Origin of the sequence: Lysobacter sp. Hz25 (assembly GCF_046097045.1) — a bacterium.
GTDB lineage: Bacteria > Pseudomonadota > Gammaproteobacteria > Xanthomonadales > Xanthomonadaceae > Lysobacter > Lysobacter antibioticus_B.
In genome coordinates, this window is record NZ_CP175666.1 from 4,588,192 (window position 1) to 4,636,809 (window position 48,618).

General features: G+C 67.5%; 44 protein-coding genes and 1 pseudogene. 23 read left to right on the forward strand and 22 right to left on the reverse strand.

Annotated features, from left to right (window positions below; translation table 11 throughout):
- Nucleotides 1-313: 313 nt before the first annotated feature.
- The gene (locus tag ACKN61_RS18880) at nt 314-1,432 is read right to left on the reverse strand and encodes an NAD(P) transhydrogenase subunit alpha (protein WP_408950779.1); all 1,119 of its coding nucleotides are present in this window, start codon (nt 1,430-1,432) and stop codon (nt 314-316) included.
- Nucleotides 1,433-1,630: 198 nt separating this feature from the next.
- Nucleotides 1,631-3,946: a DUF1631 family protein gene (locus ACKN61_RS18885; RefSeq protein ID WP_408950780.1), complete on the reverse strand. Its 2,316-nt coding sequence runs from the start codon at nt 3,944-3,946 to the stop codon at nt 1,631-1,633.
- 126 nt (nt 3,947-4,072) lie between these two features.
- Between ACKN61_RS18885 and ACKN61_RS18890 the strand changes: the two genes are divergently transcribed.
- From ACKN61_RS18890 to ACKN61_RS18900, 3 genes are read left to right on the forward strand one after another with little or no spacing between them, the layout of a single operon-like run.
- A complete protein-coding gene (locus ACKN61_RS18890; RefSeq protein ID WP_408950781.1) occupies nt 4,073-4,657 on the forward strand; it encodes a nitroreductase in 585 nt (194 codons plus the stop codon).
- Between the two features lie 24 nt (nt 4,658-4,681).
- On the forward strand, nt 4,682-5,611 hold the full coding sequence (locus ACKN61_RS18895) for a 5'-3' exonuclease H3TH domain-containing protein (protein WP_031374170.1): 930 nt from the start codon (nt 4,682-4,684) through the stop codon (nt 5,609-5,611).
- Nucleotides 5,612-5,659: 48 nt separating this feature from the next.
- Nucleotides 5,660-6,247 carry an NUDIX hydrolase gene (locus tag ACKN61_RS18900; RefSeq protein ID WP_408950782.1) on the forward strand — a complete coding sequence of 196 codons (588 nt, stop codon included), beginning with the start codon at nt 5,660-5,662 and terminating at the stop codon, nt 6,245-6,247.
- Between the two features lie 931 nt (nt 6,248-7,178).
- On the opposite strand, the gene pip is transcribed toward ACKN61_RS18900, so the two are convergent.
- On the reverse strand, nt 7,179-8,120 hold the full coding sequence (gene pip / locus ACKN61_RS18905) for a prolyl aminopeptidase (RefSeq protein WP_408950783.1): 942 nt from the start codon (nt 8,118-8,120) through the stop codon (nt 7,179-7,181).
- Nucleotides 8,121-8,205: 85 nt separating this feature from the next.
- Nucleotides 8,206-9,069, reverse strand: coding sequence for a peptide chain release factor N(5)-glutamine methyltransferase (gene prmC / locus ACKN61_RS18910; RefSeq protein ID WP_408950784.1), 864 nt, complete (start codon nt 9,067-9,069; stop codon nt 8,206-8,208).
- A gap of 535 nt (nt 9,070-9,604) precedes the next feature.
- Between prmC and ACKN61_RS18915 the strand changes: the two genes are divergently transcribed.
- Nucleotides 9,605-11,239, forward strand: coding sequence for a PKD domain-containing protein (locus tag ACKN61_RS18915; RefSeq protein WP_408950785.1), 1,635 nt, complete (start codon nt 9,605-9,607; stop codon nt 11,237-11,239).
- A gap of 880 nt (nt 11,240-12,119) precedes the next feature.
- Here the strand turns inward: ACKN61_RS18915 and ACKN61_RS18920 are convergent.
- On the reverse strand, nt 12,120-12,647 hold the full coding sequence (locus tag ACKN61_RS18920) for a carboxymuconolactone decarboxylase family protein (RefSeq protein WP_031374201.1): 528 nt from the start codon (nt 12,645-12,647) through the stop codon (nt 12,120-12,122).
- Nucleotides 12,648-12,992: 345 nt separating this feature from the next.
- On the reverse strand, nt 12,993-13,532 hold the full coding sequence (locus tag ACKN61_RS18925) for a peroxiredoxin (RefSeq protein ID WP_031374202.1): 540 nt from the start codon (nt 13,530-13,532) through the stop codon (nt 12,993-12,995).
- Between the two features lie 149 nt (nt 13,533-13,681).
- On the opposite strand from ACKN61_RS18925, the gene ACKN61_RS18930 reads away from it, so the two are divergent.
- From ACKN61_RS18930 to ACKN61_RS18940, 3 genes are all read left to right on the forward strand, one after another.
- Nucleotides 13,682-14,632, forward strand: coding sequence for a LysR substrate-binding domain-containing protein (locus ACKN61_RS18930; protein ID WP_051885437.1), 951 nt, complete (start codon nt 13,682-13,684; stop codon nt 14,630-14,632).
- On the forward strand, nt 14,629-15,273 hold the full coding sequence (locus ACKN61_RS18935; RefSeq protein ID WP_408950786.1) for a hypothetical protein: 645 nt from the start codon (nt 14,629-14,631) through the stop codon (nt 15,271-15,273). The genes ACKN61_RS18930 and ACKN61_RS18935 overlap by 4 nt, the downstream gene beginning before the upstream one ends.
- 104 nt (nt 15,274-15,377) lie before the next feature.
- A complete protein-coding gene (locus tag ACKN61_RS18940) occupies nt 15,378-15,950 on the forward strand; it encodes a DJ-1/PfpI family protein (RefSeq protein ID WP_408950787.1) in 573 nt (190 codons plus the stop codon).
- A 146-nt stretch (nt 15,951-16,096) separates the two neighbouring features.
- Here ACKN61_RS18940 and msrA read toward each other — a convergent pair whose 3' ends face one another.
- Nucleotides 16,097-16,744, reverse strand: coding sequence for a peptide-methionine (S)-S-oxide reductase MsrA (gene msrA / locus ACKN61_RS18945; protein ID WP_408953862.1), 648 nt, complete (start codon nt 16,742-16,744; stop codon nt 16,097-16,099).
- Between the two features lie 100 nt (nt 16,745-16,844).
- On the opposite strand from msrA, the gene ACKN61_RS18950 reads away from it, so the two are divergent.
- Nucleotides 16,845-16,967: a hypothetical protein gene (locus tag ACKN61_RS18950; protein WP_408950788.1), complete on the forward strand. Its 123-nt coding sequence runs from the start codon at nt 16,845-16,847 to the stop codon at nt 16,965-16,967.
- 728 nt (nt 16,968-17,695) lie between these two features.
- Here the strand turns inward: ACKN61_RS18950 and ACKN61_RS18955 are convergent.
- The 3 genes from ACKN61_RS18955 to ACKN61_RS18965 all read right to left on the reverse strand — a co-directional run bounded on the left by ACKN61_RS18955 (nt 17,696) and on the right by ACKN61_RS18965 (nt 19,735).
- Nucleotides 17,696-18,226 (reverse strand): adenine phosphoribosyltransferase, encoded by a 531-nt coding sequence (locus ACKN61_RS18955; RefSeq protein WP_408950789.1) that lies wholly within the window; start codon nt 18,224-18,226, stop codon nt 17,696-17,698.
- A gap of 42 nt (nt 18,227-18,268) precedes the next feature.
- Entirely contained in the window at nt 18,269-19,210 is a 942-nt protein-coding gene (locus tag ACKN61_RS18960; RefSeq protein WP_051885427.1) for a DMT family transporter, read from the reverse strand.
- 240 nt (nt 19,211-19,450) lie between these two features.
- Nucleotides 19,451-19,735, reverse strand: coding sequence for a DUF2007 domain-containing protein (locus ACKN61_RS18965; RefSeq protein WP_408950790.1), 285 nt, complete (start codon nt 19,733-19,735; stop codon nt 19,451-19,453).
- Between the two features lie 246 nt (nt 19,736-19,981).
- On the opposite strand from ACKN61_RS18965, the gene ACKN61_RS18970 reads away from it, so the two are divergent.
- The 5 genes from ACKN61_RS18970 to ACKN61_RS18990 all read left to right on the forward strand — a co-directional run bounded on the left by ACKN61_RS18970 (nt 19,982) and on the right by ACKN61_RS18990 (nt 26,739).
- Entirely contained in the window at nt 19,982-21,751 is a 1,770-nt protein-coding gene (locus ACKN61_RS18970; RefSeq protein ID WP_031374131.1) for a glutamine--tRNA ligase/YqeY domain fusion protein, read from the forward strand.
- 17 nt (nt 21,752-21,768) lie between these two features.
- Entirely contained in the window at nt 21,769-22,323 is a 555-nt protein-coding gene (locus ACKN61_RS18975) for a nucleoside deaminase (protein WP_408953863.1), read from the forward strand.
- A gap of 126 nt (nt 22,324-22,449) precedes the next feature.
- Complete coding sequence (rlmM, locus tag ACKN61_RS18980; RefSeq protein WP_031374129.1) at nt 22,450-23,520, forward strand: 23S rRNA (cytidine(2498)-2'-O)-methyltransferase RlmM; 1,071 nt, start codon at nt 22,450-22,452, stop codon at nt 23,518-23,520.
- A gap of 189 nt (nt 23,521-23,709) precedes the next feature.
- Entirely contained in the window at nt 23,710-24,471 is a 762-nt protein-coding gene (locus ACKN61_RS18985; protein ID WP_408950791.1) for a hypothetical protein, read from the forward strand.
- A 954-nt stretch (nt 24,472-25,425) separates the two neighbouring features.
- Entirely contained in the window at nt 25,426-26,739 is a 1,314-nt protein-coding gene (locus tag ACKN61_RS18990; protein WP_408950792.1) for an MFS transporter, read from the forward strand.
- A 169-nt stretch (nt 26,740-26,908) separates the two neighbouring features.
- On the opposite strand, the gene ACKN61_RS18995 is transcribed toward ACKN61_RS18990, so the two are convergent.
- The 3 genes from ACKN61_RS18995 to ubiH form a co-directional block, all read right to left on the reverse strand.
- A complete protein-coding gene (locus ACKN61_RS18995; RefSeq protein ID WP_408950793.1) occupies nt 26,909-27,232 on the reverse strand; it encodes a hypothetical protein in 324 nt (107 codons plus the stop codon).
- 149 nt (nt 27,233-27,381) lie between these two features.
- The gene (locus ACKN61_RS19000; RefSeq protein WP_408950794.1) at nt 27,382-28,581 is read right to left on the reverse strand and encodes an FAD-dependent oxidoreductase; all 1,200 of its coding nucleotides are present in this window, start codon (nt 28,579-28,581) and stop codon (nt 27,382-27,384) included.
- Entirely contained in the window at nt 28,578-29,840 is a 1,263-nt protein-coding gene (ubiH, locus tag ACKN61_RS19005) for a 2-octaprenyl-6-methoxyphenyl hydroxylase (protein WP_408953864.1), read from the reverse strand. Before ubiH ends, ACKN61_RS19000 begins: the two co-directional genes overlap by 4 nt.
- Before the next feature lie 294 nt (nt 29,841-30,134).
- Between ubiH and ACKN61_RS19010 the strand changes: the two genes are divergently transcribed.
- Genes ACKN61_RS19010 through ACKN61_RS19020 form a run of 3 tightly spaced genes read left to right on the forward strand, consistent with a single transcriptional unit; the run spans nt 30,135 to nt 32,212 of the window.
- Complete coding sequence (locus ACKN61_RS19010; RefSeq protein WP_408950795.1) at nt 30,135-30,728, forward strand: hypothetical protein; 594 nt, start codon at nt 30,135-30,137, stop codon at nt 30,726-30,728.
- Between the two features lie 15 nt (nt 30,729-30,743).
- Entirely contained in the window at nt 30,744-31,298 is a 555-nt protein-coding gene (locus ACKN61_RS19015; protein ID WP_057918959.1) for a cob(I)yrinic acid a,c-diamide adenosyltransferase, read from the forward strand.
- A 2-nt stretch (nt 31,299-31,300) separates the two neighbouring features.
- Nucleotides 31,301-32,212 (forward strand): histone deacetylase family protein, encoded by a 912-nt coding sequence (locus ACKN61_RS19020; protein WP_408950796.1) that lies wholly within the window; start codon nt 31,301-31,303, stop codon nt 32,210-32,212.
- Nucleotides 32,213-33,165: 953 nt separating this feature from the next.
- Here the strand turns inward: ACKN61_RS19020 and msrB are convergent.
- Entirely contained in the window at nt 33,166-33,591 is a 426-nt protein-coding gene (gene msrB, locus ACKN61_RS19025) for a peptide-methionine (R)-S-oxide reductase MsrB (RefSeq protein WP_031373877.1), read from the reverse strand.
- A gap of 128 nt (nt 33,592-33,719) precedes the next feature.
- Between msrB and lptD the strand changes: the two genes are divergently transcribed.
- From lptD to ACKN61_RS19060, 7 genes and pseudogenes are all read left to right on the forward strand, one after another.
- Nucleotides 33,720-36,266 (forward strand): LPS assembly protein LptD, encoded by a 2,547-nt coding sequence (gene lptD / locus ACKN61_RS19030; protein WP_408950797.1) that lies wholly within the window; start codon nt 33,720-33,722, stop codon nt 36,264-36,266.
- Complete coding sequence (locus tag ACKN61_RS19035; protein WP_408950798.1) at nt 36,263-37,642, forward strand: peptidylprolyl isomerase; 1,380 nt, start codon at nt 36,263-36,265, stop codon at nt 37,640-37,642. The genes lptD and ACKN61_RS19035 overlap by 4 nt, the downstream gene beginning before the upstream one ends.
- A gap of 1 nt (nt 37,643) precedes the next feature.
- Nucleotides 37,644-38,636 carry a 4-hydroxythreonine-4-phosphate dehydrogenase PdxA gene (gene pdxA / locus ACKN61_RS19040; RefSeq protein ID WP_408950799.1) on the forward strand — a complete coding sequence of 331 codons (993 nt, stop codon included), beginning with the start codon at nt 37,644-37,646 and terminating at the stop codon, nt 38,634-38,636.
- Entirely contained in the window at nt 38,633-39,475 is an 843-nt protein-coding gene (gene rsmA / locus ACKN61_RS19045; RefSeq protein WP_408950800.1) for a 16S rRNA (adenine(1518)-N(6)/adenine(1519)-N(6))-dimethyltransferase RsmA, read from the forward strand. Before pdxA ends, rsmA begins: the two co-directional genes overlap by 4 nt.
- A 293-nt stretch (nt 39,476-39,768) precedes the next feature.
- The gene (gene apaG, locus ACKN61_RS19050; protein ID WP_031373882.1) at nt 39,769-40,152 is read left to right on the forward strand and encodes a Co2+/Mg2+ efflux protein ApaG; all 384 of its coding nucleotides are present in this window, start codon (nt 39,769-39,771) and stop codon (nt 40,150-40,152) included.
- Between the two features lie 13 nt (nt 40,153-40,165).
- Nucleotides 40,166-41,104, forward strand: a pseudogene (locus ACKN61_RS19055) (symmetrical bis(5'-nucleosyl)-tetraphosphatase); the annotation flags it as partial.
- The gene (locus ACKN61_RS19060) at nt 41,046-41,738 is read left to right on the forward strand and encodes a DUF1287 domain-containing protein (protein ID WP_408950801.1); all 693 of its coding nucleotides are present in this window, start codon (nt 41,046-41,048) and stop codon (nt 41,736-41,738) included. The pseudogene ACKN61_RS19055 and the gene ACKN61_RS19060, both read left to right, overlap by 59 nt.
- Nucleotides 41,739-41,931: 193 nt before the next feature.
- Here ACKN61_RS19060 and ACKN61_RS19065 read toward each other — a convergent pair whose 3' ends face one another.
- The 8 genes from ACKN61_RS19065 to ACKN61_RS19100 form a co-directional block, all read right to left on the reverse strand.
- The gene (locus tag ACKN61_RS19065) at nt 41,932-42,438 is read right to left on the reverse strand and encodes a dihydrofolate reductase (RefSeq protein WP_408950802.1); all 507 of its coding nucleotides are present in this window, start codon (nt 42,436-42,438) and stop codon (nt 41,932-41,934) included.
- 97 nt (nt 42,439-42,535) lie between these two features.
- A complete protein-coding gene (locus ACKN61_RS19070) occupies nt 42,536-43,330 on the reverse strand; it encodes a thymidylate synthase (RefSeq protein WP_408950803.1) in 795 nt (264 codons plus the stop codon).
- Nucleotides 43,331-43,334: 4 nt separating this feature from the next.
- On the reverse strand, nt 43,335-44,228 hold the full coding sequence (lgt, locus tag ACKN61_RS19075; protein ID WP_031373888.1) for a prolipoprotein diacylglyceryl transferase: 894 nt from the start codon (nt 44,226-44,228) through the stop codon (nt 43,335-43,337).
- 199 nt (nt 44,229-44,427) lie between these two features.
- The gene (locus ACKN61_RS19080) at nt 44,428-44,919 is read right to left on the reverse strand and encodes a TPM domain-containing protein (protein ID WP_408950804.1); all 492 of its coding nucleotides are present in this window, start codon (nt 44,917-44,919) and stop codon (nt 44,428-44,430) included.
- Nucleotides 44,919-45,845 carry a TPM domain-containing protein gene (locus ACKN61_RS19085; protein ID WP_408950805.1) on the reverse strand — a complete coding sequence of 309 codons (927 nt, stop codon included), beginning with the start codon at nt 45,843-45,845 and terminating at the stop codon, nt 44,919-44,921. The genes ACKN61_RS19080 and ACKN61_RS19085 overlap by 1 nt, the downstream gene beginning before the upstream one ends.
- Nucleotides 45,846-45,858: 13 nt before the next feature.
- Entirely contained in the window at nt 45,859-46,497 is a 639-nt protein-coding gene (locus ACKN61_RS19090; protein WP_036149658.1) for a LemA family protein, read from the reverse strand.
- Between the two features lie 388 nt (nt 46,498-46,885).
- On the reverse strand, nt 46,886-47,629 hold the full coding sequence (locus ACKN61_RS19095; protein WP_031373892.1) for a TerC family protein: 744 nt from the start codon (nt 47,627-47,629) through the stop codon (nt 46,886-46,888).
- Between the two features lie 145 nt (nt 47,630-47,774).
- Nucleotides 47,775-48,170, reverse strand: coding sequence for a diacylglycerol kinase (locus ACKN61_RS19100; protein WP_057918974.1), 396 nt, complete (start codon nt 48,168-48,170; stop codon nt 47,775-47,777).
- Between the last annotated feature and the right edge of the window lie 448 nt (nt 48,171-48,618).

Below are 48,618 nucleotides of genomic sequence, written 5' to 3' on the forward strand. Positions count from 1 at the left end.
GTGATTCAAAGAAAAGCATTTTTCTTTGGTTACCTTTCTTTTGTTGCTTATGACAAAAGAAAGTAACCCGCCGCTTTAGTGGCGGAAGCTTTTGGCGTTTGATCTTAATCCTGCGTTGGCGATACGCCGCGAGGCCGACACGGCGCGGTCGCGACTTGCGTCGCTCCTACCCTTCGCGAAAGCACGCGGCTTCGACGGATGACCACAGCGATGCAACCGCTGCGCGTCCCGCAGTCGCGGCTCACGCCGCTCCTACAGGGGATGGATTCGCGACGTTCCTACGCAGACCCGCGGGTTCGGACCGGCGGCGGCTCTAGGCCGCCGCGGTCGCCGCAGCCGCCGGACGCTCCGGCCATACGGTCTTCGCCAACAATTCGTCGTTCCAGTCGTAGGTCACCGCACCGTCGTTGACGAACAGGCTGACGAAATTGAATACGTTGCGCGCGTACATCTCGCTGGCATGCACCGCGCCGCTGCTGGCGAGGTTCAAGGGGCCGGCGATGGTGACGCCGTTGACGTCGATGGTTTCGCCCGGCCGCGTCAGTTCGCAGTTGCCGCCGGTTTCGGCGGCCAGGTCGACCAGCACGCTGCCCGGCTTCATGCCGGCGATCATCGTAGCGGTCACGATCTTCGGCGCCGGGCGCCCGGGCACCGCGGCGGTGCAGACGATCACGTCGATGTTCTTGAGATGCTCGCCGAGGCGGCGCTGCTGTTCGGCGCGCTCCTCGTCGGTGAGCTGGCGCGCATAACCGCCCTCGCCCGCGGCGCTGACGCCGAGGTCGAGGAACTTGCCGCCCAGCGATTCGATCTGCTCGCGCGTTTCCGGGCGCACGTCGAAGCCTTCGACCTGGGCGCCGAGGCGCTTGGCCGTGGCGATCGCCTGCAATCCAGCGACGCCGGCGCCGACGATCAACACCTTCGAGGGCCGGATCGTGCCGGCTGCGGTGGTCAACATGGGGAAGAAGCGCGGCGCCAGTTGGCCGGCGATCAACACCGCCTTGTAGCCGGCCATGCCGGCCTGCGAGCTCAGCACGTCCATGGCCTGCGCGCGCGTGGTGCGCGGCAGGCGTTCGAGCGGAAAGGCCTGCAGGCGGTGGGCGACGATCGCCTCGCCGCGGGCGGCGTCGGCCTGCGGCGCCAGCAAGCCGACCAGGGCCGCGCCTTCGCGCAAGGCGCTCAAGCGGGCCGGATCGGGCGACTGCACGCACAGCACCACATCGGCGTGGCCCAGCGCCGCGGCGGCATCGTCGGCCAGTTCCGCACCGGCCTGGACATAGGCCTCGTCGGTGAAGCTGGCGGCACGTCCGGCGCCGCGCTCGATGCGCACGCGCGCACCTCGGGCGACCAGTTTCTTGCAGGTTTCCGGCGTCAGCGCCACGCGCTTCTCGCCAACCGCCGTCTCGCTCGCAACGCCAATCGTAATGCCCGACATGCTTCGCTCCGTGCCCCGTTCGCCGCATCGTAGCGGAATGACCGGCGGCCGTGCGATCTCGATGGCCCCCGCAACCGGACCCAATGCCCGGATCGAACGCCCGGATCGAATGTGCTCGGCGAGCCAGGAATGCGAAACCCGCCTTGCGGCGGGTCGGGGTCGAGACGATGCGGCGACTGACTGGCGCCGCGGCCGGGTTCAGATCACCCGGTCCAGATGCCGGCGCACCTGGCGCATGGCCTCGTCGAACGCGGTGCGCTCGGCGCCGACCACGAGACGGCCGGCGGAGGCCAGCGTCGCCAGTTCCTCCGCCGAGGCGACCAGCGCGCGTACGCCGCGGCGGTTGACCAGCAGGAAACGCGAGGTCAGCGGGCTGCTCCAGGCGACCTTGACCGCGATGGTCTCGCCCTGGGTATTGGTCAACCGCAGCCAGTCGCCGGGTTCGAGCTGGCGCATGCGCTCGGCCAGCAGCGGGTCGTGATTGGCCGAGGTGGTGCCGGCGGCGAGATAGAGCCGGCGTTCCTCGGCGACGTCTTCCTCGACCTCGGCCGAACTCGGCAAGGGGTGCTCGGCGCGTTCGATGTCCGGCGTGACCAGGGCCCGCACCAGGCCGGCCATGCCGTGCTGAGCGGCGCTGTCGTCGAGGCCGGAACTCGCCAGGCACTGCACGATGATCGGCTGCAGCGCGAGCAACTGGTCGGCCAGTTCGCGGCCGCGGTTCTCGGCGGCGAGGCGGTCGGCCATCACCAGGGCATCGCCGAGCGCCAGCGCCTGCGCGCGGCGCTTGGGGTCTTCGTTCTCGCGCAACAGCACCTGGACCATGTGATGGCGCCAGGGTGTGGCGAGGAAATCGGCGACCGCCTGGGTCAGGCGCGCTTCGCCGATGCGCTCGCGCACCGCCGCATCGGCCTGGCCGCGCGCCGCACCGAGGCGCTCGCGCCCGTAAGTGGCCTTGGCCGCGCGCTGTTCCTGCAATTCGATGCGGCGCCGGTGCTGGGCCAGCAAGGCGTCGAGTTCGGCGTGGGCCAACTCGAACACCGCGAGGTCTTCGTTGTAGTCGGAGACGATGCGCTGCGAAATCGACGAGGCGCGTTCGAGCAGGTCGCGGTCCTGCGGCGTCTCGCCGTCGTTGCCTTCGCAGGCCTCGGTAATCGCATCGAGCAGACGCCGCGCCGGGTGTTCGCGTTTGACGAACACTTCGTTGTCGGTCAGCGCCACCTTCACATAAGGCATGACCAGGCGCGCATAGACGCGGCGCGCGCGGTCCTGCAGGGCGTGGTTGCGGAACAGCGAATCGAACAACAGCGCGACCAGGTCGATCGCGTCGTCTTCCTCGGCGCTGAAGCAGGTCTGGTCGGGATTGAAGCCGAGCCGGCGCGCGCCGTCGTAGAGCTGATCGCGGATGGTCTCGCCCAGGCGTCCGGACACCGCGAGTGCACGGGCGTATGCGTCCGGCGGCTCGGGTTGCAACAGCGAGGCCATGCCGACGACTTCGTCGACGCGCAACTCGCGCCGCGGCGCCATCGAGCGCTGCGGCATGTGCGCGGGCGGCAGCCCGCCGGCCTTGACCAGGCCTTCGCGCCAGGCGTGCAGCTGCGAACGCAGTTCGGCCAGTTCGTTCGCCATCGCCGCGACGTCGGCCTGCGAGACCGGCTGCGACGGATCGTGGCTGCCGTAGTTCGGCGCGCGCGCTCCGCCCGGCTGGCCGTGAGCGGCATGGCTTTCGCCGCCATAGCCGCCCATCGCGGCGTTGTAATCGTGCATAGGCGTCGAAGACTCGCGATGAGGCACGGTGTCGAATACGTCGTCGAGCGTGTTGCGCTCGCGCCGTTCTTCGGCCGCGCGTACCGGCGCGCCGGGCGCGCCCAGACCGACGCCGTAACCCGCGGTCGCCAACAAGTTATTGATGCGGCCGTAGAGGTCGCCGAGCAGCCGCGCGAGTTCGTGCTCGTACTCGCGGAACAGGCGGAGCCGCAGGCTCTCGGTGACCTGGGTTTCGGCGTAGACCGAGATGAAGGCCTTGACCAGCCGGTACGGGCCGAAAGGATTGATGCCGGTCGGCGAGCCGATCGAGGCCGACAGCATCTTGAGCCGCCCCTGCAGCATCTCCAACGGGCGCAGATAGCGCTGCTCCAGCGACTCGGTCAAGCGCTCGCCGTCGAGGTCGAAAGCCAGTTGTTGCTCGCCGACCAGTTGCAGCGGCGAACCGCCGAGCCCGCCGACCGCCGAGGCCGGCGCGCGGAAAGCCTCGAAACCGAGCCCGACCTGCTGCCGAAACGCCATGACATGACTGGCCTGCTGCTGGCGCAGGACCCACAATGCGGCTTGGTCTTCGTATTGGTGGTTGCGGCCGTCGCCCTTCAGCGACTCGGCCTTCAGGGCTTCTTCGATCGGCGCGTACAGGGTGCCCGGCAGCCCCCCGAGTTGCTCGAGCGTCTGTCGTTTGATTTCTTCGAGCACGCGCGACGGGTCGGTGCGCGTGGTCTGAGCGACGCCGTGCAAATGACCGGACACTAACGAAGTTCCCCTGGATGCTTGACGCAAGCGCGTCGGTTTCCGACTGCCTCCGCAGGATAGTGCCAAGATGCGTCCATTAATGCTTCGCCGTTCATTTTTGTGACAGGAGTCAATTTGTCTTCCATGCAACCCAATGATCTCGACTTGCTGCGCGCGCTAGATAACCGACGTTCGGTGCCGGCGAAGCAACTTTCCGCCCCGGGACCGGACGAATCGACGCTGCAGCGTATGTTGCAGTCGGCCGTGCGCGTGCCCGACCACGGCAAGCGCGTGCCCTTCCGCTTCCTGGTCCTGCGCGGCAACGACCGCCACGTGCTCGGCGAACGCGTCGCCGCCCGCGGCATCGAACTGTTTCCCGAGGCCGGCCCCAGCGCCGTAGAGAAAGATCGCACACGCTTTTCTCACGCGCCGATAATCGTCGCGGTGATCGCCAAGCTGGGCCCGGACGAAAAAATCCCCGAGTTCGAGCGCACCCTCACCGCCGGCTGCGTCTGCTTCGCCCTGCTGCAGGCGGCGCAGGCCTTCGGCTTCGGCGCGGTCTGGCTGACCGGCTGGCCGGCCTACGACGAGCAGGTCAAGCACTGGCTGGGCCTGGCTGCCGAGGAACGCATCACCGGTTTCATCCATATCGGCACGCCCAAGCTCGAAGCGCCGGAGCGCGACCGCCCGGACCCGGCCGACCTGACCCAGATCTGGTCGCCGGCCTGAGCGGCCGCGTGTTTGAATGACGCCATGACTACCGCACCGCGCACACCGCTTTATCTGGTCGATGCCAGCCTCTACGTCTTTCGCGCCTGGCATTCGATCCCGGACGAGTTCCAGGACGCCGAGGGCTGGCCGACCAACGCCGTCCACGGCTTCGCCCGCTTCCTGCTCGAGCTGATCGAACGCGAGCGGCCGCGCCACATCGCCATCGCCTTCGACGAAGCCCTGGACTCGTGCTTCCGCAATGCGCTGTACCCGGCCTACAAGGCCAACCGCGATCCGGCGCCGGAAGCGCTGCGGCGCCAGTTCGGCCACTGCAAAGCCTTGTGCAGCGCGCTCGGCCTGCCGGTGCTGGCCCACGTCGAATACGAAGCCGACGACCTGATCGGCAGTGCGCTTGCGACGATGCGCGCGCACGGCTACCGCGGCGTGATCGTCTCGGCCGACAAGGACCTGTCGCAGTTGCTCGACGGCCACGACGAGCAGTGGGACTTCGCCCGCGGCCAGCGCTGGACCGCCGAGGGCGTGCCGGCGCGGCACGGCGTGCTCGCGCGCCAGATCGCCGACTATCTGGCCCTGACCGGCGATGCGGTCGACAACATCCCCGGTGTGCCCGGCATCGGCGCCAAGACCGCCGCCGCCCTGCTCGGCCACTTCGACACCCTCGATGCCTTGCTGGCACGCGTCGAGGAAGTGCCGTTCCTGCGCGTGCGCGGCGCCGCCAGCGCGGCCGCACGCCTGCGCGAGCACCGCGCCCAGGCCCTGCTGTGCCGGCAACTGACCACGATCGCGGTCGACGCCCCGCTCGGCGACAGCAGCGGCCACTTCGTGCGCGGCCAGGCCGACGCCGCCGGCCTGCTGGAACTGTGCGATCGCCTGCGTTTCGGGCCGATGACCCGCCGCCGCCTGCACGAAGCGGTCGGACTCGACTTCGCGACGTCACAGGTTCCGTCGTAGCATCCTTCTCTTGCAACAAGACTGCGATGCGATGACGCGAGGAACGCAATGACGCCAGCCGACCACGGACACTCCGACCGCCACTCCCCCGGGCACGACGCCGAACGCGTCGAGACCCTGTACGACGGCCAATGGCTGCGCATGATGCGCCGCGGCCACTGGGAGTACGCCGAACGCACCCACGGCAAGGGCATGGCGGTGATCATCGTCGCGGTGACGCCGGAGGACCGGATCCTGTTCGTCGAGCAGTACCGCGTGCCGTTAGCCGCGCGCACCATCGAGATGCCGGCCGGCCTGGTCGGCGACGACCACGCCCACGACACCCTCGAATCGGCCGCGAGCCGTGAGCTGGTCGAAGAAACCGGCTGGGAACCGGCCCGTGTCGAAGTGCTGCTGACCGGCCCGACCTCGGCCGGCATGAGCAGCGAACGCATCGCCTTCGTCCGCGCCACCGGCTTGCGCAAAGTGGGCGACGGCGGCGGCGTCGACGGCGAAGACATCCTCGTTCACGAAGTCCCGCGCGCCGACGCGCCGGCCTGGCTGATGCGCAAACAGGCCGAAGGCTTCGAGCTCGACCTGAAGCTTTGGGCGGGCTTGTGGATGATCGACCGCAACCCGGATGGCAGCGCCGCCTGAACCGCGGGCTCGCCTGATAGAGACCTCGACGTTGTAGCGACGACGGCCGCATGGCCGTTGCCGTTGCCTCTGCCTCTGCCTCTGCCTCTGCCTCTGCCTCTGCCGGATGAGCTTGGCGCAGTACCGAGCTCGCGAGAACATCTGGAGACCCGGAGGGCGCCGCACAGGACGTGCGGCGTTTTCCGATAAGACAGGGACGTCTTATCGGAAAATCCCGGCGCGGGCTGTGTGCTCGCAGGGGAGCTTCGTCAAGGAAGGCCTTTTCTTTGGTTAGCTTTCTTTTGGGCCAGCAAAAGAAAGTAACCCGGCCGCGTCAGCGGACGGAAGCTCTGCTCTTGCTTGAAGGGTGCGCCGGCAGCCGGCCGGATGTGGTCGCGACTCACGTCGCTCCTACAGTGGAGGGATCCCCGCCCGTGCCTAAGCAACGTAGTACAGCGATTCCAACCCTGTAGGAGCGACGTAAGTCGCGACCGCGACGCCTCAATCTCGCACCGCTGCCGGCTAGAGCCCAGGGTAGGAGCGGCGCGAGCCGCGACCGCGTGCTGACAGCCTCGCGGCGCATCGTTAAAGCAAGATCTAGATCTAGATCAAACGATAAAAGCTTCCGCCACTAAAGCGGCGGGTAACTTTCTTTTGTCCAAAGCAACAAAAGAAAGTCACCAAAGAAAAATGCTTTTTCTTTGAATCACAGGCCCGCACGAGCGGAGCATCCGCGGGGATTTTTCATACGGGACATCCCTGTCCCGATGAAAAACGGCCTGCATCCATGCAGGCCGCCCTTCGGGTCTTCGATTGCCTTCGCGAGCGCGAAGCGACGCACAGCAGCGGCGAAACTCCAACTGGCGACGGCGCGAAACTCAAGCGGAGCGGTCGCGGCTCACGCCGCTCCTACAGGAACCGGGCAAACGGATCGCCGCGCTGGCGAAACCGATCAGGCAAACCGATCCGTCGCCTGCACCAGCGCATCGACGTTCTCGTCCTCGAAAGCCGAATGCCCCGACGCCGGCGTGATCGTCAGCTCGGCCTTCGGCCAGGCCTTCTTCAGCTCCCAGGCGTTCTGCACCGGGCAGACCACGTCGTAACGGCCGTGCACGATCACGCCCGGGATGTCGACGATCTTGTGCGCGTCGCGCAGCAACTGGTCTTCGACTTCGAAGAAGCCGCCGTTGACGAAGTAGTGGTTCTCGATGCGAGCGAAGGCGAGCGCGAACTTCGCGTCCTCGTGGCCGCTGACGAAATCGTCGTCGACATGCAGGAAGCTGGTCGCGCCTTCCCACACGCTCCAGGCGCGTGCGGCGTCGAGGCGGGTCTTCTCGTCCTCGCTGGTCAAGCGGCGATGGAACGCGCTGATCAGGTCGTGGCGTTCGACCGGCGGGATCGCGTTGACGTAGTGCTCCCATGCATCCGGGAACAGACGCGAGGCGCCTTCCTGGTAGAACCATTCCAGTTCCCAACGGCGCAGCATGAAGATGCCGCGCAAGACCAGCTCGGTGACGCGCTGCGGATGGGTTTCGGCATAGGCCAGCGCCAGAGTCGACCCCCAGGAACCGCCGAACACCTGCCAACGGTCGATGCCGAGCTTGGCGCGCAGCTTTTCGATATCGGCCACGAGTTCCCAGGTGCCGTTATCGACCAGATCGGCATGCGGGGTCGAGCGGCCGCTGCCGCGCTGGTCGAACAGGACGATGCGGTACTTGGCCGGGTCGTGGAAACGCCGCATCTTCGGGCTGCAACCGGCGCCGGGGCCGCCATGCAGCAGCACCACCGGCTTGCCGTCGGGGTTGCCGCACTGTTCGTAATACAGGGTGTGGCGGTCGTCGACCTGGATCGTGCCGGTGTCGAAGGGTTCGATCTCGGGATAGAGCGTGCGCATCGCAGGCCTCGCATTCGGGATGCGGGAAGTCTAACGGCACCCGGCCGCGATGGCGTGACCGGATCGGGCGTCGGCGAGGCGGCTCTCAGGCTCCGGGTTTGCGCGCCAGGCTGACGCGGTCGCGGTCTTCGAGGTCGCGTTCGGTGACGGCATCGACCAGGCCGGCCTGGGTCAACAAGGCGCGCACCGCCGCGCCCTGCTCCCAGCCATGTTCGATCAACAGCCAGCCGCCCGGCTGCAGATGCGCCGGCGCATCGCGGGCGATGACGCGGATCGCATCCAGCCCGTCGGCGCCGGAAGCCAGCGCGCTGCGCGGTTCGTGACGCAAGTCGCCCTGCTGCAGGTGGACGTCGTCGTCCTCGATGTACGGTGGGTTGCTCGCGATCAAGTCGAAACGTTCGCCGGCCAATGGCGCGAACCAGTCGCCGTGGCGGAACTCGACATTGCCCAGTTGCAGCGAGGCCGCGTTGGCCCGCGCGACCTCGAGCGCGTCGGCGCTGAAATCGACCGCGATCACCCGTGCGCGCGGCCGCTCGAACGCCAGGGCCAGAGCGATCGCGCCGCTGCCGGTGCCGAGGTCGGCGATCGTCAGGTCGCGGTCTTCGGCAAACAGGCCCAGGGCCAGTTCGACCAGGCGTTCGGTCTCCGGACGCGGGATCAGCGTCGCCGGCGTCACCGCCAGGTCGAAACGCCAGAAGCCCCGCTGCCCGAGCAGATAAGCCACCGGTTCGCCGGCGACGCGACGCTCGACCAGGCGGCGGTAACGTTGGGCAACCTCCGCGTCCATCACGTGGTCGTCGTGGGCGAACAGCCAACTGCGCGGCCGCTCCAGCGCATGTGCGAGCAGCAGCTCGGCTTCGCCGCGGCCGATCAGCGCCCGTGCCGAACACAGCGCAGCGTCGATACGTTCGGCGCCGGGGTCGTGATGGGGGTCGCTGGGGGAATTCATCGCGGCATCGTACGCGAGGCGATTGCGGATGCGCGCATTCGGATTCGCCAAGCCGGTCACACCGGGCAGCTCGCAACGACCGAATCGCCCTCCTTGGCGATGCCTCGATCACGCGCCGTACGTTGGAAGCACACTTTATTCATGCCGGTCGATCACACCGACTGATCAAACCGGTTATCTGCGCCGGAACCGCGGCTCGATCGCAGCGTCTCCGCGCGAAAGCCTGTTGCGACGCAGCGCGCCCGTGCGAGGCAACGCGCGATGCATCCCGGTTTCATGATCCGCAAACGGCGTGCGCAGTGCCTTGATTGAAAGGGAAAAAACCCCAAAGGCGCCGCATTTAAACGTTTTTACCCTTATTTAAATCGATCCAAATATTGACACGCCGATTTTGGCCCTCCCAATGTGGCCGCGTCGCCGCCATCGGCGACAGGGAGCGCGTCGTGGCGATAGGAGCGCAATCGCTCGCCATCGCAAACCACGCGCATCGACGCCATCGCGTCACGCCGTGACGCTCATTGCAGGGGAACGTTCCATGCCGAAGTCGAACCAGCACCTACCGCCCCGCCTCCACTCCATCGGCGCCACGGCCCGAACGGTCTCGCGTGCGCTGCCGGCCTTCATCGCGCTGGCGCTGGCCGCCATTGCGCCGACCGCGGCCGCCGCCGAGTCGGCGATCTTCGGCGGCGGCCCGTTCTATTCCGGCGGCCAGACCGTCATCAACGACCTGCGCAATTCCGGCTTCACCACGGTGTTCCTGTGGAGCGTCCATATCGAAGCGAACGGCGACCTGGTCTACAACGACATCCCGATCGTCAAGAACGGCGCGTATATGGGCGCCGACGCCGACTGGCCGGCACGACTGGTCTCGCTGAAGACCGCGCCGACCTCGGTCAAGCGGGTGGAAGTCTCGATCGGCGCCTGGGGCGTGCCCGACTTCGAGCGCATGGCCAACCTGGCCAATGGCACCGCCGCGGGCTGCGGCACCACCATCGTCTGCGGCACCGGCAGCAACAGCATCCTTTACCGCAACTTCCAGGCGCTGAAGACCGCCACCGGCGCCGACGCGGTCAACTTCGACGACGAAAGCCACTACAACGTCGCCGACACCACCAAGTTCGGCCAGATGCTGGTCGGGCTGGGCTACAAGATCACCTTCGCGCCCTACACCAACACGAGCTTCTGGCGAGGCGTCAAGGACAATCTCGGCAGCGCGGTCGACCGCATCTACCTGCAGGTCTACGACGGCGGCGCCGGCAACGACCCGGCGAGCTGGAACACCGCGATGGGCATGACCGTCATGCCCGGCCTGTGGACCAAGCACGGTACCGGCTGCACCGCCGGCGACAGCCCCGCGCAGGTGCAGACCCGCATGGCCGGCTGGAAGACCAGCGCCGGCATCAGCGGCGGCTTCCTGTGGCTGTACGACGACATCCAGAAGTGCTGGGCGCAGGGCACGACCGCGCAGTACGCCGCCGCGATCAACAACGCCGTCAGCGGCAATACCGCTCCGGTGGCGAACTTCGGCGTCAGCGTCAGCGGCCTGACCGCGAACTTCAGCGATTCCTCCAGCGATGCCGACGGCACGATCGCCTCGCGCAGCTGGAACTTCGGCGACGGCGGCACCTCGACCGCGACCAATCCGAGTCGCACCTACGCCAGCGCCGGCAATTACACCGTCAGCCTGACCGTGACCGACAACGGCGGCGCGACCCACACCAAAACCCAGACCGTCTCGGTCGGCAGCGGCAACGTCAACCTTGCCCTCAACAAACCCGCAACCGGTTCGAGCGCGTGCAACAGCAACGAAGGCCCGGCCAAGGCCGTCAACGGCAGCGTGTCCGGCGGCAACACCGACAAGTTCTGTTCGCTGGCGTCCTCCTCGTGGCTGCAGGTCGACCTGGGCTCGGCGCAGACGGTCAGCAGTTTCGTGGTCAAGCACGCCGGCGCCGGTGGCGAATCCACCTCCTGGAACACCAAGGCCTTCACCATCCAGACCTCGACCAACGCCACCTCGTGGAGCACCCCGGTCACGGTGACCGCCAACACCGCCAGCACCTCGACCCATTCGATCAGCGCGACCTTGGCCCGATACATCAAGCTCAACATCGGCACCCCGACCCAGAACGGCGATCCGGCGACGCGGATCTATGAGTTCGAGGTGCGCTGAGGCTGGGCATTAGCGCCGGCAAGCGGCCGGCATGGCGGGCAGCTACGGTGGCACGGTAGTTTGCCGGGCAAACGGTAGTACGGCGTAGCCGCAAGCGGCGCGGTCGCGGCTTGCGCCGCTCCTACCCAAGAGCCGTGTCACCGTTGCTGTTGCTGTTGCTATTGCTGTTGCTATTGCTGTTGCCGTGCGTCGCCGCGCACTAGCGAAGGCAATCGAAGACCCGGAGGGCGGCGCGCAGGGATGCGCGCCGTTTTTCATCGGGACAGGGATGTCCCGTATGAAAAATCCCTGCGTTGGCATCGAACGTGCGGGCCTGTGATTCAAAACAAAAGCATTTTTCTTTGGTTACTTTCTTTTGTTGCTTTAGACAAAAGAAAGTTACCCGCCGCTTTAGTGGCGGAAGCTTTTATCGTTTGGTCTTGCTTCCATTAAAGCCACAGGCAAGTGCGAAGTACCCCTGTAGGAGCGACGTAAGTTGCGACCACGCTCTGCCGGCCTCCGGCACAACCCTTCAAGAAAGAGCAGAGCTTCCGTCCGCTACGCGGTCGGGTTACTTTCTTTTGCTAAGCCCAAAAGAAATGTAACCAAAGAAAAGGGCTCTCCTTGCAAGGGCACAGGCCACGAGTGCGATGCCCGCGCCGGGATTTTCCGATAAGACGTCCCTGTCTTATCGGAAAACGCCGCACGTCCTGTGCGGCGCCCTCCGGGTCTCCATCGGTCTCGCAAGCCACATGCCGCGCCAAGCAAAGGCAAAGGCAACGGCGAAGGCGAAGAAATACAGAGCCGATCGAGCGCTTCCTCGCTCCATCTCAAAAACAAAAATCGCCGGCTTTCGCCGGCGATTTCGTAGGAACTCTAGCTGCCAGAGCAGATCAACCGATCACATCTGCTCCAACGTCACCGCCACCGCATGCACCACCGCACCGATCTTCAGCGAACTCTGCACGCCCTGCGCGCTGACCTCGTGCTTGCGCACCACCTTCTCGTGCGAATCCATGCAGGCGCCGCAACCGTTGATCGCCGACACCGCCAGCGACGCCAGTTCGAAGGTCATCTTGTCGATGCCCGGGCTGGCCATGACGTTCATGCGCAGGCCGGCGCGCAGCTGGCCGTATTCTTCGTTCTGGATCAGGTGGGTGGCGCGATAGTAGATGTTGTTCATCGCCATCACCGCCGCGGCGGCCTTGGCACCGTTGATTTCTTCCGGCGACAGCTTCTCGGCGGCGAAGGCTTCGATTGCGGCGGCCAGCGGCTTGTGGCGCGAGGCGATCGCCGAGGCCAGGGCGATGGCGCGGATCTGCTTGCCGTCCAGGCCCGGCGAACCGGCGTCGCTGAGCACGCTGTCGAGGTTGAGCTTGAGGTCCTTGGCGTAATCGGGAAGCGAGTTGCGAAGATCGGAAAGGCTCATCGGAATACTCCTGGAATCGGCGGGGGATCGTCGCGTCGCGACGGCGCAGGTGCACCGATCGCGAGGACCGGGCACGCGCTATCGCCTGGCGGGCATGCGCATCGCGCACGGCTGGCTGGGAAACGACACGAACGGGACGAAGCGGATAGGAACAGTCGGGGCGAACCCCGACTGTGGGCATCCCGCACGGGAGGGAGGGAGGACCGGCGAGGCCGGCCCGCATGCGGGACTACTTTGAAAACTGCGCTGGCGACGGGCCGACAGCGCAGGCAGAACCAGAGGGGAGCCGGGTCACGGAATCCGGCTCCGCGGGGAATCACTCCCGGGTCGTGCGATCCGAACGGATCAGGCGACCTTGAGGGTGCTCTCGCCCTGGTTCCAGTTGCACGGGCACAGCTCGTCGGTCTGCAGGGCGTCCAGCACGCGCAGGACTTCCTGCGGGTTGCGGCCGACCGAACCGTCGGTGACGTAGACGAAACGGATGATGCCGTCCGGATCGACCAGGAAGGTGGCGCGCTGAGCGACGCCGTCTTCGGACAGGATGCCGAGCGCCGAGGTCAGGTCCTTCTTGATGTCGGCCAGCATGGGGAACGGCAGGTCGCGCAGGTCCTTGTGGTCCTTGCGCCATGCCAGGTGCACGAACTCGCTGTCGGTCGAGGCGGCCAGAACCTGGCAATCGCGGTCGAGGAACTGCTGGTTCAGGTCGCCGAAGCCCTTGATCTCGGTCGGGCAGACGAAGGTGAAGTCCTTCGGGTAGAAGAACACCAGCAGCCACTTGCCCTTGTAGGTGTCGTTGTCGATGTCGGCGAACGCGCTATCGAGGTTCTCGATACCGACGGTGGCCTTGACCTTGAATTTCGGGAACTTCTCGCCGATCGAAAGCATGCGGATGACTCCTTGAAGGGATGGGAGGGGTAAAGAGGGGGTTGTTGCCGAAGGAACAACTTAGGGGTCGTATGTTGCACCCCAGCAATTGATTACTGAAATGAATTGTTCCTATTATGGCGATAGTCTATATCAATTGGCGACCATCGATGAACCTGCGTGATCTCAAATATCTGGTCGCCTTGGCCGATCACAAGCATTTTGGCCGGGCCGCCGCCGCGAGCTTCGTGAGCCAACCCACGCTTTCGACGCAGATCAAGAAGCTCGAGGAAGAACTGGGGGTGTCGCTGGTCGAACGCGCGCCGCGCCGAGTCATGCTGACCCCGGTCGGGCGCGACATCGCCGAACGCGCGCGCAAGGTCATCGCCGACGTCGAGCAGATGAGCGAGATCGCCCGCCGCAGCCAGGACCCGGAAGCCGGCACGGTGCGCCTGGGGCTGTTCCCGACCCTCGGCCCCTACCTGCTGCCGCACGTCGTACCGGGGCTGCGCAAGCGCTTCCCGCGCCTTGAATTGCTGTTGGTCGAAGAGAAGACCGACCAGATCCTCGCCCGCCTGCGCGACGGCCGCCTCGACGCCGGCCTGTTGGCGCTGCCGATCCACGACGACCAACTGCATGTCGAACCCCTGTTCGACGAACCCTTCCTGCTGGCGGTGCCGCAGCAGCATCCGATGGCCGGGCGCGACACGCTCGAATTGCACGACCTCGACGATCAGCACCTGCTGCTGCTCGAAGAAGGCCACTGCCTGCGCGACCAGGCGCTCGACGTCTGCCGCCTGTCCGGCGCCGACGAGCGCGACGGCTTCCGCGCCACCAGCCTGGAGACCCTGCGGCAGATGGTCGCCGCCGGGGTCGGCATCACCTTGTTGCCGATGCTCGCAGTGCAGCCGCCGGTGCCGCAGTCGCCCGACATCCATCTGCTGCGTTTCAGCGGCGACCCGCCGCACCGGCAGATCGGCATGCTCTGGCGCCGCAGCTCGGCGATGTCGGATTTCCTGATGCAACTGGCCGAGGAACTGCGCAAGTTGCCGGCCTCGCTGTTGCAGCCGCCGCGCGGTAACGGCCACGGCGCGCGCAAGCCGACCCGGGAAGCACGATGAGCCCACGCGCCTGGGTCGTGTGTTGCCTGATCCTGAGCGCGATCGGCTGGTGGTACTCGCCGGTGTCGCCGCGTCCCCTGCACTTCCCCGAGCCCACCAACGGCGCGAGCGTCGATTGCCCGATGCCGCCGCGCGTGGTCGACGGCGCCGAACCATTGCAGACCGCGGTGCCGGCCACGCTGCGGCCGTTCCAGCTCGAACCGGGCGCAGTGACGCCGCTGGCCGGCTTCAGCATCGACGGTCGGGTGCTGTCGCGGCGCGACTACCGTATGGGACGCGAGGCCGAGTTCTCGCCGACCGACCTGGCCATCGGCTGGGGCCGCATGCGCGAGGACACGGTCCTGTCGCAACTCGACATCACCCAGGAAGTACGGTTCCTGACCTATCGCTACTTCGGTAAGCCGCCGATTCCGGTCGACGAGATGCAACGTTCGGTCGGCAATCTGCACATCATTCCGGCCAACGCCGAAGTCGCCCGCGCGCTCAAGCGCGTGCGCAAGGACCAGCGCGTGCGCGTCGATGGCTGGCTGGTACGGGTCGAGACCGACGAAGGCATGCGCTGGGACAGCTCGATGAGCCGCACCGACAGCGGCAAGGGCGCCTGCGAACTGATCTACGCTTGTTCGATCCAGGCGTACTGATCGCAGTAACGGCGGTCACAGTCGCGAGAACGCAGGCGGACATCGTCGACCCCACAAGCGACGACTGCGCCATGATGCTCCTCCCACCGCAGCAGGAGCGCGACATGAGCAAGACCATCGTGGCGATGATGATCGACCAACCCGCGGACTGGGAGTACGGCCCCATCCTCGCCGCGGCGCGAGCCTTCTTCGGCCTGCAAACCGCCATCGCCGCCATCGAAGGCACCCCGCTGACCTCGATGGGTGGAGTGACCCTGCAACCGCACCACCGTTTGTCCGAGCTGGATCCGCTCGCCGCCGACCTGTGGGTGTTGCCGGGCAGTCCGCTGTGGGAACAGGCGCCCGCGCCCGCGCCGATCCTGGCCGCGATCAAGGCCCGCGTCGCCGCCGGCCGGCCGGTCGCCGGCATCTGCGGCGCAACCCGCGCGTTGGCGCAGGCCGGACTGCTCGACGATCGCGCGCACACCAGCAACGAGCCGGGCTATCTCGACGATGTGCCGGGATACGGCGGCAAGGCGTCGTACCGCGACGGCAGCTGCATCAGCGACGGCCTGGTCGTCAGCGCATCGGGTTCGGCGCCGATCTCCTTCGCGCAGGCCTGCCTGCGGATCCTGGTGCCGGAACAGGAAGATGCCATCCGCCAATACCGCGCCATGTTCGCGCGCGAGTTCGCTTGAGGCCGGTACGCAGCTCGAACGCCCAACGTCGCCGTTGCGGATGATCGTATAACCACGGCGCTCGCGTTGCCGGCCAGGCACGAACGGATCAACGAAAAACGGCGCACCGATGTGCGCCGTTCTTCGGGTCGGTCGGATTGGTCTGCTCAGACCACGCCGATCGGGCAACTCACCCCGGTGCCGCCGAGACCGCAATAGCCCATCGGGTTCTTCGACAGATACTGCTGGTGCTCGTTCTCGGCGTAATAGAAGGTCGGCGCCGGCTGCACGATCTCGGTAGTGATATCGCCGAACCCGGCTTCGCGCAACTTCGCCTGGAAGGCATCGCGGCTGGCCAATGCAGCCTGGTACTGGCTTTCGGTCTCGCAGTACAAGGCCGAGCGGTACTGAGTGCCCTCGTCGTTGCCCTGGCGCATGCCCTGGGTCGGGTCGTGGCTCTCCCAGAACACCTTGAGCAGATCCTCGAATCCGATCAGCTTGGGGTCGTACACCACCAACACCGCCTCGGTGTGCCCGGTCTGCCCGCTGCAGACCTCGCGATAGCTCGGATTCGGGGTGTAACCGCCCGAGTACCCGACCGCGGTCGTGAACACCCCCGGCAGCGACCAGAACTTGCGTTCGGCGCCCCAGAAGCAACCCATCCCGAACTGGACCCGCGCCAGCCCTTCGAAATCGTCGCGCAACGGCCGCCCCAGGACATGATGGACATTGTCCAGCGGCAACGGCGCAGCGCGCCCGGGCAACGCATCTTCACGTTGCGGCATGCGCTGTTTGAACGCGCCCACGCCAGGAATGGAGGAACCGGCCATCGTCTTGTCTCCGTTTGCGTCGAAGGACGCCCTGTCGATGAGATGCGGCACGGTGGGCAGGATTCAAGCGCGCGGGTGGCTGGGCGTGAATCGGTGGCCCCTGGACCCGAAGGCCTTGGCTCTGGCCAAGCCCCTGCCCCTGCCCCTGCCGTTGCCGTTGCCGTTGCCGTTGCCGTTGCCGTTGCCGTTGCCGTTGCCGAGATTTTGATCTGCTTTGCCGCTGTGCCGCTGTGCCGGTCAAGTGGAGACCCGGAGGGCGCCGCACAGGACGTGCGGCGTTTTCCGATAAGACAGGGACGTCTTATCGGAAAATCCCGGCGCGGGCATCGCACTCGTGGCCTGTGCCCTTGCAAGGAGAGCCCTTTTCTTTGGTTACATTTCTTTTGGGCTTAGCAAAAGAAAGTAACCCGACCGCGTAGCGGACGGAAGCTCTGCTCTTTCTTGAAGGGTTGTGCCGGAGGCCGGCAGAGCGTGGTCGCAACTTACGTCGCTCCTACAGGGGTACTTCGCACTTGCCTGTGGCTTTAATGGAAGCAAGACCAAACGATAAAAGCTTCCGCCACTAAAGCGGCGGGTAACTTTCTTTTGTCTAAAGCAACAAAAGAAAGTAACCAAAGAAAAATGCTTTTCTTTGAATCACAAGCCCGCACGAGCGATGCCGACGCAGGGCTTTTTCATACGGGACATCCCTGTCCCGATGAAAAACGGCCCGCATCCATGCGGGCCGCCCTCCGGGTCTTCTATTGCCTTCGCAAGTGCGAAGCTGCGCACAGCAAAGGCAACGGCAACGGCAACAACAACAGCAGAATCCTCACAACCGCGATCATCGCTGCTCTTGGGTAGGAGCGGCGCAAGCCGCGACCGCGCGGGTTCCCGATTGCCTCGTCATTCGCCTAAGCCATTAACCGCTGCGACATGCGGCGCAGCCGCCGTCCCTCAGTAATGCAACAAGGCATGCACCGGCGTATCGCCCCGCCAACGCTCGCGACCGCGCAAGGCATCCAGCTCGATCAGCACGCTCGCCCCTACCAACACCGCGCCCAGGCGTTCGACCAGCTCGCGTGCAGCCGCCAGAGTGCCGCCGGTCGCCAGGACGTCGTCGACCAGCAGGGTGCGTTCGCCGGGTTTCAGGGCGTCGCTGCGCACCTGCAACTGGTCGCGGCCGTATTCGAGTTCGTATTCGACCGCGATCAGCGGCGGCGGCAGTTTGCCCGGCTTGCGCACGGGCACGAAGCCGGCGTGCAGCTTCTGCGCCAGGGCGGCGCCGAAGATGAAACCGCGCGATTCGATGCCGCACACGGCTTGCACGCCGCTGCCCTGCCAGGGCTCGGCCAGGGCATCGATGCAGCGCGCGAAACCGCCGGCATCGGCCAGCAGCGGGGTGATGTCGCGGAAGGTCACGCCCGGCTTGGGGAAATCGGCGACCGCGCGGATCAGGGCGCCGAGGGTGTTCTGGGATTCGTTCATGCGCTTACCTTGCAGCAGACAATGGAAGGGCGGAAGCGCGGCTCAGGCGGCATCGCCGCGGCGCACCGTAAACAGCGGCTGGTCGCCCCGCAGCAGGCCCAGGAAGATACCCGCCAGGGACAGGCCGATGCCGAGCAGTTCCATGCCGCCCAAATGTTTGTGGAACAGCAGCACGTCCCAGACGTAAGCCAGCAGCGGCTGCAACAACAGGCACAGGCCGACGATGCCCGCGGGCAGCTGCGGCATGGCGCGGCCGATCACCAGCCAGCCCAACACCTGCGCGATCGCGGCATAGGCGAACAGGATCAGCCAGTCGTGGGCGCTGGTGGGGATCAGGTTTTCGCCGCCGAACGGCACCGACACGCCGAGCATCGCCGCGCTGCCGAGGCACAGCCACCACTGCAGGGCTTCGTTCGGCGTCTGCTGGCGGCGCGCCTGTGCGGCACGAAAGGCCAGCAGGAACACGCCATAGGCCAGCGCGGTGCCGAGGCCGTAGAACACGCCGAGACGGAAACGCTCGTCGACGTGCTCCCACCCCGGCGCGAGCAACAGCGCCAGGCCGACCAGGCCCATCAACAGCCCCACCCACAGGCGCCAGCCGGCACGTTCGCCGAACACCAGCGCGCCGACGCCGGCGAGCACGAACACCTGGAAGTTGGCGAGCAAGGTCGACAGGCCGACACCCACATAGAGAATGCTGCGATGCCAGAGCCACAGGTCCAGCGCCAGGAAGGCCGCGCCGAACATCACCAGCCCCAGCGTGCGTCCGTCGGGGCGCCAATGGCGCATACGATCGCGTCGCCACGGCTGGCCGAGCAGCATCAACAGGATCACCCCGGCCAGGGCCATGCGCCAGAAAGCGGATGCGGCCGGGCCGATCTCGACCCAACGCACGAACACCGCCGAACTGCTGATGACCGAAGCGCCGATCAGCATCTCGACCAGGGGCGTACGCAGGGTGGCGGTGGAGGACGAGGCGCTCATGAGCGCCCCCGCGAGACAAGCAGGAACGAAGCGGAATGCACGATCGAAACTCCATGAGAGCCGGAACGCCGTCGGAGCGATCCGGAGGCTCTGCGCCGGCGACCGGCATTCGACCGGACGCGCCGCAGGGCTCGATGAGAGAGGAAGTCAGTGGCGTCGGGCAGCGGGCCTGACGGCCGTGGCCCGGTCCCGCCGGGGCGGTCGCGGACCTCGCGACGGTGCGGGCGTCGCGCCCCGGGCTCAGGCCGGAAGCCAGCCTGGCGGCGGCATCGCCCCGATCGGGTCGGACTCGACCGAGTCGGCGGCGGGCGGTGGCGGTTCGCCCAGCGAGAGCGCATCGACCACCTCGCGCGCTTCCGGCCAGGCGGCCTCGGGCACGCAGACCTGGACCGGACCGAACGGCAGCTCGCCGAGGCCGCCGAGCAAGGCCTCGCCCTTCATGAACACCGGAATGCCGGCCGCCTCCAGCGCATGCCGGACCAGATGGGCATCGATCAGATGGGCGGCTTCATAGACGACTTTCATCGTCGCTGTCCTTCGGCGCAACGGCCTCGCGGGTCTGCGGCCAGCATACGCCGGAGTGGCCGGCTTGACCCATGAACGGCACGCGGACGCAGCGTTCCAGGCACGCCCGGCAAAGCCCGCCGGCCCCTGACGCCGGCTCGTGCAAGCCGCCGGACCACGGCTCCGGCGCGACGGACGAGCGCCGCCAAGGCAGGGATCGCCGCCAAAGGCTAAACTTCACGACCTTCCTAGCCTTTGCCGTGACGCATGTCCGCCGATCCCGCCCGCACCGCTCCCGAATCTCCGACCGACTCCGCCGCTACGGCCGCGGTCAAGCAGGACTTCGTCCGCCAGATCGTCCGCGAGGACCTGGCCAGCGGCAAGCACCAGGCGATCCGGACCCGCTTCCCGCCCGAGCCCAACGGCTATCTGCACATCGGCCATGCCAAGGCGATCTGCCTGGATTTCGGCGTCGCCAACGAGTTCGGCGGGCGCTGCAACCTGCGCTTCGACGACACCAACCCGGCCAAGGAAGATCCCGAATACGTCGCCGCGATCCAGGAAGACGTGCGCTGGCTGGGCTACGAGTGGGCCGAGCTGCGCCATGCCTCGGATTATTTCGAGGTGTTCTATCTCGCCGCGCAGAAGCTGATCCGCCAGGGCGACGCCTTCGTCTGCGACCTCAGCGCCGAGGAAGTCCGCGCCTACCGCGGCAATCTCAACGAGCCGGGCCGCAATTCGCCGTACCGCGAGCGCAGCGTCGAGGAAAACCTGGACCTGTTCCAGCGCATGCGCGCCGGCGAGTTCGCCGACGGCGCGCGCACCCTGCGCGCGAAGATCGACATGGCCTCGGGCAACATCAACCTGCGCGACCCGGCGCTGTACCGAATCAAGAAGGTCGCCCACCAGAACACCGGCGACGCCTGGCCGATCTATCCGATGTACGACTTCGCCCACTCGCTCAGCGACTCCTGCGAAGGCATCACCCACTCGCTGTGCACGCTCGAGTTCGAGGATCACCGCCCGCTCTACGACTGGTGCGTGGGCCGCGTCGATCTGCCGAATTCGCCCGAGCTGCTGGCGCCGTTGCTCGCCCGCGGCCTGCCCAACGAAGCGGCGATCCCGCGCCAGATCGAGTTCTCGCGCGCCAACCTCAACTACACCGTGATGAGCAAGCGCAAGCTCATGGTGCTGGTGCAGGAAGGCCTGGTCGACGGCTGGAACGACCCGCGCATGCCGACCCTGCAGGGCATCCGCCGCCGCGGCTACACCCCGGCCTCGCTGCGCCTGTTCGCCGATCGCCTGGGCGTGAGCAAGCAGAACTCGACGATCGACTACTCGGTGCTCGAAGGCTGCCTGCGCGAAGACCTCGACGCCGCCGCGGCGCGCCGCATGGCCGTGCTCGACCCGCTCAAGCTGGTCATCAGCAACCTCGGCGACGACCACGAAGAATCGCTGCACTTCTCCAACCACCCGAAGGACGAGCGCTTCGGCGCGCGCCAGGTGCCGTTCTCGAACCAGCTGTGGATCGAACGCGAGGACTTCGAGGAAGTGCCGCCGAAGGGCTTCAAGCGCCTGATCCCGGGCGGCGAAGTGCGTTTGCGCGGCGCCGGCATCCTGCGCTGCGACGAGGTGATCAAGAACGAGGCCGGCGAGATCGTCGAGCTGCGCGGCACGCTGGACCCGGAATCGCGTCCGGGCATGGCCGGCGCCGACCGCAAGATCAAGGGCACGATCCACTGGGTCAGCGCGCGTCACGCCGTCGCCGCCGAAGTGCGCCTGTACGACCGGTTGTTCGACGTCGCCGCCCCCGACGACGACAGCGACGGCAAGACCTACCAGGATCACCTCAACCCGAATTCGCGCCGCGCCGTGACCGGCTACGTCGAACCGTCGGCGGCCACCGCCGAGCGCGAGCAGGCGTTCCAGTTCGAGCGCGTCGGCTATTTCGTCGCCGACCGTTACGACCACACCCCGGAACGGCCGGTGTTCAACCGCAGCGTGACCCTGCGCGACACCTGGGCCGCGCAGGCATGAGCCCCAAGATCCCCAACCTGCTGACCAAGACGGTGGCGTTGGCGCTGCCGGCGTGGATCGACGAAGTCGTCGACCGCAAGCGCGCCTACCTCAGCGACGAGGACAAGGTCGCGCTGGCGGTCGAACTGTCGCGGCACAACATCGAGATGGGCAGCGGCGGGCCGTTCGGCGCCGCGGTGTTCGACGGCAACGGCCTGGTGGTCGGGGTCGGCGTCAATCGCGTGGTGCCGCAGAGCTGTTCGGTCGCGCACGCCGAAATGATGGCCTTCATGTGCGCGCAGGCCGCGCTGAGCGTGTTCCGCCTCAACGAGATCGGCCCGATGACCCTGGCGACCTCGGCGCAGCCCTGCTGCATGTGCTACGGCGCCAGCTTCTGGGCCGGCATCGACACCTTGCTGATCGGCGCGCGCTCGGAAGACGTGATGCAGCTGACCGAGTTCGACGAAGGCCCGCTGCCGGCGGACTGGATCGGCGAACTGGAACGCCGCGGCATCGCAGTGCGTCGCGACCTGCAACGCGACGCCGCCTGCGACGTGCTGCGCCGGTATGGCGAGAGCGGCGTCGCGTACTGACGCCGTTCCGTACTGAGGCGGGCGCGGTGCGAACCGCGAACGACTCCATGCATGCCGCGCGGATCGATGCGACCGCGCGGTCGCGGCTTGCGCCGCTCCTACCCTTTATCCGAACGAGTTCCCACGATGACCGATAACGCCCTGCTGTGTTGGTGCCGCGCCGGTTTCGAACCCGAGCTCGCCGGCGAATTGAACGAACGCGCCGCGCGCGCCGGCCACCCCGGTTACGCGCGCACCGAGCGCAACAGCGGCTATGTCGAGTTCATCGTCGAGGACGCGAAAGCGTTGTCGCGCGCACTGCCGTGGTCGTCGTTGATCTTCGCGCGCCAGAAGCTGGTGCGCCTGGCCGATCTGCGCGGCCTCGATCCGGCCGACCGCATCACCCCGATGCTGGCCGCGCTCGACGCGCAGGGCGGCAGCGGCCTCAACGTTTCCATGTTCGGCGAGCTGGTGGTCGAGCATCCCGACTCCGACGAGCACAAGCCGCTCGCCGGCCTGGCGCGCAGCTTCGGCAACGCCCTGCGCCCGGCGCTGCGCAAGGCCGGCTGGCTCAGCAAGGCCGACGATGCGCGGCGCCCGCGCCTGCACGTCGCCTTCCTCGCCGGCGATCACGCCATGCTGGCGATGTCCGAGCCCGGCGACAGCTCGCCGTGGCCGCTCGGCATCCCGCGCCTGCGCATGCATCCGGATGCGCCGAGCCGCTCCGCGCTCAAGCTCGAAGAAGCGCTGCTGACCTTCCTCGACGCCGACGAACGCGAACGTCTGGTGCGCGACAACATGCAGGCCGCCGATCTCGGCGCCGCGCCGGGCGGTTGGACCTGGGTGCTGATGCGCAACGGCATGATGGTGACCTCAGTCGACAACGGCCCGCTGCGCCAGGCGCTGCTCGACAGCGGCCGCGTCGATCATCTGCGCGCGGACGGTTTCTCCTGGCAGCCCAAGCGCAAGCTCGACTGGATGGTCTGCGACATGGTCGAACAACCCGCGCGCGTGGCCGAACGCATGGCGACCTGGTTCCGCGAGGGCTGGTGCAAGCAGGCAATCTTCAATCTCAAGCTGCCGATGAAGAAGCGCTGGGAAGAAACCAAGACCTGCCTGGAAGCGTTCGAGTACCAGACCCATCGCCCGATGGTCGTGCGCGCGCGTCAGCTCTATCACGACCGCGAAGAGATCACGGTGTTCGCAACACCGAAGTGATCCGCCACGCCAGGGCCGGCCGGTCTTGGCGATGACTCGAGCATGTCGCGACCGCGTGTCGTCTGCGGCGTGACGGACACCCGGCATTCACGCTTCGAGCCGCGTTCATTCAGGTGGGGTTTCGCCGTTTTACATCGACTTGACCGGCACGGGTCTAGCGTCGCGGTATCCCCACGCGAGGTTACAGCGATGAAACAGCACGCGACCCACCCGCACACCCTGATCGGCCTGGCGCTGGTCGCCGCACTCGGCGCCAGCGGCGCTGCCATGGCGCAGGTCGCCACCAAGGTCGAATCCAAACACGATGCGGTCGAGAAGGCCGAGATGGCCGCAGGCGAAGCGCGCACGGCGCGCGAGGACGCCGCGACCGCGCAGGCCGCTGCGCAAGCCGCCGCCGCGACCCGCAACGAAGGCTCCTTGAGCGAACGCGGCGCATTGACCGCGGAAGCCACCGCCTACCAGGCCAAGCAATCGGCGATCGAGGCCCAGTCGGCCGCGCGCCAGGCCACCATCGCCGCCGAAGCGGCACGTTCGGCGCAGGCCGCGGCGACCGCCGGCAGCAATCCCACCGGTGCCGCGATCGAAGCGCGCGCCGCCGGCGACGCGGCGCGCGTGGCGAGTTCGGCCGCGACCGACGCGACCACGGTAGCGCAGGCCGCCGCCGCGGCGACCGCCGAAGCGGTGCAGCAGACCGATCCGGTGCCGCAACCGATGCCGGCGCCCGCCCCGGCCGTGCCGGTGCAGCCGCAGGTTACGATCACCTCGAGCCCGCCGAATTCGGTAATCGGCGAATACAAGATCGATTTCGATGCCCTCGACGGCAATCACGACGGCAATATCAGCCGCTCCGAGGCGCGCAGCAACGCGACCCTGACCGCGGAGTTCCGCGCGGTCGATGTCGACAATAACGGCCGCTTGAGCAAGAAGGAGCTCTCGGGCTGGATGCGTTGATCCTCGCCCGACTCAGCGGTTTCGCGAACGCCTCCGGAAACGGGGGCGTTCGTGTTTGGACGGTGGCAGCACTGCGGTTCTGACACTGTATCTGTCCCTGTATCTGTCCCTGTAGGAGCGACGTCAGTCGCGACCAAGGGACGCGCAGAAACACCAGTGCCGACGTCGCCTATCGAAGGGGGCCTGAGGGTAGGCGCGGCGTCCTACTGGATTTCCTTCGGTCACAAGCCGCGACCGCACTGCGACGATCTCGCCCGGCTGTGTCACTGCCAGTGATCTGCCGAGCCTTTCCGCTTTTGCTCTTGCCGTGCGCCGCCTCACACTTGCGAAGGCAATCGAAGACCCGGAGGGCGGCGCACAGGACGTGCGCCGTTTTTCGATAAGACAGGGACGTCTTATCGAAAAATCCCGGCGACAGCTGCGAACTCGCAGGGGAGCTTCGTCAAGGAAGGCCTTTTCTTTGGTTAGCTTTCTTTTGGGCCAGCAAAAGAAAGTAACCCGGCCGCGTCAGCGGACGGAAGCTCTGCTCTTGCCTGTGGCTTCTGAAGAAACAAGATCAAACGCCAAAAGCTTCCGCCACTAAAGCGGCGGGTAACTTTCTTTTGTCTAAAGCAACAAAAGAAAGTAACCAAAGAAAAATGCTTTTGCTTTGAATCACAGGCCCGCACGAGCGATGCTTCCGCAGGGATTTTTCATACGGGACATCCCTGTCCCGATGAAATACGGCCCGCATCCATGCGGGCCGCCCTCCGGGTCTTCGATTGCCTTCGCTAGTGCGACGCGGCGCACAGCAACGGCAATAGCAACAGCAGCGGCAGCGGCAGCGGCAGCGGCAAAATGCTTGGGCAACGGCAGGGTCTCATGGCTGCGGTCGCCCACCGCAGACCATTGCTTGCACCGCGCCGTCGTTGCGGCATAGTGCCTTACTCCACCTGCCGCCCGTCACGTCCGCCCATGACCGCCAGCTCCGTGTCGCCGTCCGTATCCGTCCCCGCGCGCCGGCTCGACCGCAAGGACGCGCGCACCCTGCTGCTGTCGGCGCTCGGCGGGGCGCTGGAGTTCTACGACTTCGTCATCTTCGTCTTCCTGACCGCGACCCTGCGCCAATTGTTCTTCCCGCCGGGCATGCCGGGATGGCTCGCCGAGCTGCAGGTCTACGGCATCTTCGCCGCGGGTTATCTGGTGCGCCCGATCGGCGGCATCGTCATGGCGCATTTCGGCGACCGTTCCGGACGCAAGCGCATGTTCGCGTTGAGCGTGTTCCTGATGGCATTGCCGACCCTGTGCATCGGCCTGTTGCCGACCTATGCCCAGATCGGCATCGCTGCACCGTTGCTGCTGTTGTTCCTGCGCATCGTCCAGGGCATCGCGATCGGCGGCGAAGTGCCGGGTGCATGGACCTTCGTCTCCGAGCACGCGCCGCCGGGGCGGGTCGGTTTCGCCTGCGCCAGCCTCACCGCCGGCCTGACCGCTGGCATCCTGATCGGCTCGCTGATCTCGGCCGCGATCAATACCTGGTTCGCGCCGGCCGAGGTGTTGGGCTGGGCCTGGCGCCTGCCGTTCCTGATCGGCGGCGTGTTCGGCTTTCTCGCCGTATACCTGCGGCGCTGGCTCAGTGAGACCCCAGTGTTCACGGCGATGCGCGAAAGCCGGCAGTTGGTGCGCGAACTGCCGCTCAAGCAGGTGCTGCGCGACCATCGTGCCGGCGTGGTCCTGTCGATGTTGGTGACCTGGCTGCTGACCGCGGCGATCGTGGTGATCATCCTGATGACGCCGACCCTGGTGCAGAGCCAGTTCGGCATCGCCCCGCAGCGCGCCTTCCTCGGCAACAGCCTGGCCGCGTTCTGCCTGACCCTCAGCGCCATCGCCGGCGGCCTGCTGGTCGACCGGCTCGGCCGCGGCCGCGCCTTGCTGATCGGTTCGCTCGGCGTGTTCGCGAGCAGCTTCGCGCTGTACTACGACCTCAACCACGGCGGCGCCAACTTCCTGCCGCTGTACGCCTTGGCCGGCGTGTTCGTCGGCGTGGTCGGGGTGGTCCCGGCGGTGATGATCGCCGCGTTCCCGGCGCCGGTGCGTTTCTCCGGGCTGTCGTTCTCGTACAACATCGCCTATGCGGTGTTCGGTGCGCTGACGCCGCCGTTGATCGGTACGCTGGCGCCGAAGCTCGGCGGCATGACCGCCGCTTATTACGTCATGGCGGTGGCGGTGATCGGCATGGGAGTGTCGGTGTATCTGCTGAGGACCAAGCAGCGCTTCCACGAGCATTGAGCGAAGGAGCTTCAGCTCGGCAGCCGGAACATCCCCCAACGGCCGCTGCGCGGCCGTTCGCCCCCTTTTCCAAAGGGGGGCTACAGCAGAGGCGGCGGCCGCGGGCGAATGCCGCGGCGGCGGCTGATGCCCACGGCGCGGCCATGAGCGCCGCTGCGACCGGCGCGGATCAACACACCATCACGAAGTAGCTGCCGAACAACCACAGGCCCAGCATCCATAGGCAAAGCATGGCCACCAGCGCGGCCAGCAGCAGCGGCAGGCGCCGTGTCCACTTCAGGCCGCGGGTCGCCCGCACCGCGCCGACTACCGCGGCAAGTCCCAGGACGAAGAACAGGCCCAACATGCCGAAGCCCAGCGCCCAGAACACAGGGCCCTTCTCGCCGCTGCCGGGCGGGCATTGCGCGGTCGCGCCGGCCCATTGGGGCCATGACGCCGCGAGCAGCACAGCCCAGCGCAGGCCGCTCCGGTTCGATCCACCGATTCGTTTCATCGCGCTCTCCGCGTCCCTGCTCACGATCGTATCGCAGGGCCGCGGCGCGCATTCGACGATGCGACGCTTCAGGGCGCAGCTTCGAGAGCAGCGGCCTCGACCGTGCCGCTCTCGGCACGGTGGCCTTCGACGTAGCAACGGCCGGGGCCTTACAAGCCCGCCGCGCGCTTCCAGAAGTAATGCGTCAGCGGCGGCAGCTTGCTGGCCAGGCCGAGCATCGGTCCGCGCAGCAGGGTCGCGGCGACATCGTCGTTCGAGAACACCCGGTTCAAGCCCTCGAAGCCGTAAGCGGCGAGTGCGTTCTCGCTGCGCCGTTCGCGCGCCCAACGCGCCAGGCGCGTCGGCGACCCCGGGTCGAGTCCGCGTTGGTGCGCCTGTTTCAGGCTGCTGCGCAATGCGGCGATGTCGCGCAGACCCAGGTTGACGCCCTGCCCGGCCAGCGGATGCACGACATGGGCGGCATCGCCGGCGACCACCACACGCCCGGAGACGTAACGTTGGGCCAGCTGACGACGCAAGGGAAACGCGGCCCGCTGCGAGACCCGCGTCAACGCACCCAGGCGCCCGGCGAAGGCGCGCTCGAGTTCGATCAGGAACGAGGCGTCGTCGCTGGCCAACAGGCGTTCGGCTTCCGCCTCGGGCAAGGTCCAGACGATCGAGCTGCGCCGGTCGCGCGCGCCGGCGTCGCCGAGCGTCGGCAGGAACGCCAACGGCCCGCCCGGCAGGAAGCGCTGCCAGCAGGTTGCTTCATGACTCAGCTCGCTGTCGACATAGGCGACCAGCCCGCGCTGGGCGTAGTCGTGCGTGGGTGCGTCGATGCCGCTGAGGCAGCGCAGCTTGGATTCGGCGCCGTCGGCGGCGACCACCAGGCGTGCGCGCAAGCGGCGTCCGCCTTCAAGGATCACGCCGACGCTGTCGGGTGCGTCGAGTTCGAGCGACTCCACCTGGTCGGGGCAATGCAGTTGCACGCCGGCCGCAGGCAGGGCCGACCACAGCTTGTCGACCAATAAGGCGTGCTCGACGATCCAGCCCAGTTCGCGACGGCCGAAAGCGTCGGCATCGAAATGCAGTTCGCCGCCGCCGGCCGCGTCCCACACCCGCATCGCGCGGTAGGGTTGCAGGCGCGCCTCGCGCACGCCCGCCCATACGCCCAGGTCGTTCAACAAGGCGGCGTTGTCGGGGGCGAAGGCGTACACGCGCAGGTCCGGCCGCTCTGCGTTCCAACGCGGCGGCTCGCGGGTTTCCACCAAGGCCACCTCGAGTCCGTCGCGGGCGAAGGCCAGCGCCGCGGCGGCGCCGACCACGCCGGCACCGACCACGACAACGTCGAGCAGTTCGCGCCGGCTCATGCGCGCCCTCCGAACGAGCGAAGGTCGTCGTGTTCGCCGCGGCACAGCGCCGGCACGTCGCCGCGATAGCCCATCGCGCCGCCGACCAGGAACGATTGCGCGCTCGGCAGGCGATCGACGGCGAACAGGCCCAGACTGCGCAGCGGACGCATCAGGCCGCTGTCGTTGGCGGCCAATCGCGCCGCGCCGTCGGAAAACGCGACCGTGCGCTCGCGGTCGGAGGCGCGTCGCTGCGCGTAGCGTTCGAGCAATTCGTCGGCGCCGCAATCGACAGCACCGCCGGCAGCGCCCGTTGCGAGCTGCCGTTCGATCAGTTCGGCCAGGGTCATGGCATCGCGCAGGCCGAGGTTGAAGCCCTGCGCGCCGATCGGGTGGATAGTCTGGGCGGCGTTGCCGACCAGCACCGCGCGCCGTTCGGTGGTGCGCCGGGCCAGCACGCGGATCGCCGGATACAGGCTGCGCGCGCCGCAGGCGAGGAAGCGCCCGGCGCGCCAGCCGAACGCCTCCTGGGCGCGGGCGATGAAGCCGGCCTCGTCCAAGGCGGCGACTTCCTCGGCACTCGCCGTCGCGACGCTGTGGATCAGCCCGTAGTGGCGATCGCCGCGCGGCAGCAGCGCGGTCGGGCCCTCGGCGCCGAGCCGCTCGTAAGCGGTGCCGTCGGGCGCGCGTTCGCCGCGCAGCCGGGTCACGAACAAGGTCTGGCCGTAGTCGTATTCGTCCGCGCCGATCGCGAGCGCCTCGCGCACGCCGCTGCGGGTGCCGTCGGCGGCGACCAGCAGGCGCGCGCGCAGGACCCGTTCGCCGGCGCCATCGGCGACCCGGATCGCGCGCCAGGCCGGGTCGCCGTCGGCGAGACCGACGAAACGCACGGGGCGGTAGCGCTGCAGGCGCGGCAGTTCGGCCAGGCGCGCTTCCAGCGCCTCGCCGAAATCGCGTGCGACCACGATGCGGCCGAATTCCTCGCGGCCGTAGCGCTCGGCTTCGAGCACGGCGCGGCCGAAGTCGCCGCGTCGGCTGATGTGGATGCGGCGGATCGAGCCGGTCGGCGCGCGCAATTTGGCCAGCACCCCGAGCGCGCTCAGCGCGTTGACGGTGGCTTCGGCGAAACTCAGGTTGCGTTCGTCGAACACCGCCGGCAACGAACCCGGCGGCGCCGCCTCGACCAGGCCGACATCGAGGCCGAGCCGGTCCAGGGCGATGGCGAGACTGGCGCCGACCAGGCCGCCGCCTACGATCAGGACGTCATGGCTGGCGTGCACCGCGGAGTCGGCCGCGGCAGGCGTGGCGGGGGCCGGCGTCGCTGCATCCGGCGTCTGCCCATCGGGTGTGTCTACGTCTGGATTCATGCGTTCATGATACGACCGCGCTCGCGGCGAGTCTGTCGGCGGCGGCCCGGAACCTGTGCACGGAGCGGGCATCGTTGCGAAGGATCAAGCACTTAGCATCGAATCGGCCTGCGATCCGTTCACGGTGGACGGCAAACCGGCACTTTCGCCGCAGGTTCCTTAGAATGGCCGGATTGGCGCGCCAGTCCGGCGTCAGGAGCCAGAGTCATGAAGCCGAACACCCAACGCAGCCTCGTCCTGGCCTTGCTGGCCCTGTTGATGGTCGCCACCCGCGTCAATCACTGGACGCCGATCCCCGACGCCTCCTGGGCCGTGTTCTTCATCGGCGGCTTCTATCTGCGCCAGTGGACCCGCTGGGCCTTCCCGGCGCTGATGGCGCTGGCCGTGGCCGTCGACTACGCGGTCATCACCCGCCAGGGCATCAGCTTCTGGGATCACTACTGCGTCTCGGCGGCGTATTGGTTCCTGGTCCCGGCCTACTTCTCGATGTGGGCCGGCGGCCTGTGGGTCGCGCGCAACTACAAGCGCAGCTGGGGCACGCTCGGCCTGACCGTGGTCGCCCTGCTCGCCTCGACCGCGGTCTGCCAACTGCTGAGCCAGGGCAGCTTCTACTGGCTGTCGGCCTCGGTCGCCGAGAAGACCGTCGCCGGCTGGGCCGCCAACTACTTCCAATGGCTGCTGCCCTACCTGCAGACGACCGCCACCTATGTCGGCATCGCCGCCGTGGTCCAGGCCATCGCCGCGTCCGCGGCCAAGTCGAAGGCGTCGACGACGCACTCCGACAACGCCCGCAAGCTCTGACCGCGCGCGGCATCGATGGGCAACCGTCTCTCGAAAATCTACACGCGCACCGGCGACGACGGCAGCACGGGTCTTGGCGACGGCAGCCGCATCGCCAAGGACTCGGCCCGGGTCACCGCCTACGGCACGGTCGACGAAGCCAATTCGACGATCGGCCTGGTGCTCGCCAGCGAATTGCCGGACACGATCCGCGAGCAACTGGTGGCGATCCAGCACCAGATGTTCGACCTGGGCGGCGAGCTGTGCATCCCCGGCCATGCGGCGATCTTCGACGCCGACATCGACCGCCTCGAACAATGGCTCGACGGCCATAACGACGAGCTGCCGCCGCTGAAGGATTTCATCCTGCCCGGCGGCGGCGAAGCTGCGGCGCGTTGCCACATCGCCCGCACCGTGGTGCGCCGCGCCGAGCGCGAGACCGTCAGCCTGGCGCGCCTGGACAGCGTGCGCCCGGAAGCGGTGCGCTATCTCAACCGCCTCTCCGACCTGTTGTTCGTGCTGGCCCGCGTGCTGGCGCGCGCGAGCGGGCACGGCGAGGTGCTGTGGAACCACGAGCGCCGCAAGGGTTAGCGATGCGCATCTACACGCATCCGGCCTGCACGCGCCACGACCCGGGTCCGGGCCATGCCGAGCGGCCGTTGCGTCTGGTCGCCGTCACCGAAGCCCTGCGCGAAGCCTATCCTTCGCTGGACTGGCACGAAGCGCCCGGCGCCAGCCGCGGCCAATTGCTGCGCGCGCACGGCGACGCCCTGCTCGCGCTGATCCTCGACACCCAACTCGACGGCCCGATGTCGCTCGACCCCGACACCGTGCTCGCGCCCGGCTCGGCCGAAGCCGCGCTGCGCGCCGCCGGCGCCGGCATCGCCGCGGTCGACACGGTGATCAAGGGCGAGGAGAAACGCGTGTTCTGCGCGGTGCGCCCGCCCGGCCACCACGCCACCGGCGATGCCGCGATGGGCTTTTGCCTGTTCAACAACATCGCCGTCGCCGCCGCCCATGCCTGCGACAAACACAACCTGGCGCGGGTGGCGGTGATCGATTTCGACGTCCACCACGGCAACGGCACCCAGGCGATCTTCGACACCGACCCGCGGGTGATGTACGTCAGCTCGCACCAGATGCCGCTGTACCCGGACACCGGCTACGCCCACGAACGCGGCGTAGGCAACATCATCAACGCCCCGTTGCCTGCCGGCACCGGCAGCGAAGGCTTCCGCAAAGTCTGGCGCGACCATCTGCTGCCGACCGTCGACTCGTTCCGCCCGCAACTGGTGCTGATTTCCGCCGGTTTCGATGCCCACCGCCGCGACCCGCTGGCCCAGGTCGAGCTCGACGGCGAAGACTTCGCCTGGATCACCCGCGAACTGGTCGCCATCGCCGAGCGCCATGCGCTGGGCCGCGTGGTCTCTATGCTGGAAGGCGGCTACGACCTGGCGGCCCTGCGCGAGAGCGCGGTGGCGCATGTGGGCGCCTTGATGGAGTGAGGCGCCGGGCGCCTGGGGCGCGGTGGTGACGCCCCATCGCAGTTGCGTGGCCGTTATCGCGGCGAGTTGCGTCGCGAGCATGCAGCAACGTGGTCGCGGCTCGCGCCGCTCCTACTCGGAAGCAATTTCGCGGTTGCCGTTGCCGTTGCCGTTGCCGTTGCCGAGATTTTGATCTGCTTTGCCGCTTTGCCGGTCAAGTGGAGACCCGGAGGGCGCCGCACAGGACGTGCGGCGTTTTCCGATAAGACAGGGACGTCTTATCGGAAAATCCCGGCGCGGGCATCGCACTCGTGGCCTGTGCCCTTGCAAGGAGAGCCCTTTTCTTTGGTTACATTTCTTTTGGGCTTAGCAAAAGAAAGTAACCCGACCGCGTAGCGGACGGAAGCTCTGCTCTTTCTTGAAGGGTTGTGCCGGAGGCCGGCAGAGCGTGGTCGCAACTTACGTCGCTCCTACAGGGGTACTTCGCACTTGCCTGTGGCTTTAATGGAAGCAAGACCAAACGATAAAAGCTTCCGCCACTAAAGCGGCGGGTAACTTTCTTTTGTCTAAAGCAACAAAAGAAAGTAACCAAAGAAAAATGCTTTTGCTTTGAATCACAGGCCCGCACGAGCGATGCCTCCGCAGGGATTTTTCATACGGGACATCCCTGTCCCGATGAAAAACGGCCCGCATCCATGCGGGCCGCCCTCCGGGTCTTCGATTGCCTTCGCGAGTGCTGAGCTACGCACAGCAACAACCACGGCCCGGCCACGGCCACGGACGCATCGGCCTCCACGGGCAGGGTCGCACCGGATTGGGACTCACGGTCGCGGCTCACGCCGCTCCTACAGGGATGGTTTGCGGCGCTATGTGCTCAAGCAGGGCGGGAGCACCCTCCTTGTAGGAGCGACGTGAGTCGCGACCACGCGACCACGCAGACCCCACAGAGAGTTACCGCACCACCGGACCAGGCCTCAACCCACCGGCTCCGCCTCGAACCCCAAGGCGGCCGAGTTGATGCAATAGCGCAGCCCGGTCGGCCGCGGGCCGTCCGGGAACACGTGCCCCAGGTGCGATTGGCAGCGCGCGCATTTGACCTCGACCCGGCGCATTCCGTGACTCTCGTCGGCCACCTCGGCCACCGCTTCGGGCCGCAAGGGCTGCCAGTAGCTCGGCCAGCCGCTGCCGGAGTCGTACTTGGCCTGCGAGGAGAACAGGGCCTCGCCGCAGGCGGCGCAGGTGTAGGTGCCGGCTTCCTTGTGGTTCCAGAAGCGCCCGGTGAAGGCCCGCTCGGTCGCCGAGCAACGGCAGACGGCGTATTGCTCCGGCGATAACTGCTCGCGCCATTCAGCTTCGCTCTTCTCGACCGATGCCGGGGGGGGACTGGGAAGCTGGCTCATGACTCCTCCGATGGGGCGGTCGCGTTCCGGGAAAATGAACGCCGATGCCGCTTAGATGGCGCCCGCGTTGCCCGCTTGCAAGGGATACGGCAAGCTAACGACCGTTTTTCCGTCCACCGGATGCTCGCGTGCGCAAACCCCTTCGCCTGCTCCCGTTGTCGCTGTGCATCGCCATCGCCCTGCCCGCTTATGCGGCGGACGACAACGAGAATTGGGGCCTGTGTCCGCTGATCGACGCCGTGCCGTCCTTCAACGACGCCCCGACCCCGACCGGCACCGCCGAACAGCGCGCCGAGCAGCCGACCGATATCGACGGCGGCACCCTGCAGCGGGCCGGGACCGACGACAACATCGTCGTCCAGGACAATGTGCGCTTGAGCCGCGGCGACCAGTTCCTGGGCACCGACAAGCTCAGCTACAACCAGGAATCGGGCAAGTACACGGCCGAAGGCCATGTCCGCTACCAGGATTCGAGCATGCGCCTGGTCGCCGAGCGCGCCGAGGGCGACCAGAACGCCGACCAGCACCGCATCGACGACGTCGAGTACCAGCTGACCGCGCGCCGCGGCAACGGCGGCGCCGAGCGCATCGAGCTCAACGGCCCCAAGGGCGCCCTGCACGGTTCGACCTATTCGACCTGCGCGCCGAACCAGCGCTCCTGGGAGCTGCGCGCCCACCGCATCGACATCGACACCGCCGAAGGCATGGGCGTGGCGCGCAACGCCACCCTGCGCATCGGCAAGGTGCCGGTGCTGTACGTGCCGTGGTTCGTGTTCCCGGTCGACGACCGCCGCCGCACCGGCCTGCTGTACCCGAACATCGGCCTGTCGGGCAAGAACGGCTTCGACTGGCGCCAGCCGATCTACCTCAACCTGGCGCCGAACTACGACGCCACCCTGTATCCGCGCTACATGAGCAAGCGCGGCCTGGCCATGGGCGGCGAGTTCCGCTGGCTGTACGGCAGCGGTTCCGGCGAGGTTTCGGGCAACTGGATGCCGAACGACGACCTGGCCGGCAACGACCCGGGCCGCTATACGGACTACCGCCGCGACCCGCCGGTGCAGATCCCGCGCGACCGCATGCCGGAGAAGAACCGCGGCGAGTTCGCGCTGAAGACCACCCACCGCCTCGACGGCACCTGGTACGCCTCGGCCAACCTGGCCTGGGTCAGCGACAAGTACTACCTGCAGGATTTCAGCAACAGTCTGTACGGCCAGTCGGCGATCTCGCTGCGCAGCGAAGTCGGCCTGTACGGCCGTGGCCGCTATTGGGACGCCAGCCTGATCGCCGACCACAACCAGCTGGCCGACTTCACCCTGCAGGAAAACTCGCTGGCCTACGACCGCCTGCCGCGCGCGACCTTCCATTGGGCCCAGCCGTTCGGCAAGTGGGTCGAGGCCGGCGTCGACACCGAAGCGGTGCGTTTCCAGCACGAAGACGTCAAGTTCACCCCGGGCGATCCGAACGCCCCGATCGGCCTGCGCCGCGACATGCCCGGCGGCAGCCGTTTCGACGTCAAGCCCTACGTCAGCTTCCCGCTCGAAGGCGCGAGCTGGTTCATCCGCCCGAAACTGGCCTGGCGCTACACCGCCTATGAGCTGGAACGCGGCATGGCCCAGCAGATGGCCGAGCAGCAGGCCGCGGCCTTCGTCGCCGCCAACCCGACGGTGCCCAACACGCCGGAGCTGGTGCGCAGCTTCTACGACAAGTCGCCGAGCCGCAGCCTGCCGATCACCTCGATCGACGCCGGCATGTACTTCGATCGCGAGACCGAGATCCGCGGCGACCACTACCTGCACACCCTGGAACCGCGCGTCTTCTATCTGCGCGCGCCGTACCGCGACCAGGCCGGCATGCCGCTGTTCGACACCAACCCGATGTCGTTCAGCTGGGGCGCGCTGTTCCGCGACAACCGCTACACCGGCGCCGACCGCCAGACCGACGCCAACCAGCTCACCACCGCCCTGACCACGCGCCTGATCAGCCAGGACGACGGCCGCGAGCGCCTGGCGGCGAGCATCGGCCAGATCCAGTACTTCGACGACATCCGCGTCGTCGCCGGCGCCGAAACCCCGATCAAGCAGGGCAAGTCGGCCTGGGTCGCCGACGTCAGCGTGTCGCCGAGCGACCGCTGGACGATCAACGCGACCTACCAGTGGGATCCCAAGCTGCGCAGCGAGGATCTCGCCAGCCTGCGTGCGCGCTACCTGTTCGGCAACAACGGCGTGGTCAATTTCGGCTACCGCTACCGCCGCGACCTGTCGGTGTCGCCGACCGCGCCGAAGGACAGGCGCGACCTGTTCGAGCAGGCCGACTTCTCGTTCCTGTATCCGATCAACGACAACTGGAGCGTGGTCGGCCGCTACTACTACTCGATCAAGGACAAGCGCGCGCTCGAACAGATCGCCGGTGTGCAGTGGGAAAGCTGCTGCCTGGCGGTCCGCCTGATCGCCCGCCGCTACCAGCGCAACCGTTCCGAAGACCTCAACAGCTCGCTTCAGGTGGAGTTCGAGCTCAAGGGCCTAGGCTCCGCCGGCCAGAACACGGAGCGCGTTTTGCGCCGTGCTATTCTCGGTTATAACCGCGACGACCTGTATCTGGCGCCGCCGTCTCCCACGGTCAGCCGCCAAAATCGCGGCAACGACGCCGAATCGACTCTCGACCCGACCCTATGAACAAATTCTTCGCGAGCCCGCTCCTGGCGAGCCCGGTTTTGGCAAGTCTGCTGGCCGCCGGCCTGCTGTTCGGCGGGAACGTCCGGGCCCAGGATCTGCAGCCGATCGACCGCATCGCGGCCGTCGTCGACGAGGACGTGATCCTCAAGACCGAACTCGACCGCGCGATCGCCAACATCATGAATCAGTACGCCGGCCGCAGCGACCAACTGCCGCCGCGCGACGTGCTTGAGCGCCAGGTGCTCGAGCGCCTGATCCTGCTCAAGATCCAGGTCGCCCAGGCTCAGGGCACCGGCGTGCGGGTGACCGATCAGGAAATCGATCAGGCCATCGCCGGCATCGCCAACTCGAACAAGATCAGCGTCGACCAACTGCGCCAGCAGTTGGCCCGCGACGGCAGTTCCTACAACGATTTCCGCAGCTCGATCCGCGACGAACTGCTGGTCCAGCGCCTGCGCCAGCGCTTCGCCCAGACCCGCATTTCGGTCAGCGACGCCGAGATCGACGCCGCCCTGGCCGCGCAGGCCAACACCGGCACCCAGTACCACCTTGCCCACATCCTGATCGCCCTGCCCGAAGGCGCCACGCCCGAGCAGATCGCGACCGCGCAGAAGAAGGTCGAAGGCGTAAAGACGCTGATCGACAAGGGCGAGATGGACTTCAACGCCGCCGCCGTGCGCTATTCCGACAGCCCCAACGCGCTGGAAGGCGGCGACCTGGGCTGGCGCAGCCTGGACGAAATCCCGGCCGCGTTCGGCGAGCTGATGCGCAACATGAGCGCCGGCCAGGTCACCGCCCCGATCCGCGGCCCGAGCGGCTTCCAGTTGCTCAAGCTAGTCGAAGTCCGCGACGCCTCGCAATCCGGTCCGAAGCTGGTCACCCAGTTCCATGCCCGCCACATCCTGGTCCGCATCAGCGACACCGTCAGCGAAGCGCAAGCCAAGGCCAAGGCCGAGACCCTGCGTGCCCGCATCGCCGGCGGCGCCAAGTTCGAGGACGTGGTCAAGGAAAGCTCGGAAGACCTGACCTCGCAGGCCAAGGGCGGCGACCTGGGCTGGTTCACCCAGGACGAGTTCGGCCCCGAATTCGGCGGCGCCGTCGCGGCGCTGGCCGACAACGAAATCTCGCAGCCGATCCACAGCCAGGCCGGTTACCACATCGTCCAGCGCATCGGCAGCCGCCAGAGCGACGTCGCCGATCAGAGCAAGCGCGCCCAGGTCCAGGAGACCATCGGCCGTCGCAAGCTCGAGGAAGAATGGAACCGCTACCTGCGCGAGAAGCGCGGCGAAGCCTTCGTCGACTTCCGCGTCGGCAAGGGCGCCGAAGAGACCACCGCGCCGGCGGAACCGGCCAAGCCGGCCGCGTCCGGCGGCTGACGTGACCCTGCCCCGGCTCGCGCTGGTGCCGGGCGAGCCGGCCGGCGTCGGGCCGGAGCTCTGCCTGCGACTGATCCAGCAGGCGCGCGACTACGACCTGGTCGCCTTCGCCGATGCGCGCAGCCTGCGCGCCGCCGCCGACGCACTCGGCCTGCCCCTGACCCTGCTGCCGCCGGACCGCCCTTCGCGGGCTCCCGGCGAGTTGGCCCTGGTCGAGATCCCCAACGCCGTCGTCCCCGCCTTCGGCCAACCCGACCCGCGCAATGCCGCGGCGGTGATCGCCGCGCTGCGCGCCGGCGCCGAGGGCTGCCTGCGCGGCGAATTCGACGGTCTGGTCACCGGCCCGGTGCACAAGGCGGTGATCAACGAGGGCGGCATCGCCTACAGCGGCACCACCGAGCTGCTCGCCGAACAGGCCGGCTGCGAGGTGGTGATGCTGCTGGCCAACGACATCGTCCGGGTCGGCCTGGCCACCACCCACCTGCCGCTGCGCGCGGTCGCCGACGCGATCGAACCGATATCGCTGACCCGCACCCTGCGCATCATCGAGACGGCGCTGCGCCAGGACTTCGGCATCGCCAAGCCGGTGATCGCCGTGCTCGGCCTCAACCCGCATGCGGGCGAGGCCGGCCACATGGGCCGCGAGGAAATCGAGGTCATCGAGCCGGTGCTGGCCGCGCTGCGCGCCCAGGGCCTCGACCTGGTCGGCCCGCTGCCGGCCGACACCGCCTTCCTGCCGGCCAAACTGCGCGGCTTCGACGCGGTGCTGGCGATGTACCACGACCAGGGCCTGCCGGTGCTCAAGTACAGCGGCTTCGAGCGTGCGGTGAACATGACCCTGGGACTACCCTATCCGCGCGTCGCGGTCGATCATGGCACCGCGCTCGACCTCGCCGGCCGCGGCCTGGCCGATCCGTCCAGCCTGATCGCCGCCGCCGAAACCTGCGCGCGCATCGCGCGCACCCGCCGCAGCACGTCCGGAGGCACGCCATGACCGGCACGGCCAGATCGCATGCCAAGGGCTTCAAGCCCGAGGCCAAGAAACACCTGGGCCAGCACTTCCTGCACGACGGCGGCATCATCGCCATGATCGTGCAGGCGGTGGACCCCAAGCCCGGCGACCACCTGGTCGAGATCGGCCCCGGCCAGGGCGCGATCACCTTCCCCTTGCTCGACCGCCACGGCGAACTGACCGTGATCGAGTTCGACCGCGACCTGATCTTCCCGCTGACCGACGGCGCGCGCGCCCACGGCACCCTGGAAGTGATCCACCGCGATGTGCTGACCGTGGATTTCACCGCGCTGGCCAACGAGGACAAGATCCGTCTGGTCGGCAACCTGCCCTACAACCTGTCCTCGCCGATCCTGTTCCATGCCCTCGACCATGCCGCGGTGATCCGCGACATGCACTTCATGCTGCAGAAGGAAGTGGTCGACCGCATGGCCGCCGGCCCCGGTAGCAAGGTCTTCGGCCGTCTGAGCGTGATGCTGCAGGCCTACTGCCAAGTGATCGCCCTGTTCGATGTGCCGCCGGACGCATTTCGTCCGCCGCCGAAGGTCGATTCGGCCGTGGTGCGGATGATTCCGCATGCGCCCGACAAGATCGGGATCGTCGACCACGCCCTGTTCGCGCGCGTGGTCCGCGATGCCTTCGGCCAGCGCCGCAAGACTCTGCGCAACGCGCTCTCGCAGGTCTGCGACGGCGCCGCGATCGAGGCCGCCGGGCTGCGTCCGGATGCGCGCGCCGAGCAGATCGAAGTCGCCGATTTCGTGCGCCTGGCCAACGCGCTCGCCGCCAGCGGCGCGGTCCTGGCCGAGCCCGGCAAGAATTAGCGCCTGTGCCGCGGGCCTGCGTCCGCGGTGCGTTCGTACCTGGCGGCCCTGGCCGCGACGGCGCCGCCCACGCATGCGATGCGCCCGACGCGCCGCCACCGCGGCCGAGCGCCGATGCAGGTTTTGTGCCGACTGCGGACCGCGATCCGGCGGCGACCATCTCGGCTTTCGCCGCGTCCACGCAGGCCGCTCACCGATTATCACGACCGACGGAGCGGCCCACGATTTCGGCCGAATGTCGTTATTTTCACGACTCATTCCCGCTTCATGCCCGCTTTGCTTAAACTGCCGCCATGGAACACCACCACGACTATGCTTTCGACATCGATGTGGCGACCCGCTACCTGGACGACCAGTCCGAACCGGAGCAGGACCGCTACGTCTTTGCCTACACCATCCATATCCGCAACGCCGGCAAGATTCCCGCGCGCCTGATGTCGCGCCACTGGGTCATCACCGACGCGAACGGCAAGGTGCAGGAAGTGCGCGGCGAAGGCGTGGTGGGCGAACAACCGTGGTTGCGTCCGGGCGACGACTACGAGTACACCTCGGGCGCCGTGCTGGAAACCAGCTTGGGAACGATGGAAGGCAGTTACGCGATGGTGGCCGACGACGGCACCCGCTTCGACGCGCAGATTCCGCCGTTCACGCTCACCATCCCGCGCACCCTGCATTGAGCGCGGACCACGTATGAGCGTTTGGGCAATAGGCGACCTCCAGGGCTGTTACGACGCGACCCAGCGCTTGCTGGAACGGATCGCATTCGATCCGGCGCGCGACACGCTGTGGTTTTGCGGCGATCTGGTCAACCGCGGCGGGCAGTCGCTGGAGACTCTGCGCCTGGTGCATTCGCTGCGCCAGAACAGCATCGTCGTGCTCGGCAACCACGATCTGTCGCTGCTCGCGATCGGCGAGCGCACCGAGGAAGAGCAGCGCAAGGTCAACCCCGACCTGCAGCGCATCGTCCTGGCCGAGGACCGCAACGAACTGCTCGGCTGGCTGCGCATGCAGAAGCTGGTCCAGGTCGACCGCAAGCTCGGCTGGATGATGGTGCACGCCGGTCTGGCGCCGAAGTGGACCACGACCATGGCCGAGCGCCATGCGCGCGAGGTCGAGGAGCGCCTGCACGGCGACCAATACCGGCGCTTGCTCAAGAACATGTACGGCGATCGCCCGGCCTGGAATCCCAAGCTGGCCGGCATCGACCGCCATCGCGCGATCATCAACATCTTCACCCGCCTGCGTTATTGCACGCCGCGCGGCCGCATCGCCTTCGAGGACAAGGGCAGCCCGGGCACCCAGCCGGTCGGCCTCTATCCCTGGTACGAAGTGCCGGGTCGCGCCGAGCGCGACCTCAAGATCGTTTGCGGACACTGGTCGACCCTGGGCCTTTTCATCGGCCACGGCGTGCACGCGATCGACACCGGCGCGGTCTGGGGCGGCAAGCTCACCGCGCTGCAGCTCGACACCGACGAACTGCGCCTGGTGCAGGTGCCCGGACGCGACGTGCCGGCCAATCCGCCGCGCCCGCGTCCGCCGCGCCCGCCGCAAGGGCAGCAGAAGTAAGCCGGTGCGCCAGGGACGGTCGCGGCCACTGCTGAAGATCGCGGCCCTCGCGGTCGCCGTCGCTTGCGCCGCCTGTTCGCGTGCGCCGCAGCCACCGGCCTCATCGGGCGCGTCGCCCGCTACGCAACCGGCGGCCTTATCGCGCGATACCGCGGCGTCGCCGCCTTTGGTCGCCGCCGCGCGCGCGCAGATCGGCGTGACCCGCCTCTACGACCCGGCCTATGTGCGTTTGTCCTATCCCGGCGGCGACGTCGCCGCCGATCGCGGGGTCTGCACCGACGTGGTGATCCGCGCTCTGCGTACGCAGGGGCTCGATCTGCAGCAGGCCGTGCACGAAGACATGCGCGCGAACTTCGCCGCCTATCCCTCGAACTGGCGCGCGAGCGCGACCGATCGCAGCATCGATCACCGCCGCGTGCCGAATCTGCGGCGCTGGTTCGAGCGCCAGGCCTGGTCGCTGCCGGTCAGCGATCGCGCCGCCGACTATCGCCCCGGCGATCTCGTCACCTGGGACCTCGGCCGCGGCGTGCCGCACATCGGCATCGTCTCCGACCGCAAATCCTATCGGGGCCGGCCGCTGATCCTGCACAACATCGCCCGCGGCACCCAGGAAGACGACCTGCTGTTCGACTACACCATCACCGGCCACTATCGGCCGAAGCTGGACCGCGGCAGCGCGAGCGTGGCACGCCGATAGCCGTCATCCCCACGAAGGCGGGGATCCACCGGACTCATCCCTGCAGAACCCGCGCGACGGCGGCTCCAAGCTTAAGCGCCGTCAGGCCTATGCCTCGTTCTCGCAAGTCTCTTCCTTGCCGTCATCCCCGCGAAGGCGGGGATCCAAAGCCGCCGGATTCATCCGGGCAGAGCTTTCACGACGGACTCGCCTGTCAATCCATTCCCAAGCGCAGGTAATCGACGAACTCGTACGCGAACTCGTTGCGCTCATCGGCTGCATGCGCTTCGCGCGAAATCACGCGCCATTCGGCGACATCGAAGCGCGGGAAGAAGGCATCGGCGCCTTCGACTTCGGTATCGACCCGGGTCAAATGCAAACGTGTGGCCGCGGCCAGGCACAGCGCATAGACCTCGCCGCCGCCGATCACGCACAGTTCCTTCGCGCCGTCGCCCTGCGCCAGTTCCAGCGCCTGCTCGACCGAGCCCACCGCTTCCATGCCGGCGAACGGCACCTCGTTCGAGCGGGTCAGCACCAGGTTGCGCCGGCCCGGCAAGGCGCGCCCCAACGACTGCGCGGTCTTGCGCCCCATCAGCAGCGGCTTGCCGAGAGTCAGCGCCTTGAAGCGTTTGAGGTCGTCGGAAAGACGCCACGGCAAGGCATTGTCTCGGCCGATGGCGTGGTTGCGGTCGAGTGCGGCGATCAGCACCAACTGGGTCATGCGGTTCGGCTCCGGTGGCGGTGCGGCCGCGCCGGGGCGAGGCCGCGTTTCATGAGCTGCGCGCGCAAGCCGCCGCCTGCGATGCCACGGCGCGCTTTCAGACCGCGACCGGCGCCTTGATCGCCGGCAGCGGGTCGTAACCTTCGATGGCGATGTCGTCGTAGCTGAAGCCGAAGACGTCCTCGATCTCGGGATTGAGCTTCAACTTCGGCAACGCGCGCGGCGTGCGCGAAAGCTGTTCGCGCGCCTGCTCGTAGTGGTTCGAATACAGGTGCGCGTCGCCGAGCGTGTGGACGAAATCGCCGACGCCCAGGCCGCAGACCTGCGCGACCATGTGGGTCAGCAGCGCATAGCTGGCGATGTTGAACGGCACGCCGAGGAAGATGTCGCCGCTGCGCTGGTACAGCTGGCAGCTGAGCTTGCCGTCGGCGACGTAGAACTGGAACAGGGCGTGGCAAGGCATGAGCGCCATCTGCGGCAGGTCGGCGACGTTCCAGGCGCTGACGATCAAACGGCGCGAATCGGGATTGCGCTTGATCTCGTCGACGACCCAGCGGATCTGGTCGATCTCGACGCCTTGCGCGCCGGCCCAACGCCGCCACTGCTTGCCGTAGACCGGGCCGAGCTCGCCGTCGGCATCGGCCCACTCGTCCCAGATGCTGACCTTGTGCTCTTTCAGGTAGGCGGTGTTGGTCTCGCCCTTGAGGAACCACAGCAGCTCATGGACGATCGAGCGCAGGTGCAGTTTCTTGGTGGTGACCAGCGGGAAGCCGGCGTTCAAGTCGAAACGCAGTTGCCAGCCGAACACGCTGCGCGTGCCGGTGCCGGTGCGGTCGGATTTCTCGGTGCCGTGTTCCAGCACGTGACGCAGGAGATCGAGGTATTGCTGCATGGTTTCAGCCCTTCGCCGGTTCGGCCGCGAGCGGCTGCGGTTGCAGGGTCGGCGAGCGCGTCGACAGCCACAGCCAGAACAGGCCGAGCAGGATCAGCGGCACGCTCAACACCTGGCCCATGGTCAGCCAGCCGAACGCGAGGTAGCCGTGATCGCCGATCTGCGCATCGGGCACGCGCACGAACTCGACCAGGAAACGGAAGCAGCCGTACAGCAGTGCGAACAGGCCGGACACCGCATAGCGCGGACGCGGCTTGCTCGAGAACCACCACAGCGCCACGAACATCACCAGGCCTTCGAGCAGCGCTTGATAGAGCTGCGAAGGATGGCGGGCGAAACGGTCGAGACCGCCGCCGGCGAATTGGGTCTGCAGTTGCTCGGCGGTCCAGCCGGCGAATTCCGGCGCGCGCGGGAAGATCACGCCCCAGCCGGCATCGGTGGTCTTGCCCCACAACTCGCCGCCGATGTAGTTGCCGAGGCGGCCGAAGCCGAGACCGGGCGGCACCAACGGCGCGACGAAATCCATCACGTCGAAGAAATGCGTGCGCTGGCGGTGCGACCACCACAGCGCCGCGGCCATCACCCCGAGCAGGCCGCCGTGGAAGCTCATGCCGCCTTCCCAGATGCGGAACAGCATCAAGGGGTCCTTGAGCAGTTCGGCGAAGTTGTAGAAGACCACGTAGCCGATGCGGCCGCCGAGGACCACGCCGAGCATGGCGTAGAACAGCAGATCGCCGTAGGCCTGCTCGCCGACGCCGGGCAGGCGCCCGTCCCGGATCCGGCGCCGCCCCAGCCACCAGGCGGTGACGAAACCGAGCAGATACATGATCCCGTACCAGTGGACTTGCAGCGGGCCGAGAGAGATCGCGATCGGGTCGATCTGGTGCAGGATGGTCATGCGGCGTGACGATTCTTGAGGGACGATGACCGCCGTATTGTGCCCCACGCGGCCTGTACGAGGGGCGCCGCCTAGGCCCCGGAATCGGCACGGACGCAGTGTTCCGGAAGCGATCCGGCCCATTGCGGCAAACTCGCGCATTGGCCCCGATGGGCAGGGCCCGGCCGACCCTGGAGCCCGCCGGCGCCGATCGGCCCGCTTACAGCAGGACCGGGCGATCCGGCAATTCGTTGCCGTCGTCGAGCGCGCCGCGCGCGCGCGGGAACTGTTCGGCGACGATGTCCGACAAGGCGGCGATGCCGCCGAGCACCGCGGCCTCGGCATCCCCGGCGCTCAAGGCCTGCTGGATGTCGTCGCAGACCGCCTGCCAGCGCTCATGGCCGACCCGCGAGGCATAGCCGCGATCGGCGACGATCTCGATGCGATGGTCGGCCAACAGCAGATACAGCAGCACCCCGCTGTTGCCGGCGGTGTCCCAGACCCGCAGTTGAGCGAAAGCCTCCTGCGCCGCCGCGCGCGCATCCCGGCCGGCGAACAGCTCGCGCAGCGGCAAGCGCTCCTCGACCGCGAAGCAGATCTGGCCGTGATGACGCGACTCGCTGGCCGCGATGGCCGCGGCGATGCGTTGCAGGCTGGCTTCGGGAAACAACCGCCGGGCCGAAGGCGCACACAGATGACGGAGCCAACGCATCACCAACTCCCCGAGGCGCCGCCGCCTCCGCTGGAACCGCCGCCGCCCGACCAGCCACCACCGCCTCCACCACCGCTGCCTCCGCCCCAACCGCCGCCGCCGTAGCCACCCCAGCCACCGCTGCGGACGAACTGCCCGCCGCCGCCGCCGAGCAGGCCGACGAACAAACCGATCAACGCGGTCAGGCCGACCAGCCACCAGGCCAGCGACAACAACCAGGCGATGCCGCCGACGACCAGCCCGGAGGCGAGCCCGCGCACCAACGCCGGCAGCCGACCGAGCACGGCGCGCACGAACTGCCCGCCGAAGATCGCGATGAAGAAGGCGAGCACCCAGCCCTCCTCGCCACCGCCGTCGTCCTGGGTCTGGCGCGCCATCGGCGGCGGCAGCGGTTCGCCGTCGATCAGCTTGACCAGCATGGCGGTCGCGTCGACCAGGCCGCCGGCGTAGTCGCCGCTGCGGAATTTCGGCGCGAGGTATTCCTGGATGATGCGGCCGGACTGGGCGTCGGTGATCGCGCCCTCCAGGCCGTAGCCGACTTCGATGCGCACACGGCGGTCGTCCTTGGCCACGACCACCAGCACGCCGTCGTCGACGTCCTTGCGGCCGAGCTTGAACTGTTCGTAGGCGCGCACCGCATACGAGTCGATGTCCTCCGGCGCGGTGCTCGCCACCACCAGCACCTGCAACTGGCTGCCCTTGCGCTGTTGCAGCGCGCGCGCCTGTGCTTCCAGTTGCGAACGGGTGGCGGCGTCGAGCGTGCCGGTGGTGTCGACCACCGGCGAGGTCATCGCCGGGATCGCGGCCGAGGCCTGCGCCCGCACCGGCAACGCGGCGAACGCCAACAGCACCACGCTCAGGCAGACGGCGACCCAGGCGACGGGCGTGCCGTGGCCGAACCCGCGCGTGCGTGCGGGAAACGCCATCATCGGATGGCGATCAGCCCTGCGCCGGAGCGGGCTGCGCCGCGGCAGGCGGCGTGCTGGCCGGCGCTGCGGGCGCCGGCTGGCCGAAATCGACCTTCGGCGCTTCCTGGATCTCGGCCGGGTTCTCGACGGTGAAGTTGGGCTTGGTCGAATAGCCGAACAGCTTCGCGGTGAGGTTGGTCGGGAACTGGCGGATGTAGGTGTTGTAGTCCTGGACCGTGCCGATATAGCGCTGGCGCTCGACCGTGATCCGGTTCTCGGTGCCTTCGAGCTGGGTCTGCAGGCTCAGGAAGCTCTGGTCGGCCTTGAGCTGCGGGTAATTCTCGCTGACCACCAGCAAGCGCCCGATCGCCCCGCGCAACTCGCCCTGGGCCTGCTCGAACTGCTTCAGCGACTCGGGATTGTTGGCGTCGACATTGATGCTGCCGACCTTGGCGCGCGCCTCGGTGACCTGGGTCAGCACCTGTTGTTCGTGGCTGGCGTAGCCCTTCACCGTCGCCACCAGGTTCGGCACCAGGTCGGCGCGGCGCTTGTAGACGTTCAGCACCTGCGACCAGGCCGCGGTGACCGCCTCGTCCTTCTGCTGGATGGTGTTGTAGCCGCAGCCGCTGAGCAGCGCGGTCAGCGCAAGCACGATCAAGGCTCGGAACATGGCGCGACTCCTACTGGGTGACGGCCGCATTCCAGCACCGGCCGCCGGCCGGCGCAATGGACGCGGTGTGACGACGCCGGCCCGTCCGGGGCGCTATAAGCTCGGCCCCAATAAGCACCGCCGCAGACAGGAAGGGCCGGCAATCACTTGCCGGCCACAAACAAGAAGAGCCGGCAATCACTTGGCGGCCACAAACAGGAAGGGCCGGCAATCGCTTGGCGGCCACAAACAGGAAGGGCCGGCAATCACTTGGCGGCCACAAACAGGAAGGGCCGGCAATCACTTGGCGGCCACAATCAAGACGGGCCGGTAATCGCTTGGCGGCCACAAACAAGACGGGCCGGCAATCGCTTGCCGGCCCTTGCGATCGACCAATGCGGCTCGGCGCCTATTCGGCGCTGAGGCGCCGGTTCGCGCGCTTCTTCGCCCACAGGTTCAAGCATTCCACCAGGGCCGAGAAGCCCATCGCGCCGTAGATGTAGCCCTTCGGGATATGCACTTCCAGGCCGTCGGCGATCAGATACACGCCGACCAGGACGATGAAGGCCAGCGCCAGCATCTTGATGGTCGGGTTGTGGTCGATGAAATAACCCAGCGGCTTGGACGCCAGCAGCATCACCGCCACGGCGAGCAGGATCGCGGCGACCATGACCGGGGTGTGGTTGGCCATGCCGACCGCGGCGATCACCGAGTCCAGCGAGAACACGATGTCGATGACCGCGATCTGGGCGATGACCGCCATGAACGAGGCCGCCGGCTTGGTGTGCACGTCTTCGGATTCGTCCTCGCCGACGATCAGGTCCTTGACCTCCATCGAGCCCTTCACCAACAAGAAGGCGCCGCCGAGGATCAGCACCAGGTCGCGCACCGAGATGCCCTGGCCGAATACGGTGAACAGATCGTTGGTCAGGCCGGCCAGCCAGGCCAGCGTCAGCAGCAGCGCGATACGCGAGATGCAGGCCACCGCGATGCCGAACTTGCGCGCCTTCTCGCGGCTCTCGTAGGGCAGCTTGCTGACCGCGATCGAGATGAAGACGAGGTTGTCGATGCCCAGCACGATTTCGATCGCGCTCAGGGTGATCAGGGTGATCCAGACTTGCGGATCGGTCAGCAGTTCAATCACGTGCGGCATACCTCAAGATGTCGATAACGAAGAAACCCGCGGACCGGATCCGCAGACGGCGCGCCGAGGGGCGCGCCGGTGGGCCGCCGTGGCGGCCCGGTGTAAGCCAGGCGATGAAGCCGGCCGGATGGCGCGGGCGGCCCCGGGGGCGCGCTCAGCCCATCAAATGGGTCCACAGCCGGGGGCCGAGAATCGCCGCCCAGGTCAGCAGCACGTTCATCAGCAACACGAACACCGCCGCCGAGCCCATGTCCTTGGCGCGTCCGGCCAGTTCGTGGAACTCCGGGCCGTAGCGTTCGATGACCGCCTCGACCGCGGAGTTGAGCAATTCCACGCTCAGCACCAGCAGGATCGAACCGATCAGCAGCACCCGCTCGACCCCGCTTTCGCCGAACCACCAGCCCACTGGCGCGAGGGCCAGGAACAGGTAGACCTCGAGCCTGAACGAGGACTCGTGCAGCCAGGCCGCACGCAGGCCCTGGAACGACCAGGTCGCCGCTTTCAGGATGCGTCCGGGGCCGCGAGGCAGATGCCCGTATTCGTCAGCCATGGAGGCGGACTCCCTGCGACGAGGGGACCGCGGCATTGCGACGGAGGCACTCGGGCGGAGACGGCTCGAAGGTCGGCATGGACGCGGGTCTCGATCGTGCGGGGCCGGGACAGGCCGGGCGCGGCCGACGGCCGCTACAGGGCGGGGATTTTGCCACAAGCCCGGCAGGGGCGCCCTGACGGCAGGCGGCCGGATCTCGGTTCTGGGTGGCCCGGGCGTGCGGGGCGCTGGTGCGCGGGTGGGGCGAGGGCCGTCGTAAGGCCCGATGAGATTCGGGTGAGGGCAACTCAGACCGCGGCCGTCGAGGCTCTGGCTCTGGTTGTGGCTCTGGTTGTGGCTGTGGCTGTGGTTGTGGCTCCGGCTCCGGCTGTAGCCGTTGCTTTACCGGTCAAATGGAGACCCGGAGGGCGGCGCACAGGACGTGCGCCGTTTTCCGATAAGACAGGGA

Coding starts and splice junctions, on each gene's coding strand:
- ACKN61_RS18900 (WP_408950782.1), top strand. CDS start 5,660: ATGACGCCAGCCGACCACGGACACTCCGACCGCCACTCCCCCGGGCAC.
- apaG (WP_031373882.1), top strand. CDS start 39,769: ATGGAACACCACCACGACTATGCTTTCGACATCGATGTGGCGACCCGC.
- ACKN61_RS18985 (WP_408950791.1), top strand. CDS start 23,710: ATGAAACAGCACGCGACCCACCCGCACACCCTGATCGGCCTGGCGCTG.
- ACKN61_RS19065 (WP_408950802.1), bottom strand. CDS start 42,438: ATGACCCAGTTGGTGCTGATCGCCGCACTCGACCGCAACCACGCCATC.
- ACKN61_RS19070 (WP_408950803.1), bottom strand. CDS start 43,330: ATGCAGCAATACCTCGATCTCCTGCGTCACGTGCTGGAACACGGCACC.
- rsmA (WP_408950800.1), top strand. CDS start 38,633: ATGACCGGCACGGCCAGATCGCATGCCAAGGGCTTCAAGCCCGAGGCC.
- lgt (WP_031373888.1), bottom strand. CDS start 44,228: ATGACCATCCTGCACCAGATCGACCCGATCGCGATCTCTCTCGGCCCG.
- ACKN61_RS19010 (WP_408950795.1), top strand. CDS start 30,135: ATGAAGCCGAACACCCAACGCAGCCTCGTCCTGGCCTTGCTGGCCCTG.
- ACKN61_RS19100 (WP_057918974.1), bottom strand. CDS start 48,170: ATGGCTGACGAATACGGGCATCTGCCTCGCGGCCCCGGACGCATCCTG.
- ACKN61_RS18915 (WP_408950785.1), top strand. CDS start 9,605: ATGCCGAAGTCGAACCAGCACCTACCGCCCCGCCTCCACTCCATCGGC.
- prmC (WP_408950784.1), bottom strand. CDS start 9,069: ATGAATTCCCCCAGCGACCCCCATCACGACCCCGGCGCCGAACGTATC.
- pip (WP_408950783.1), bottom strand. CDS start 8,120: ATGCGCACGCTCTATCCCGAGATCGAACCCTTCGACACCGGCACGATC.
- ACKN61_RS18925 (WP_031374202.1), bottom strand. CDS start 13,532: ATGCTTTCGATCGGCGAGAAGTTCCCGAAATTCAAGGTCAAGGCCACC.
- ACKN61_RS18960 (WP_051885427.1), bottom strand. CDS start 19,210: ATGAGCGCCTCGTCCTCCACCGCCACCCTGCGTACGCCCCTGGTCGAG.
- ACKN61_RS18895 (WP_031374170.1), top strand. CDS start 4,682: ATGACTACCGCACCGCGCACACCGCTTTATCTGGTCGATGCCAGCCTC.
- ACKN61_RS18990 (WP_408950792.1), top strand. CDS start 25,426: ATGACCGCCAGCTCCGTGTCGCCGTCCGTATCCGTCCCCGCGCGCCGG.
- ACKN61_RS19095 (WP_031373892.1), bottom strand. CDS start 47,629: ATGCCGCACGTGATTGAACTGCTGACCGATCCGCAAGTCTGGATCACC.
- ACKN61_RS18920 (WP_031374201.1), bottom strand. CDS start 12,647: ATGAGCCTTTCCGATCTTCGCAACTCGCTTCCCGATTACGCCAAGGAC.
- ACKN61_RS18955 (WP_408950789.1), bottom strand. CDS start 18,226: ATGAACGAATCCCAGAACACCCTCGGCGCCCTGATCCGCGCGGTCGCC.
- ACKN61_RS19080 (WP_408950804.1), bottom strand. CDS start 44,919: ATGCGTTGGCTCCGTCATCTGTGTGCGCCTTCGGCCCGGCGGTTGTTT.
- ACKN61_RS18970 (WP_031374131.1), top strand. CDS start 19,982: ATGTCCGCCGATCCCGCCCGCACCGCTCCCGAATCTCCGACCGACTCC.
- ACKN61_RS19020 (WP_408950796.1), top strand. CDS start 31,301: ATGCGCATCTACACGCATCCGGCCTGCACGCGCCACGACCCGGGTCCG.
- ACKN61_RS18890 (WP_408950781.1), top strand. CDS start 4,073: ATGCAACCCAATGATCTCGACTTGCTGCGCGCGCTAGATAACCGACGT.
- msrB (WP_031373877.1), bottom strand. CDS start 33,591: ATGAGCCAGCTTCCCAGTCCCCCCCCGGCATCGGTCGAGAAGAGCGAA.
- ACKN61_RS18880 (WP_408950779.1), bottom strand. CDS start 1,432: ATGTCGGGCATTACGATTGGCGTTGCGAGCGAGACGGCGGTTGGCGAG.
- ACKN61_RS19090 (WP_036149658.1), bottom strand. CDS start 46,497: ATGTTCCGAGCCTTGATCGTGCTTGCGCTGACCGCGCTGCTCAGCGGC.
- ACKN61_RS19000 (WP_408950794.1), bottom strand. CDS start 28,581: ATGAGCCGGCGCGAACTGCTCGACGTTGTCGTGGTCGGTGCCGGCGTG.
- ACKN61_RS19035 (WP_408950798.1), top strand. CDS start 36,263: ATGAACAAATTCTTCGCGAGCCCGCTCCTGGCGAGCCCGGTTTTGGCA.
- ACKN61_RS19085 (WP_408950805.1), bottom strand. CDS start 45,845: ATGGCGTTTCCCGCACGCACGCGCGGGTTCGGCCACGGCACGCCCGTC.
- rlmM (WP_031374129.1), top strand. CDS start 22,450: ATGACCGATAACGCCCTGCTGTGTTGGTGCCGCGCCGGTTTCGAACCC.
- ACKN61_RS18935 (WP_408950786.1), top strand. CDS start 14,629: ATGAGCCCACGCGCCTGGGTCGTGTGTTGCCTGATCCTGAGCGCGATC.
- ACKN61_RS18995 (WP_408950793.1), bottom strand. CDS start 27,232: ATGAAACGAATCGGTGGATCGAACCGGAGCGGCCTGCGCTGGGCTGTG.
- ACKN61_RS18940 (WP_408950787.1), top strand. CDS start 15,378: ATGAGCAAGACCATCGTGGCGATGATGATCGACCAACCCGCGGACTGG.
- ACKN61_RS18965 (WP_408950790.1), bottom strand. CDS start 19,735: ATGAAAGTCGTCTATGAAGCCGCCCATCTGATCGATGCCCATCTGGTC.
- ACKN61_RS18930 (WP_051885437.1), top strand. CDS start 13,682: ATGAACCTGCGTGATCTCAAATATCTGGTCGCCTTGGCCGATCACAAG.
- ACKN61_RS19015 (WP_057918959.1), top strand. CDS start 30,744: ATGGGCAACCGTCTCTCGAAAATCTACACGCGCACCGGCGACGACGGC.